47 protein-coding genes (1 of these 47 only partly in view) are annotated in these 57,213 nt (G+C 73.7%); 18 read left to right on the plus strand and 29 right to left on the minus strand.

Annotated features, from left to right (window positions below; translation table 11 throughout):
* The 14 genes from ACFY8W_RS36970 to ACFY8W_RS37035 form a co-directional block, all read right to left on the minus strand.
* A partial coding sequence (locus ACFY8W_RS36970) for an ATP-binding cassette domain-containing protein (RefSeq protein ID WP_391115393.1) occupies positions 1–453 on the minus strand: 453 nt, incomplete at its 3' end.
* 35 nt (positions 454–488) lie between these two features.
* The gene (locus ACFY8W_RS36975; RefSeq protein WP_391115396.1) at positions 489–1,598 is read right to left on the minus strand and encodes an aliphatic sulfonate ABC transporter substrate-binding protein; all 1,110 of its coding nucleotides are present in this window, start codon (positions 1,596–1,598) and stop codon (positions 489–491) included.
* Positions 1,599–1,795: 197 nt separating this feature from the next.
* Positions 1,796–3,148, minus strand: coding sequence for a GTP-binding protein (locus ACFY8W_RS36980; RefSeq protein WP_391115399.1), 1,353 nt, complete (start codon positions 3,146–3,148; stop codon positions 1,796–1,798).
* A 2-nt stretch (positions 3,149–3,150) separates the two neighbouring features.
* A complete protein-coding gene (gene cysD / locus ACFY8W_RS36985) occupies positions 3,151–4,086 on the minus strand; it encodes a sulfate adenylyltransferase subunit CysD (protein WP_391115402.1) in 936 nt (311 codons plus the stop codon).
* Positions 4,083–4,661 (minus strand): adenylyl-sulfate kinase, encoded by a 579-nt coding sequence (cysC, locus tag ACFY8W_RS36990; protein WP_391115405.1) that lies wholly within the window; start codon positions 4,659–4,661, stop codon positions 4,083–4,085. Before cysC ends, cysD begins: the two co-directional genes overlap by 4 nt.
* Positions 4,661–5,377, minus strand: a complete 717-nt coding sequence (locus ACFY8W_RS36995) for a phosphoadenylyl-sulfate reductase (RefSeq protein WP_391115408.1) — start codon at positions 5,375–5,377, stop codon at positions 4,661–4,663. The genes cysC and ACFY8W_RS36995 overlap by 1 nt, the downstream gene beginning before the upstream one ends.
* Complete coding sequence (locus ACFY8W_RS37000; protein ID WP_391115411.1) at positions 5,374–5,553, minus strand: hypothetical protein; 180 nt, start codon at positions 5,551–5,553, stop codon at positions 5,374–5,376. Before ACFY8W_RS37000 ends, ACFY8W_RS36995 begins: the two co-directional genes overlap by 4 nt.
* Positions 5,550–7,247, minus strand: coding sequence for a nitrite/sulfite reductase (locus ACFY8W_RS37005; protein ID WP_391115414.1), 1,698 nt, complete (start codon positions 7,245–7,247; stop codon positions 5,550–5,552). The genes ACFY8W_RS37000 and ACFY8W_RS37005 overlap by 4 nt, the downstream gene beginning before the upstream one ends.
* Before the next feature lie 126 nt (positions 7,248–7,373).
* Positions 7,374–7,457, minus strand: a complete 84-nt coding sequence (locus ACFY8W_RS37010; protein WP_351188065.1) for a putative leader peptide — start codon at positions 7,455–7,457, stop codon at positions 7,374–7,376.
* A 177-nt stretch (positions 7,458–7,634) separates the two neighbouring features.
* A complete protein-coding gene (locus tag ACFY8W_RS37015) occupies positions 7,635–8,207 on the minus strand; it encodes a GNAT family N-acetyltransferase (RefSeq protein WP_391115416.1) in 573 nt (190 codons plus the stop codon).
* Between the two features lie 218 nt (positions 8,208–8,425).
* Positions 8,426–9,448: a substrate-binding domain-containing protein gene (locus ACFY8W_RS37020; protein ID WP_391115418.1), complete on the minus strand. Its 1,023-nt coding sequence runs from the start codon at positions 9,446–9,448 to the stop codon at positions 8,426–8,428.
* Positions 9,449–9,495: 47 nt separating this feature from the next.
* Positions 9,496–10,299 (minus strand): ATP-binding cassette domain-containing protein, encoded by an 804-nt coding sequence (locus tag ACFY8W_RS37025; protein ID WP_391115421.1) that lies wholly within the window; start codon positions 10,297–10,299, stop codon positions 9,496–9,498.
* Positions 10,296–11,312 carry an ABC transporter permease gene (locus tag ACFY8W_RS37030; protein ID WP_391115424.1) on the minus strand — a complete coding sequence of 339 codons (1,017 nt, stop codon included), beginning with the start codon at positions 11,310–11,312 and terminating at the stop codon, positions 10,296–10,298. The genes ACFY8W_RS37025 and ACFY8W_RS37030 overlap by 4 nt, the downstream gene beginning before the upstream one ends.
* Positions 11,313–11,359: 47 nt before the next feature.
* The gene (locus tag ACFY8W_RS37035) at positions 11,360–12,367 is read right to left on the minus strand and encodes a substrate-binding domain-containing protein (RefSeq protein ID WP_391115427.1); all 1,008 of its coding nucleotides are present in this window, start codon (positions 12,365–12,367) and stop codon (positions 11,360–11,362) included.
* 138 nt (positions 12,368–12,505) lie between these two features.
* Here ACFY8W_RS37035 and ACFY8W_RS37040 point away from each other — a divergent pair, with 138 nt between their 5' ends.
* From ACFY8W_RS37040 to ACFY8W_RS37050, 3 genes are all read left to right on the plus strand, one after another.
* Positions 12,506–14,551, plus strand: coding sequence for a GH32 C-terminal domain-containing protein (locus ACFY8W_RS37040; protein WP_391115430.1), 2,046 nt, complete (start codon positions 12,506–12,508; stop codon positions 14,549–14,551).
* Positions 14,552–14,602: 51 nt separating this feature from the next.
* Entirely contained in the window at positions 14,603–15,571 is a 969-nt protein-coding gene (locus tag ACFY8W_RS37045; RefSeq protein WP_391115433.1) for a PfkB family carbohydrate kinase, read from the plus strand.
* A 75-nt stretch (positions 15,572–15,646) separates the two neighbouring features.
* The gene (locus tag ACFY8W_RS37050) at positions 15,647–16,690 is read left to right on the plus strand and encodes a hypothetical protein (RefSeq protein WP_391115436.1); all 1,044 of its coding nucleotides are present in this window, start codon (positions 15,647–15,649) and stop codon (positions 16,688–16,690) included.
* A 3-nt stretch (positions 16,691–16,693) separates the two neighbouring features.
* On the opposite strand, the gene ACFY8W_RS37055 is transcribed toward ACFY8W_RS37050, so the two are convergent.
* Both ACFY8W_RS37055 and ACFY8W_RS37060 read right to left on the minus strand, forming a co-directional pair.
* Positions 16,694–17,995, minus strand: coding sequence for a GAF domain-containing protein (locus ACFY8W_RS37055; RefSeq protein ID WP_391115439.1), 1,302 nt, complete (start codon positions 17,993–17,995; stop codon positions 16,694–16,696).
* 355 nt (positions 17,996–18,350) lie between these two features.
* Positions 18,351–20,003: an acyl-CoA dehydrogenase family protein gene (locus ACFY8W_RS37060; protein WP_391115442.1), complete on the minus strand. Its 1,653-nt coding sequence runs from the start codon at positions 20,001–20,003 to the stop codon at positions 18,351–18,353.
* A gap of 17 nt (positions 20,004–20,020) precedes the next feature.
* Between ACFY8W_RS37060 and ACFY8W_RS37065 the strand changes: the two genes are divergently transcribed.
* Positions 20,021–21,145: a YhjD/YihY/BrkB family envelope integrity protein gene (locus tag ACFY8W_RS37065; protein ID WP_391115445.1), complete on the plus strand. Its 1,125-nt coding sequence runs from the start codon at positions 20,021–20,023 to the stop codon at positions 21,143–21,145.
* A 27-nt stretch (positions 21,146–21,172) separates the two neighbouring features.
* Here ACFY8W_RS37065 and ACFY8W_RS37070 read toward each other — a convergent pair whose 3' ends face one another.
* Genes ACFY8W_RS37070 through ACFY8W_RS37090 form a run of 5 tightly spaced genes read right to left on the minus strand, consistent with a single transcriptional unit; the run spans position 21,173 to position 28,209 of the window.
* Complete coding sequence (locus tag ACFY8W_RS37070) at positions 21,173–24,817, minus strand: SAV_2336 N-terminal domain-related protein (protein ID WP_391115448.1); 3,645 nt, start codon at positions 24,815–24,817, stop codon at positions 21,173–21,175.
* Positions 24,807–25,868 carry an AAA family ATPase gene (locus ACFY8W_RS37075; RefSeq protein WP_391115451.1) on the minus strand — a complete coding sequence of 354 codons (1,062 nt, stop codon included), beginning with the start codon at positions 25,866–25,868 and terminating at the stop codon, positions 24,807–24,809. Before ACFY8W_RS37075 ends, ACFY8W_RS37070 begins: the two co-directional genes overlap by 11 nt.
* A 40-nt stretch (positions 25,869–25,908) precedes the next feature.
* Positions 25,909–26,034: a hypothetical protein gene (locus ACFY8W_RS37080; RefSeq protein WP_391115454.1), complete on the minus strand. Its 126-nt coding sequence runs from the start codon at positions 26,032–26,034 to the stop codon at positions 25,909–25,911.
* 12 nt (positions 26,035–26,046) lie between these two features.
* Complete coding sequence (locus ACFY8W_RS37085; protein ID WP_391115457.1) at positions 26,047–27,756, minus strand: trypsin-like peptidase domain-containing protein; 1,710 nt, start codon at positions 27,754–27,756, stop codon at positions 26,047–26,049.
* A gap of 45 nt (positions 27,757–27,801) precedes the next feature.
* Positions 27,802–28,209, minus strand: coding sequence for a CU044_2847 family protein (locus ACFY8W_RS37090; RefSeq protein WP_391115459.1), 408 nt, complete (start codon positions 28,207–28,209; stop codon positions 27,802–27,804).
* Between the two features lie 88 nt (positions 28,210–28,297).
* Here ACFY8W_RS37090 and ACFY8W_RS37095 point away from each other — a divergent pair, with 88 nt between their 5' ends.
* Positions 28,298–29,056, plus strand: a complete 759-nt coding sequence (locus tag ACFY8W_RS37095; protein WP_391115462.1) for a helix-turn-helix domain-containing protein — start codon at positions 28,298–28,300, stop codon at positions 29,054–29,056.
* Between the two features lie 117 nt (positions 29,057–29,173).
* On the opposite strand, the gene ACFY8W_RS37100 is transcribed toward ACFY8W_RS37095, so the two are convergent.
* Positions 29,174–29,656 carry a VOC family protein gene (locus tag ACFY8W_RS37100; protein WP_391115465.1) on the minus strand — a complete coding sequence of 161 codons (483 nt, stop codon included), beginning with the start codon at positions 29,654–29,656 and terminating at the stop codon, positions 29,174–29,176.
* Between the two features lie 154 nt (positions 29,657–29,810).
* Between ACFY8W_RS37100 and ACFY8W_RS37105 the strand changes: the two genes are divergently transcribed.
* The 3 genes from ACFY8W_RS37105 (at position 29,811) to ACFY8W_RS37115 (ending at position 33,486) form a co-directional block, all read left to right on the plus strand.
* On the plus strand, positions 29,811–30,635 hold the full coding sequence (locus ACFY8W_RS37105) for an SDR family NAD(P)-dependent oxidoreductase (RefSeq protein WP_391115468.1): 825 nt from the start codon (positions 29,811–29,813) through the stop codon (positions 30,633–30,635).
* 223 nt (positions 30,636–30,858) lie between these two features.
* Entirely contained in the window at positions 30,859–31,968 is a 1,110-nt protein-coding gene (rsgA, locus tag ACFY8W_RS37110; RefSeq protein WP_391115471.1) for a ribosome small subunit-dependent GTPase A, read from the plus strand.
* Between the two features lie 111 nt (positions 31,969–32,079).
* The gene (locus tag ACFY8W_RS37115) at positions 32,080–33,486 is read left to right on the plus strand and encodes an AlkA N-terminal domain-containing protein (RefSeq protein ID WP_391115474.1); all 1,407 of its coding nucleotides are present in this window, start codon (positions 32,080–32,082) and stop codon (positions 33,484–33,486) included.
* A gap of 818 nt (positions 33,487–34,304) precedes the next feature.
* Here the strand turns inward: ACFY8W_RS37115 and ACFY8W_RS37120 are convergent.
* The 3 genes from ACFY8W_RS37120 to ACFY8W_RS37130 all read right to left on the minus strand — a co-directional run bounded on the left by ACFY8W_RS37120 (position 34,305) and on the right by ACFY8W_RS37130 (position 36,386).
* Positions 34,305–34,787, minus strand: coding sequence for a DUF456 family protein (locus ACFY8W_RS37120; protein WP_391115477.1), 483 nt, complete (start codon positions 34,785–34,787; stop codon positions 34,305–34,307).
* A gap of 85 nt (positions 34,788–34,872) precedes the next feature.
* Positions 34,873–35,310 (minus strand): hypothetical protein, encoded by a 438-nt coding sequence (locus tag ACFY8W_RS37125; protein WP_391115479.1) that lies wholly within the window; start codon positions 35,308–35,310, stop codon positions 34,873–34,875.
* 92 nt (positions 35,311–35,402) lie between these two features.
* Positions 35,403–36,386, minus strand: a complete 984-nt coding sequence (locus ACFY8W_RS37130) for a helix-turn-helix domain-containing protein (protein WP_391115482.1) — start codon at positions 36,384–36,386, stop codon at positions 35,403–35,405.
* Positions 36,387–36,621: 235 nt separating this feature from the next.
* Between ACFY8W_RS37130 and ACFY8W_RS37135 the strand changes: the two genes are divergently transcribed.
* The 4 genes from ACFY8W_RS37135 to ACFY8W_RS37150 all read left to right on the plus strand — a co-directional run bounded on the left by ACFY8W_RS37135 (position 36,622) and on the right by ACFY8W_RS37150 (position 44,148).
* Positions 36,622–40,413, plus strand: a complete 3,792-nt coding sequence (locus tag ACFY8W_RS37135; RefSeq protein WP_391115485.1) for a S8 family serine peptidase — start codon at positions 36,622–36,624, stop codon at positions 40,411–40,413.
* A gap of 137 nt (positions 40,414–40,550) precedes the next feature.
* Positions 40,551–41,873, plus strand: a complete 1,323-nt coding sequence (locus ACFY8W_RS37140) for a protein phosphatase 2C domain-containing protein (RefSeq protein ID WP_391115488.1) — start codon at positions 40,551–40,553, stop codon at positions 41,871–41,873.
* A gap of 27 nt (positions 41,874–41,900) precedes the next feature.
* On the plus strand, positions 41,901–43,643 hold the full coding sequence (locus ACFY8W_RS37145; RefSeq protein WP_391115490.1) for a pyruvate dehydrogenase: 1,743 nt from the start codon (positions 41,901–41,903) through the stop codon (positions 43,641–43,643).
* Positions 43,644–43,743: 100 nt separating this feature from the next.
* On the plus strand, positions 43,744–44,148 hold the full coding sequence (locus tag ACFY8W_RS37150; RefSeq protein WP_391115493.1) for an ATP-binding protein: 405 nt from the start codon (positions 43,744–43,746) through the stop codon (positions 44,146–44,148).
* A 111-nt stretch (positions 44,149–44,259) separates the two neighbouring features.
* Here ACFY8W_RS37150 and ACFY8W_RS37155 read toward each other — a convergent pair whose 3' ends face one another.
* Together ACFY8W_RS37155 and ACFY8W_RS37160 are read right to left on the minus strand one after the other, a co-directional pair.
* Positions 44,260–45,336 (minus strand): DUF2637 domain-containing protein, encoded by a 1,077-nt coding sequence (locus tag ACFY8W_RS37155; protein WP_391115495.1) that lies wholly within the window; start codon positions 45,334–45,336, stop codon positions 44,260–44,262.
* Positions 45,337–45,542: 206 nt separating this feature from the next.
* Complete coding sequence (locus ACFY8W_RS37160; protein ID WP_391115498.1) at positions 45,543–46,400, minus strand: (2Fe-2S)-binding protein; 858 nt, start codon at positions 46,398–46,400, stop codon at positions 45,543–45,545.
* A 148-nt stretch (positions 46,401–46,548) separates the two neighbouring features.
* Between ACFY8W_RS37160 and ACFY8W_RS37165 the strand changes: the two genes are divergently transcribed.
* Together ACFY8W_RS37165 and ACFY8W_RS37170 are read left to right on the plus strand one after the other, a co-directional pair.
* Positions 46,549–47,337 (plus strand): FCD domain-containing protein, encoded by a 789-nt coding sequence (locus tag ACFY8W_RS37165; protein ID WP_391115500.1) that lies wholly within the window; start codon positions 46,549–46,551, stop codon positions 47,335–47,337.
* 62 nt (positions 47,338–47,399) lie between these two features.
* Entirely contained in the window at positions 47,400–48,923 is a 1,524-nt protein-coding gene (locus tag ACFY8W_RS37170) for a hypothetical protein (RefSeq protein ID WP_391115503.1), read from the plus strand.
* A 110-nt stretch (positions 48,924–49,033) separates the two neighbouring features.
* Here the strand turns inward: ACFY8W_RS37170 and ACFY8W_RS37175 are convergent, their stop codons facing one another.
* Positions 49,034–49,828 carry a hypothetical protein gene (locus ACFY8W_RS37175; RefSeq protein ID WP_391115505.1) on the minus strand — a complete coding sequence of 265 codons (795 nt, stop codon included), beginning with the start codon at positions 49,826–49,828 and terminating at the stop codon, positions 49,034–49,036.
* A gap of 185 nt (positions 49,829–50,013) precedes the next feature.
* Positions 50,014–51,708 carry a PucR family transcriptional regulator ligand-binding domain-containing protein gene (locus tag ACFY8W_RS37180; protein ID WP_391115508.1) on the minus strand — a complete coding sequence of 565 codons (1,695 nt, stop codon included), beginning with the start codon at positions 51,706–51,708 and terminating at the stop codon, positions 50,014–50,016.
* Between the two features lie 311 nt (positions 51,709–52,019).
* Between ACFY8W_RS37180 and ACFY8W_RS37185 the strand changes: the two genes are divergently transcribed.
* The 4 genes from ACFY8W_RS37185 to ACFY8W_RS37200 all read left to right on the plus strand — a co-directional run.
* Positions 52,020–52,913, plus strand: coding sequence for an FAD binding domain-containing protein (locus ACFY8W_RS37185; RefSeq protein ID WP_391115511.1), 894 nt, complete (start codon positions 52,020–52,022; stop codon positions 52,911–52,913).
* Between the two features lie 2 nt (positions 52,914–52,915).
* Positions 52,916–53,518, plus strand: coding sequence for a 2Fe-2S iron-sulfur cluster-binding protein (locus ACFY8W_RS37190; protein ID WP_391115513.1), 603 nt, complete (start codon positions 52,916–52,918; stop codon positions 53,516–53,518).
* A gap of 2 nt (positions 53,519–53,520) precedes the next feature.
* The gene (locus ACFY8W_RS37195; protein ID WP_391115516.1) at positions 53,521–55,920 is read left to right on the plus strand and encodes a molybdopterin cofactor-binding domain-containing protein; all 2,400 of its coding nucleotides are present in this window, start codon (positions 53,521–53,523) and stop codon (positions 55,918–55,920) included.
* A 254-nt stretch (positions 55,921–56,174) separates the two neighbouring features.
* Positions 56,175–57,213, plus strand: the 5' portion of a protein-coding gene (locus tag ACFY8W_RS37200; RefSeq protein ID WP_391115519.1) for a solute carrier family 23 protein. 428 nt of this gene lie beyond the right edge of the window; the window shows 1,039 of its 1,467 coding nt (coding positions 1–1,039); it begins with the start codon at positions 56,175–56,177; its stop codon lies beyond the right edge, outside the window.

Genomic DNA, 57,213 nt, shown 5'->3' on the forward strand with positions numbered 1-57,213 from the left:
CTGGCGCATGCCGCCGGACAGCTCGTGCACGCGCTTGCCGTACGAGCCGCCGAGCCTGACGAGTTCGAGCAGCCGCTCGGCCTCCGGGCGGCGCAGCGGCTTCGGCACTCCGCGCAGCTTCAGGGCCAGTTCGATGTTCTTGCCCGCGGTCAGCCACGGGAACAGCGCGTGTTCCTGGAACATCAGCGCCGGGCGGCCGCCCGGGGTGTCGATGGAGCCCGCGGTCGGCCGGTCGAGTCCGGCGACCAGGTTGAGCAGGGTGGACTTGCCGCAGCCCGAGGCTCCCAGGAGGGTGACGAACTCGCCGGGGGCGACGTCGAGCGAGATGTCGTCGAGGACGAGCTGTGCGCCGGCGGGACCGCCGAAGGACTTCGAGACGTGCTCGATGCGCGCGGCGTGACCCGTCGCGCGGACGCGGTCCTCGGCCTTGGCGAGCGTCGTGGTCGTGGCCATGGTCGTCACCTCCTGGGTAGCGCTTGCGGACTTGGTTACTTGACGCCGAGACCGGCGTCGGACGCCTCGGGCCTGCCTTCGGCCTTCAGGACCTTGTTCAGCGGCTTCAGCTCGTAGATGCCGACCAGGTCGGGCTCCTTGAGGAGGCCCGCCTTCACCGCGTGGTCCGCCTGCGCCTGGAGCGTCGCGGCCAGCGGGTCGTCGGTGAACCGGATCGACGGCCAGGCGCCGTCGATCACCTTGTCGCCCAGCGGCTTGCCGGTGAGCTCCTTCAGCTTGGCGTTGGCAGAGGCCTTCGCGCGGTCCGAGTTGGCGGTGATCCACGCGTTCGTCTTCACCGAGCCCCGCAGGACCGCCTCGACCACGTCGGGGTGCTCGGCGAGGAACTTCTGCGACACGATCACGTTGGTGATGACGAACTGCTTGCCCGGCCACAGGTCGGACTCGTCGAGGAGGACCTTCCCGCCCTGGCTGACCAGCTTCGACGCGGTCGGCTCCGGCACCCAGGCGCCGTCGATGGAACCCGACTTGTAGGCGTCCGGGGTGATCTTGTTGTCCGTGCGCAGCACCGAGACGTCGCCCTTGCCGGACTGCGAGTCGACCTTCCAGCCCTTCTCGGACACCCAGTTGAGGAAGGCCACGTCCTGGGTGTTGCCGAGCTGCGGGGTCGCGATCCGCTTGCCCTTGACGTCGTCCAGCGACTTGATCTTCTCCGGGTTGACCACCAGCTTCACGCCACCGGAGGCCGAACCGGCCACGATGCGCAGGTTGGTGCCCTTGGACTTGGTGTAGCCGTTGATGGCCGGCGAGGGGCCGATGAAGCCGATGTCGATCGAGCCGGCGTTCAGCGCCTCGATCTCGGAGGGGCCCGCGTTGAAGGTCGACACCTTCAGCTGGGTGCCGCCCAGCTCCTTCTGGAAGATGCCCTCCTGGTCGCCGACCAGGGCCGTCGCGTGCGTCAGGTTGGGGAAGTACCCGAGCCGTACGGAGTCCGCGGAGAGCTTCTCGCCCTCGGCGGCCACCTTCTTCTGGTCGTTCTTGGCCTGGGAACCGTAGCCGCAGGAGGCGAGCGCCCCGATCAGGAGGGGCAGAGCGGCTGCGGCGGCCAGGCCGCGGCGCAGGGTGGTACGGGTGGTGGCAGGCACGGGAGGTGTTCCCCTCGATTCGGCTTCAGCGAAGTCTGCGTTTATGTCGGTGTCGTACGGGGTGGAGCGCCGTCGCGCCGCGGCGGCGCACAGGGGTCAGCACGCACATCGCGCCACTCCTCCCCGGCCCGCACCGAGGGCGCCGGAGCCGACCCGGCCGCCCTCCTTGGCGAAGGTGGTGTAGAGGTCCCGGACCATCAGAAGTCCCACCCCTCCTCGTCCTCCGCCGCCGGCGCGGCCTTGGCGCCGGCGAAGGACTCGCCCGCCATGCCCGCGGCCAGGGTGGTGCCGTCGGCCGGGTCGATCAGCAGGAACGATCCGGTGCGGCGGGAGTCCGCGTACGTGTCGAGCGCGAGCGGCTCGGCGGTGCGGACCTTCACCAGGCCGATGTCGTTGGCGACGAGCTGCCCGGGGTTCGGGTGCTGGGAGAGGTCATCCAGGGTGAGCCGGGACGGGATCTCCTTCACGATCGCCTTGACCGTGCGGGTGGTGTGCTTGAGCAGCACCCGCTGGCCCACGGTCAGCGGCTGGTCCGCCACGTGGCAGACGGTGGCCTCGACGTCCTGGCTGGTGGCCGGGGCGTCGGCGACCGGGGCGAGCAGGTCGCCACGGGAGATGTCGATGTCGTCGGCGAGCCGGATGGTGACCGACTGCGGGGCCCAGGCGATGTCCACGGACTCGCCGAGCGCGTCGATCGCGCTGATCGTCGACGTCCTGCCGGAGGGCAGCACGGTGACCTGCTCGCCGACCCGGAACGCGCCGGCCGCGATCTGGCCCGCGTAACCCCGGTAGTCGGGGTGCTCGGCGGTCTGCGGACGGATCACGTACTGCACCGGGAAGCGCGCGTGGCAGGCCGTCAGGTCGTGGCTGACCGGGACGGTCTCCAGGTGCTCCAGGACCGTCGGGCCGCCGTACCAGTCCATGTTGGCGGACGGCTCCACGACGTTGTCGCCGGCGAGCGCGGAGATCGGGATCGCGGTGATCTCCGGGACGCCCAGCTCCGACGCGTACGTCGTGAACTCCGCGGCGATCGAGGCGAACACGGACTCCTGGTAGTCGACCAGGTCCATCTTGTTCACGGCGAGCACCACGTGGGGGACGCGCAGCAGGGCGGCGACGGCGGCGTGCCGGCGCGTCTGCTCGACGACGCCGTTGCGGGCGTCGACGAGGACCACGGCCAGCTCGGCCGTCGAGGCGCCGGTCACCATGTTGCGGGTGTACTGCACGTGCCCGGGCGTGTCGGCGAGGATGAAGCGGCGGCGCGGGGTCGCGAAGTAGCGGTACGCCACGTCGATGGTGATGCCCTGCTCGCGCTCGGCGCGCAGACCGTCCGTGAGCAGCGCCAGGTCCGGCGCCTCCTGGCCGCGCGAACGCGAGGCGTGCTCCACCGCCTCCAGCTGGTCGGCGAGGACCGACTTGGAGTCGTGCAGGAGCCGGCCCACCAGGGTCGACTTGCCGTCGTCGACGGAGCCGGCGGTGGCGAAGCGCAGCAGGGTGGTGGCCGCGAGCTCGGCGTGCCCGGAGGTGGGCTCTTCGGTGAACGTGCTCATGGTTAGAAGTACCCTTCGCGCTTGCGGTCTTCCATCGCGGCCTCGGACAGCTTGTCGTCCGCCCGGGTGGCGCCCCGCTCGGTGAGCCGGGACGCGGCGATCTCGTTGATCACGGCTTCCAGCGTGGTGGCGTCGGAGTCCACCGCACCGGTGCAGGACATGTCGCCGACGGTGCGGTAGCGGATCAGGCGCGTCTCGACGGTCTCGGTGTCCTTCGGGCCGCCCCAGTCGCCGGCGGTCAGCCACATGCCGTTGCGCTGGAACACGTCGCGCTCGTGCGCGAAGTAGATCTCCGGCAGCGCGATCTTCTCGCGCTGGATGTACTGCCAGACGTCCAGCTCGGTCCAGTTGGACAGCGGGAACACGCGGACGTGTTCGCCGGGGGCGTGCCGGCCGTTGTACAGCTGCCACAGCTCGGGCCGCTGGCGGCGCGGGTCCCACTGGGAGAACTCGTCGCGGAGGCTGAACACCCGCTCCTTGGCGCGGGCCTTCTCCTCGTCGCGGCGGCCGCCGCCGAAGACGGCGTCGAAGCGGTGCTGCTGGATCGCCTCGGTCAGCGGCACGGTCTGCAGCGGGTTGCGGGTGCCGTCCGGGCGCTCGCGCAGCTTCCCCGCGTCGATGTAGTCCTGCACGGAGGCGACGTGGAGCCGCAGCCCGTGCTCGGCGACCACGCGGTCGCGGTACTCGATGACCTCGGGGAAGTTGTGTCCCGTGTCGACGTGCAGCAGCGTGAACGGGACCGGCGCCGGGGCGAAGGCCTTCAGCGCCAGGTGCAGCATGACGATGGAGTCCTTGCCGCCGGAGAACAGGATCACCGGCCGCTCGAACTCGCCCGCCACCTCACGGAAGATGTGCACGGCCTCGGACTCCAGCGAGTCGAGGTGCGACAGCGCGAACGGGCTGTCGGTGGCGTCGTGGACGTGGGCAACGGTGGTCACAGCAGACCCCTCTCGGTGAGCAGCGCGTGCAGCTGCGCCGCGGACTCCTGCACGGTCTGGTTCTGGGACTCGATCCGCAGATCGGGCGTCTCGGGGGCCTCGTACGGGTCGTCGACCCCGGTCAGGCCGCTGATCTCGCCCGCCGCCTGCTTGGCGTACAGGCCCTTCACGTCGCGGACCGAGCACACCTCCACCGGAGTGGCCACGTGCACCTCGACGAAGGCGGTGCCCTCGGCCTGGTGGCGCTTGCGGACCGCCTCGCGGCTGTCGGCGTACGGGGCGATCACGGGGACCAGGACCTTCACGCCGTGCGAGGCGAGGAGCTCGGCGACGAAGCCGATCCGCTGCACGTTGGTGTGCCGGTCCTCACGGCTGAAGCCGAGGCCCGCCGAGAGGAACTCGCGGATCTCGTCGCCGTCGAGGATCTCGACGCGCTGACCTTCCTCGCGCAGCCGGCCGGCCAGCTCGTACGCGATGGTGGTCTTGCCGGCGCTCGGCAGGCCCGTGAGCCAGATGGTGGCACCGGTCACGTGGGTCTCCTGGGAGGTCTGGGAAGTCTGGGGGGTGGTCGTCATCAGCCGTGCAGCCCGCATTCGGTCTTGGCCCGGCCGGCCCAGCGGCCGGCCCGGGAGTCCTCGCCCTCGAGGACCCGGCGCGTGCAGGGAGCGCAGCCGACGGAGGTGTAGCCGTCCATGAGGAGCGGGTTGGTGAGGACGCCGTGCTCCAGGACGTACGCCTCGACGTCGTCCTGGGTCCAGCGGGCGATCGGGGAGACCTTCACCTTCTGCCGCTTCTCGTCCCAGCCGACGACCGGGGTGTTCGCCCGGGTCGGGGACTCGTCGCGGCGCAGGCCCGTGGCCCACGCGGCGTACCGGGTCAGGCCCTCCTCCAGCGGCTTGATCTTGCGCAGCGCGCAGCACAGGTCGGGGTCGCGGTCGTGCAGCTTCGGGCCGTACTCGGCGTCCTGCTCGGCCACGGTCTGCCGCGGGGTCAGGGTGATGACGTTGACGTCCATGACGGCGTCGACGGCGTCACGGGTGCCGATGGTCTCCTCGAAGTGGTAGCCGGTGTCGAGGAAGACGACGTCCACGCCGGGCATGGCGCGCGAGGCGAGGTGGGCGACGACCGCGTCCTCCATGGAGGAGGTGACGCAGAAGCGCTTGCCGAAGGTGTCGGCCGCCCACCGGAGGATCTCCAGGGCGGAGGCGTCCTCCAGCTCGCGGCCGGCCTGCTCGGCGAGTGCCTTCAGGTCGGCCGCGGTCGCGTCCGTCACGTCCTGCGTGATCGTCATATCTCTTCCCCTCCGCCGGAGTTGCTCGAAGTGCCCGGGGCCAGCAGCCCCAGGAACTTCAGCTGGAAGGCTCGGCTGCAGGCCCTGCATTCCCAGGCGCCGTGACCCTGCTCGCCGGGACGCAGGTCCTCGTCCCCGCAGTACGGGCAGTGGAACGGTGCCGCCCGCTCGCTCATGACAGGGCCTCTTCCGAGGCCCGGGCCGCCCAGGTGGCGAAGCGCTCGCCGTCCTCGCGCTCCGCCTGGAAGCGCTTGAGGACCCGCTCGACGTAGTCGGGCAGCTCGGCCGAGGTGACCTTCAGGCCGCGGACCTTGCGGCCGAAGCCGGCCTCCAGGCCGAGCGCGCCGCCCAGGTGCACCTGGTAGCCCTCGACGCGGTTGCCGTCGTCGTCCAGGACCAGCTGGCCCTTGAGGCCGATGTCCGCGACCTGGATGCGGGCGCAGGCGTTCGGGCAGCCGTTGATGTTGATGGTGATCGGCTCGTCGAACTCCGGGATGCGGCGCTCCAGTTCGTCGATCAGCGAGGCGCCGCGGGCCTTGGTCTCGACGATGGCCAGCTTGCAGAACTCGATGCCGGTGCAGGCCATCGTGCCGCGCCGGAACGGCGACGGGTCCACCCGCAGGTCGAGCGCCTCCAGGGCGGCGACCGCGGAGTCGACCTGGGCCTCCTCGACGTCGAGGAGGATCATCTTCTGGTCCGCGGTGGTCCGCAGCCGGCCGGAGCCGTGCTGCTCGGCCAGGTCGGCGATCTTGGTGAGGGTGGCGCCGTCGACCCGGCCCACGCGCGAGGCGAAGCCGATGTAGTAGCGGCCGTCCTGCTGCCGGTGCACGCCCATGTGGTCGCGCCAGCGGCCGGCCGGCTGCTCGGGGGCGGGGCCGTCGGTCAGCTTGCGCTTCAGGTACTCGTCCTCCAGGACCTGGCGGAACTTCTCCGCGCCCCAGTCGGCGACCAGGAACTTCAGGCGCGCGCGGTTGCGCAGCCGGCGGTAGCCGTAGTCGCGGAAGATCGAGATGACACCCTCGTAGACGTCCGGGACCTCGTCGAGCGAGACCCAGGTGCCGAGCCGGACGCCGAGCTTGGGGTTGGTGGACAGACCGCCGCCGACCCAGACGTCGAAGCCGGGACCGTGCTCCGGGTGGTTCACGCCGACGAAGGCGATGTCGTTGATCTCGTGCGCCACGTCGAGCAGCGGCGAGCCGGAGATCGCGGACTTGAACTTGCGGGGCAGGTTGGAGAAGTCCTTGTTGCCGACGATGCGGCGGTAGATCTCGTCGATGGCCGGGGTGCCGTCGATGATCTCGTCCTCGGCGATGCCGGCGACCGGCGAGCCGAGGATGACGCGCGGGGTGTCACCGCAGGCCTCGGTGGTCGACAGGCCGACCGCCTCCAGGCGGTTCCAGATCTCCGGGACGTCCTCGATGCGGATCCAGTGGTACTGGACGTTCTGCCGGTCGGTGATGTCGGCGGTGCCGCGCGCGAACTCCTCGGAGATCTCGCCGATCACCCGCAGCTGATCGGTGGTCAGCCGGCCGCCGTCGATGCGGACGCGCAGCATGAAGTACTCGGCGTCCAGCTCCTCCGGCTCCAGGACGCCGGTCTTGGTGCCGTCCAGGCCCTCGCGCCGCTGGGTGTAGAGGCCCCACCAGCGCATGCGTCCGCGCAGGTCGTTGGGGTCGATGGAGTCGAAGCCCCGCTTGGAGTAGATCGTCTCAATACGTGTCCGCACATTGAGACCGTCGTCATCCTTCTTGAACTGCTCATTGCCGTTCAGCGGGGTGAAGTGCCCCGCGGCCCACTGACCCTCGCCACGGTGGCGCCCGGTCTTGCGACGGGCGGCGGCGGGAGTGGGGTTTTCCGGGGTGGCGGCCATGGCGTTTTGTCCTTCGGGACTGCGAGAGGGCGGCTCTGACCTGCACACTCGCGCTCGGGTAGGAGGTGGCGCGACAGTGCGCAGCGTTCAGGACGTCAGGAGAGTGGTTCGGCGGTGCTGGTTTTCTCAGCGCGCCGAACAGATGGCGCTGGACATGCGGCCGAGGTCGACGTGCCGCCGACTCACCAAGGCAATTCCAGTTCCAGACATGACGGAAGCGTGTCACGGGACTTTGGACCCAGTCCAGCTTCGTCCAGGATGTGGACAACAGAGTCTCGCTCTGCGAGATGGTGTGGCGTGGGTCACGCGAAAGGGGCCCAGCTCAGGGCCCCTTCGGTGTGGAGGTGCGGGTCCCGCCTCCGTGCGGGATGTGCGGGACCGTGCGGCTCAGGCGTACGCGCCGGGCCACGGGCCCGGGTTGGCGGCCTCCTCGACCTGCTCCACCTTCGTGTCGAAGAGCCGGAAGCCGCGGCGCTCGTAGTTGGCCATCGCGTGCTCCCCGTCCAGCGAGCAGGTGTGCAGCCACACCCGCTTGGTCGGGACCCGGTCGGGCCAGCGCTCGGCCAGGTCCCAGGCGCGCTCCACCCCGTACGAGAGGAGGTGCCCGCCGATCCCGCGGCCCCGGAAGGCCGGGATCAGGCCGAAGTAGACGATCTCCACCACGCCGTCGTCCTGCGGGTCCAGCTCCACGTACCCGGCCGGCGTCCCCTTCTCGTACGCCACCCAGATCTCGGCGCCCGGCTTCTCCACGAGCTCCTGCCACTGCGCGTACGTGAGCGAGAGCCGGTCGTTCCAGGCGATGTCGCCGCCGACCGCGGTGTAGAGGAAGCGGCTGAACTCCGCCGAGGGCACCTCGGCCCGCACGATCCGCAGGTCCTCGCGGCCCTCGGGCGCGGGGACGGGACGCAGGTCGGACGGCGAGGTCTGTTCGAGGGACCAGGTGGTGAGAGTGATGCTCATGGGCTTATCGCATCATGCGGAGCCGCGGATTCCCACCGTGTTCGGTCCTGGCGGACAAGCTGTCCGCCATGCGGACAGCCCTGGACACAGCCCACCACCGCCCCCTCTCCGGACCCGGACCCCTCCCCGCCGTCGTCGGCCGCCGGCCGCTCGGGCCGACGGGCCCCGCCCGCCGTCGTCGGGCGAGGGTCCGCTCCGGGTGCCCTGGGGGCGGCTCGCTACCGTTTCGCCGGGCGCAGCTCGCCCGAGCCGCGCGGCACCAGGGTCACCGGGACCGTGCGCGTCACCGCGCGCGAGCGGTCGCCGTCGAGCCGGGCCAGCAGCTGCTCGGCCGCCGCCCGGCCCATCGCCGCCGGGTCCTGCGCCACGACCGTGAGGCCCGGCTCCAGGACGCCCGCCAGCGGGATGTCGTCGAAGCCGACCACGGCCACGTCCCGGCGCCCCGCCTCCGCGAGCGCCGGGACGACACCGAGCGTGGCGAAGTTGTTCGCCGCGAAGAACGCGGTCGGCGGATCGGCCAGGGCCAGGAGCCGCCCGACCGCCACCCCCGCCGCGTACGGATCGTGCGCCGTGACCACCAGCGCCGGATCCGGCGCGATGCCCGCCTCCTGCAGCGCCTTCTGGTAGCCGCGCTGCCGGATCTTGCGCGTGTACAGCTGGGCAGGCCGGTCCCCGATGAAGGCGATCCGGCGGTGGCCGTGGGCGACCAGGTGCGCCACCCCGGCCCGTGCCCCCTCCTCGTTGGCGCTGACCACCGCGTCGGCGGTCAGCCCCGAGCCCGGCCGGTCGAGGAAGACCAGCGGCAGCCCGCTCTCCCGTTCCCGGCGCAGGAAACGGTGATCGCTCCCGGCCGCCGGGACGACGAGCAGACCGCTGATCCGGCGGGCCAGGAAGGTGGTGATCAGGGCGTGCTCCGCCTCCTCCCGCTCGCCGGAGGAGCCCATGAGGAGCGTGAGCCCCCGGTCCCGTACGACCTGCTCGACCCCGCCGGCGACCGTGCCGAAGAAGGGGTTGCCCATGTCGGGCACCACCAGGCCGACCGTCGAGTCCCGCGCCCCGACCCGCATGTTGCGGGCCATGAGATTGGGCCGGAAGCCCAGCTCCTCGACGACCGCGAGCACCTTCTCGCGGGTCGCCGCGGAGACCGGTCCGTCCTCGTTGAGCACCCGGGACACGGTCTTCGGGGTCACACCGACCCGCTCCGCCACATCGGCGAGGGTCGGCCGCCGGGTGCCCGCCATTGATCACCGTTCCTGTCGTCGTGGGACCTGCCGCGCCACGACCGTACCTAAGCTTCCCCCTCCACCGTGAGCGCCCCGGTCATGATCGCCACGACCTCGGACATGGAATGGTCGGACGGCCGCAGCTGCGCCACCCGGCGGCCGAGCCGCTGCACGTGGATCCGGTCCGCGATCTCGAACACATGGGGCATGTTGTGGCTGATCAGCACCACCGGCAGGCCCCGGTCCCGGACCCGCCGGATCAGGTCGAGCACCTGGCCCGACTCCTTCACGCCCAGCGCGGCCGTCGGCTCGTCCATCACCACCACGTGCCGCGCCCACGCGACCGCCCGGGCCACCGCCACGCCCTGCCGCTGACCGCCGGAGAGCGTCTCCACGGCCTGGGTGTAGGAACGGAGCCCGATCTTCAGGTCGGCCATGTGCGCCGCCGACTCCTCGCGCATCCTCTTGTTGTCGAGCATCCGGAACACCGAGCCGAGCGGTCCGCGCCGGCGCACCTCGCGCCCGAGGAACATGTTGCTCGCGATGTCGAGGGAGGCGGCGACCGCCAGGTCCTGGTAGACGGTCTCGATGCCGTGGCGGCGCGCGTCGAGCGGGTCGCGGAAGCGGACCGGCTCCCCGTCGAGCTCGAGCGTGCCCTCGTCGGGCTGGAGGGCGCCGGTGAGCGCCTTGATCAGGCTGGACTTGCCGGCGCCGTTGTCGCCGATCACGGCGAGCACCTCGCCGGGCATGAGGTCGAAGTCCGCGCCGTCGAGCGCGGTGACCTGCCCGTACCGCTTGACGAGTCCGCGGGCCCGGAGGACGGGAGTCAGCGGCTGGGTGCTCGTCCCCGTGCTGGTCGACGTGCTCATCGGCGGGCCTTCCTGCGGGAGAACTGGTCGACGGCCACGGCGAGGATCACCAGGCCGCCGGTGATCAGGGTCTGGTAGATCGAGCCCACGCCCATGAGCTGGAGGCCGTTGCGGAACACGCCGACGATCAGCGCGCCGACGAGGGTGCCGAGGACCGCGCCGCGCCCGCCGAAGAGGCTGGTGCCGCCGAGGACCACGGCCGTGATGGCGTCCAGGTTGTCGGTCTGGCCGGCCTTGGGGTCGCCGACCCCGGTGCGGGAGATCAGGAGCAGCGCGGCGACGCCGTAGATCACCCCGGCGAGGGTGTAGACGCCGAGCAGCAGCCGGGTGGTGCGGATGCCGGTGAGCCGGGCGACCTCGGGGCTGTTGCCGAGCGCGTAGGTGTGGCGTCCCCAGGCCGTCTGGCCGAGGAAGTAGGCGAAGGCGAGGAAGAGGGCGATGGTGAGCACCGAGCCGTACGTGATGTCGGTGCGGCCCAGCGGGAAGGTCTCGCCGAGGGCGGTGAGCGCGCCGGGAAGCTCGGTGACGGTCTGCTCGTCGGAGTAGATGTGGGTGAGCGCGAAGGCGATGTTGAGCATGCCGAGCGTCACGATGAAGGGCGGCAGCTTGACCTGGGTGACCAGCGCGCCGTTCGCGAGGCCGAACAGGGCGCAGACGCCGATCCCGGCGACGACCGCGAGCAGCGGCGGCAGGGTCCCGTCGGCGGCGAGCTTCGCCATCACGATGGAGCCGAAGGCCATGACCGCGCCGCAGGACAGGTCGATGCCGGCGGTGAGGATGATCAGGGTCTGGCCCAGGGCGAGGGTGCCGACCACCATCACCTGCTGGACGACGAGGGAGAGGTTCCCGCCGGAGAGGAACTGGTCGCTCTGGAAGGAGAAGAACAGACACGCGGCGAGCAGGGCGACGAGCGGGCCCGCCGTGGGATGGGTGAGCAGCTGCCGGGCGCGCGGGCCGGTCGCGGCGGGCGGTGCGGGGGCCGCGCCGGCCGGGGCGGTGGTCGTGGTGGTCAAGGGTGCTCCTGGGGAGGAAGGGGCGGGTGGTTCGGTGAACGGGGCGGTCAGCCCCAGCAGTTGTCCAGGCCGTACTCGGTGTCCTTGGCCGCCACGCCCTTGGCCGGCGCGTCCGTGACGAGGGTGACCCCGGTGTCCACGTAGCCGGAGGCCTTGGTGCCGTTCTTGGCGTACGCGACCACGGCCTCGACGCCCTTGGCGGCCATGACCAGCGGGTACTGCTGCGAAGTGGCCGCGATCTTGCCGTCCTTGACGGCGTTGGTGCCGGTGCAGCCGCCGTCGACGGAGACGATCAGGACGTCCTTCTGGCGGCCCTTGGCCTTGAGGGCGCTGTAGGCGCCGAGGGCGGCGGGCTCGTTGATGGTGTAGACGACGTTGATGTCCGGGGCCTTCTGCAGGCAGTTCTCCATCGCCGTCTGACCCTTGGCCTGGTCGCCGCCGGTGTCCTGGGAGCAGACCAGGGCGGGGTCGTCCTTCGCGATGCCGAAGCCCTGGAGGAAGCCGTCGTGCCGCAGTTGTCCGACGGCGACGCCGGGGGCGAGGTCGAGGGTGGCGATCTTCGCCGGCTTCCCGGCCATCGCGGCCTTGGCGTACTCGCCGATCAGCACGCCGGCCTTGAGGTTGTCGGTGGCGAAGAGGGCGTCGGCGGCGTCCTGGGGGTCGGTGGGGGAGTCGAGGGCGATGACGAGGACGCCCTTCTTCCGGGCCTGCTGGATCGCGGGGACGATCGCCTTGGAGTCGTTGGGCGTGATCAGGATGCCCTTCACGCCGGCGGCCACCATGTTCTCGACGGCCGTGACCTGGCCCTCGTTGTCGCCGTCGAACTTGCCCGCGGCCGTGGACAGCTGGACGCCGGACTTCCTGGCGGCCTCCTCCGCGCCCTCCTTCATCTTCACGAAGAACGGGTTGGTGTCGGTCTTGGTGATCAGGCCGACCTTCACCGCCCCGCCGCTGCCGCCGGCGCCCTTGGCGCCCTCACCGCAGGCGGTGAGCAGCAACGAGGCGGAGGCGGTGGCGGCGACGAGTGACACGGTGGTGCGGAAGGTGCGCTTCATGGCACGGCTCCTCGGGGACGCAGGGGTGTCATCGTTGACTTATGTCAACGTTGACATCGACTGGCCAGGATGATGGACTCCGCGGCGAGCAACGTCAATGCCCCCTACTCGTTACGAGTTGGCAACGGAGGCTTCCGGATGAGCCGCTGGAAAGCACCGCACACCACCCTTCTCGCGGCGGCGCTCGTCGCCGCGAGCATCCCCCTCGCCACCCCTCTGACCAGCCACGCAGCCACCACGAAGACCCTGGCCGCAGGGCCCGTCAACCCCGGCTTCGAGACCGGGGACCTCACCGGCTGGACCGTCACCGAAGGCACCGCCTTCGGACCCGGCGCCGTCAGCACCGCCACCACCTACTGGGGCGGCCCCTTCCACCACCGGGGCGGCCACCACCTCTGGGGCCACGCCGCCGCGGGCGACGACGCCACCGGCACCCTGAAGTCCTCCACCTTCGCCGCCCCTTCGCACATCGGCTTCCTCGTCGCCGGCGGCTGGGACCCGCAGCGGCTGTACGTCGCCCTCGTCAGGGACGCCGACGGCGCCCGGCTGCTCAGCCAGACCGGCACCGACGACGAGGCCTACGTGCGCACCGTCTGGGACACCTCGCCCTGGCGCGGCCAGGCCGTCCACCTCGAGGTCGTCGACCGCAGGACCGGCGGCTGGGGCCACATCAACCTCGACGACGTACGCGTCGGCGCCGCCGCCGTACGCGACGACAACGGCCTCGCCTTCCGCACCCTCGGCCAGGCCAACCAGCCCACCGCGCGACGGGACTACGCCGCCGACCCGCTGCGGCCCCAGTACCACTACACGCCCTACCAGGGCTGGATCAACGACCCCAACGGGCTGATCCACTGGCGCGGCCGCCACCACCTGTTCAGCCAGCACTACCCCGACGCCCCCAAGTGGGGCCCCATGCACTGGGCGCACGCCGACGGCCCCGACGCCGTCCACTGGCGCGAACTCCCCGTCGCCCTCACCCCGGCGCCCCCGGCGAGCCCCACCGACAACAGCGGGATCTTCAGCGGCAGCGCCGTCGACGACGACGGCACCCTCACCGTCGCGTACACCCGGTTCACCGACACCGCCGCCCACCCCGGCGCCACCGCCGAGACCGTCGAGATCGCCACCAGCACCGACGGCGTCGCCTTCACCCCCGGCACCGAGGTCATCGCCCAGGCCCCGCCCGGCTCCTCCGCCGGATTCCGCGATCCGAAGCTCTTCCGCGACCCCGTCGACGGCCGCTGGAAGATGGCCGTCGGCTCCGGCGACGCCGGTCGCGGCAAGGTCCACCTCTACGCCTCCGACGACCTGCGCACCTGGACGTACAGCGGCGTCCTCACCGAGGGCGACGGCACCACCGGCACGATGTGGGAGTGCCCCGACCTGTTCCCGCTCGACGGCAAGTGGGTCCTGCTCTACTCCACCAACGAGGGCGGACAGTCGCTCCAGCGCTACGCCGTGGGCGCGTACGACGGCAGCCGCTTCACCGCCGAACGCCACGGCATCCTCGACGGCGGCGGTGACGTCTACGCCGCCCAGAGCTACGAGGACGACGCCGGGCGCCGGCTCATGACCGCCTGGATGAGCGACTGGAACGCCAAGGAGCCCACCCGGATCGGCGGCTGGGCCGGCGCCCAGGCCCTCCACAGGGAACTCTTCCTGACCGCCGACGGCCGGCTCGGCCAGCGGCCCGTCGCCGAGACCGACACCCTCGCCACCGGCACCCCGGTCACCGTGAACGGCAAGACCGTCCAGGGGACCTGGCGCATCGGCCGCGGCGACAGCGCCCGCCTCAGGACCATGGTCGACCTCGGCGCCACCACCGCCGACACCGTCACCCTCCGCCTCAAGGCCTCCGCCGCCGAGGCGACCGAACTGCGCTACGAGAAGTCCACCGGCACCCTCACCCTCGACACCACCCGCGCCGGCTACGGCACCCCCGCCACCTTCACCACCCACGCCGAGGCGGGCCCCGGCAACACCCTCGCCCTCGACATCCTCGTCGACCGCTCGTCCGTCGAGGTCTTCACCGGCGACGGCGCCGCCCTCACCGCCCGCGCCTACCCCCGCTACCAGGAGTCCGACGCCGTCGAGTTCACCGCGCCGACCGGCCGGATCCGGCTCGTCAGCGCCTCCCTCACCCCGCTCGGCTCCGCCGTCCTGCCCGACCGACCCCGGTAACCGGACCCGCTCCGTACGCACTCCTCCCGTCCGCACCGAAAGGCACCCCGCATGACCGCGACCCGCCGCCCCGTGGCCGTCCTCGGCGAATGCGTCGCCGACGCCTTCGTCGCGCCCCAAGCGACCGACGCCGCCGAGGGACCGGGCCTCCGGCTCGACGTCCTGCCGGGCGGCGGGCCCGCGAACACCGCCGTCGCGCTCGCCCGCCTCGGCACCCCCACCCACCTCGTCGCCCGCCTCTCCGGCGACGTCTTCGGCGGTCTCTTCCGCCGCCGCCTCGCCGAGTCCGGCGTCCGCACCGACCTGTGCCCCGACGCCACCGAACCCAGCACCCTCGCCGTCGCCGGCCTCGGGCCCGACGGCGCCGCCGAGTACTCCTTCCACGCCGAGAACACCGCCGACTGGCAGTGGACCCGCCCCGAACTCGCCCCCGTCGCCGCCGCCCGCCCGGCCGCCCTCCACACCGGCTCCCTCGCCCTCGTCCGCGACCCCGGCGCCGCGGCCGTCGACGAACTCCTCGCCGCACTCCGCCCCACCACCACCCTCTCCGTCGACCCCAACGTCCGCCCGCTGCTCGTCGCCCCCGCCGTCTACCGGGCCCGCCTCCCGCGCTGGTGCGCCCTCGCCGACCTGCTCCGGCTGAGCGAGGACGACCTCGCCCACCTCCACCCCGGCCTCGCCCCCGAGGCCGCCTGCGACGCCTGGCACCGCCTGGGCGTCCCGCTCGTGGTCGTCACCCTGGGCGGCGCCGGCGCGCTCGTCTCGTACGACGGGATCCGCGAGCGCGTCCCCGCCCCGCCCGTCCGGGTCGTCGACACCGTCGGCGCGGGCGACGCGTTCACGGCGGGCCTGCTGCACCGCCTCCACGAGGCCGACGCGCTCGGCGGACGCCTCGACGCCCTCAGCCCCGCGCTGCTGCGCGAGGCCGTCGCCTTCGGCACCACCGTGGCCGCCGCCACCTGCGCCGTCCGCGGCGCCAACCCGCCGTACGCACACGAGCTGACCAGCAGCATTACCTGACGGGTAATCGACCGCCGCACCGGCCGCCCGGCAAGGTGATCACACCTGAACGGCACACGACACAAGGGGTACGGCATGGGTACGGGTCGACGCGGACCGGTGGGCATCGCAGTGGCGGCGGCGGTCGTCGCGGGGGCGGCGGTCGCCGTCCCCACGGCGGGGGCGCAGCCCGGCGGCGTCGCGGCCGCCGGAACGGTGAACTGCCCGTCGGCGCGGGCGAAGGTCGAGCGGCTCGAAGGACGGATCAACCCCAACGCCTGCGCCTTCATGGAGCGGCAGATCGCCTTCGGCGAGATCCCCACCGGCACCCCGCCCGCCGTCGGCGACGTCACCCACCCCCGGGTCCAGGCCTACCTCGACATCTTCGACCCCGAGGCGAGCCTCTGGGAAGCCGGCGCCAAGGCGCAGCGCGGCCACACGGTCATCGGCACCTCCATCACCAACTCGCTGCGCCTCGCGCCCAGTCTCACCTACCGCGGCACCGACGTGGTCGCCGACGGCAGCACCGTGATGTTCGGCCAGTGGAACGAGGTCACCCTGCGCGGCCGCACCATCGGCTACCCGCAGATCGCCCGCAACGTGCTCGGCGACGAGGGCCGCACGATCCAGGCCCGCCGCTACTACGACCGGGCCGTCCTGTTCCAGGACACCCTGCCCGAGGACGCGCCCGCGCCGCTCTTCGCGGGCGTCGCCGACAGCGGCGAGGCCCACCCGGACCGGATCCCCGCCCGTTTCCGGGTCGGCGAGGTCGCGGCCCGCCTCGCCGCCTGGAACGGCGAGGACACCGAGGCGCTGCTCGCCCGGTCCGCCGGCGCCCGGCTCATGGGCCCCGGCCTGAGCGCCCCGCTCACGACCGACGCCGGCAGGCGCGCCTACCTGGAGCGCCTCTTCGGCTCGGGCACCCTCCGGCTCAAGGCAGGCCAGGTCGCCGTCGGCACGGCCACCACCTACGTGGAGTGGCACGGCACCGTCTCCAACGCCCACGGCACCGACGTCCCCTTCGGCATCGTGGAGCGCTTCGGCCCGGACGGCGAATGGGAGCTGTACTTCGACACCCTCCCGCTGGTCGCGAACCAGGACACGGTCCGCACCCTGTTCCAGAAGCTCGCGGCGTCCTGACCGTCAGGCGGTCATGCCGCTGCGCGCCGCCAGCACCGCCGGAGCGGTGGACTGCGGCAGCAGGTCCATCGGGTGGTCGGGGCGGACCAGCTCCACCTCGACCTCCTCGCTGAAGCGGTACGGGCGGTGCGCCAGGACACCGGCCAGGTTGCGCCGCACCCGCGACAGCTCGGCCCGTACCGTCACCGTCCTGGTCCGGTCGCCGAACACGTCCTGCGCCAGCTCCGCCGCCGTCCGTCCCTCCGGGTGCAGGGCGAGGAGGTACAGCAGTTCGGCGTGGCGCGGGCTCAGCTCCTGCGACCAGCTGCCGGCCGCGCCCGACACGGACACCGTCCAGCGGCGCGGCCGGCTCAGGTCGAGCACCACCCGGCTCGCCGCGCCCGAGCCGGCGTCCGCCGGCCGGCCGTCCTCCTGCACCCGCAGCAGCCAGCCGCCGGGCAGCGGCTCCACCGCGCACATGCCGAGCGACGGCAGCCACACCCGGCCCGCCCGGAAGGACTTGGGCAGCGGGAGCCGGTCCACCGGCGCCATCCCGGTCACCGCCGCCGTCCAGCCGTGGGTGTCCACCGCGACCGCCCGGCCGCCGACCCGGCACAGGATGGGCGCGGCCACCGAGCGGAGCCGCTCGATCGACCGCAGGTGGCGGTCACGCATCTCCGCCTCCGCGAGCTGCGCCACCGAGCCGACGAGCGCGAGCGTCGCCGGGTGGAAGCTGGACGCCGGCCCGCTCACGTCGACGATCCCCAGCAGCCGCTGGTCGCGGGGGTCGTGGACGGGCGCGGCGGCACAGGTCCAGTTGTGCAGGGTCTCCACGTAGTGCTCGGCCGAGTGCACCTGCACGGCCTTGCCCATGGCGAGCGCCGTACCGACCGCGTTGGTCCCGGTGGTCTGCTCGCTCCAGGCGGCGCCCTCCTCCAGACAGATCCCGTTGGCCTGGCGCATCACCGCGAGGTTGCCCTCGCGCCACAGCACCCGGCCCAGTTCGTCCGTCACCACCATGATCTGCATGGAGGCGTCGGCGATCCCGGCGAGTCCCGCGCTCAGCGTCCGCATGACCTCGCCGAGCACGGAGGACCGGCGCCGCTCCTCCAGTTCGTCGCGCCGCAGCAGCACGCTGCTCGTGCTCTGGTCCGGGTTGAGGCCCAGCCGGAACATCCGCTGCCAGGAGGCGTCGATCACCGGGCGCGGCGCCACCGGCGGTTTCCGGCCGGCCAGGGTCTCCTCGCGGACCTTGTGCAGCAGCCGGGTCGCCTTGGCGGCGTCCATCCCGGCCAGCCGGTTCAGGTCGACCTGTGCTCGGTTCATCGGTCCCTCCCAGCCACGCACGGTGCTGTATCAGTGCTGCATCGGAGCTGTATCGGTTCTGCACTGTGTGCGTCCCGGCGCCCATCGTGCCGTTCCACAGCGTCACGCGCGGGCTGCTTCCGGTAATCCTGCAACCTCTTGCAACTCTGGCAACCCCCGCCCCCTGGAGAGAGGGTGGGGTCGAAGCGGAGGGTGGTGCCGTGTCGGCGCAGCACCACCCTCGGCTTTTCCGCGCGTGCCGACCCCCCAGGTCCACCCCTGGCACGCGCGGCTCCATGCACCGCCGTCACTCCGGAGACGGTCCCTCCGTACGCACGTCCAGGCCGTACGAAGCTCCGGCCGTACGCACGGTCCGTCAGCTCGCGGACAGCGGCTCCGGCCGCGCCCGGTCCACCACCGCCGCCAGGCCGAGCGTGTGCGGCAGCGTCCCGAACGACGCGCCCCAGTCCCCGCCGAGCCGCGAGGCGCAGAACGCGTCGGCCACCTCCGGCGGCGCCCACCGCACGAGCAGCGCGCCCTGGAGCACCCGCGCCATCCGCTCGGCGAGCCGCCGGGCCCGCGCCTCGACGCCCTCCAGATCCGCCAGTTCGGTCAGCAGGTCCCGGATCGCCCGGTCGAGCCGGTGGTCCTCGCCGCGCGCCCGCCCCACCTCCATCAGGAAGGCGTTCAGCGCCGCCGGCTCCCGCTGCAGCGCCCGCAGCACGTCCAGCGCCTGCACGTTCCCCGCGCCCTCCCAGATCGAGTTCAGCGGCGACTCGCGCAGCAGCCGCGGCAACCCCGACTCCTCCACGTAGCCGTTCCCGCCCAGGCACTCCAGCGCCTCCGTCACCACCGGCGTGCACCGCTTCGTCACCCAGTACTTCGCCACCGGCACCGCGAGCCGCAGCAGCGCCCGCTCCTCGGCCGTGTCGGAGTCGTACGCCGCCGCGAGCCGCAGCCCGAGCACCGTCGCCGCCTCCGACTCGAGCGCCAGGTCGGCGAGCACGTTCCGCATCAGCGGCTTGTCGACGAGGAGACCGCCGAACGCGCGCCGGTACGAGGCGTGGTGCACGGCCTGCGCGACCGCCTGCCGCATCAGCGCGGCCGAGCCGAGCACACAGTCGAGCCGGGTCGCCGCCACCATCCCGATGATCGTGGACACCCCGCGCCCCTCCTCGCCGACCCGGCGCGCCCACGTCGACCCGTCGAACTCGACCTCCGCGGAGGCGTTCGACCGGTTGCCCAGCTTGTCCTTGAGCCGCTGGATCGCGAAGGCGTTGCGCGTCCCGTCCGGCAGCACCCGGGGCACGAGGAAGCAGGTCAGGCCCGCCGGAGCCTGCGCCAGCACCAGGAACCCGTCCGACATCGGCGCCGAACAGAACCACTTGTGCCCCGTCAGGACGTACTCGCCGTCGGCCGCCAGCGGCTCCGCCCGGGTCGTGTTCGCCCGCACGTCACTGCCGCCCTGCTTCTCCGTCATGCCCATCCCGAGCAGCACGCCCGCCTTCTCCAGCGGCGGCCGCAGGTCCTGCTCGTACACCCGCGAGGCGAGCAGCGGCTCCCACGCCGCCGCGAGCTCCGGCTCGGCCCGTAGCGCCGGCACCGCCGCGTGGGTCATCGACAGCGGACAGCCGTGCCCCGCCTCGACCTGCGAGGCCAGCAGGAACGCCGCGGCCCGCCGCACATGACCACCCGGACGGCCCCACGCCGAACCCGAGAGACCCGCCGCCACGCCGCGGCCGAGCAGCCGGTGCCACGCCGGATGGAACTCCACCTCGTCGACCCGGTTGCCGTACCGGTCGTGCGTGCGCAGCCGCGGCGGGAACCCGTTCGCGAGCCGCCCCCACTCCTGCGCCTGCGAAGATCCCGCCGAGATCCCGAGGGACGTCAGCTCCTGATGCGCGTCGTCGTACACCTCCGGCGGCAGATGCCGCTCCACGGCCTCCGCCAGGGCCAGGTCGGTCGCGAACATGTCGTATCCCACCAGGGGCGGAGCCTGGTTGGTCACGGTGTGGGTGCCGGCTTCCATGCCGATACGGTAAGGAGGTGCAGGCAGCAAACGAAACACCCGAACGGCGCGACCGGCGGCCCTGGAGCAGGCTCCACCGCGCTCGCGTCCTCTACCGCAACGTCTCCAAGCGGAAGATGGTCTGGCTGCTGCTGAAGGACACGGTCAACTCGTGCATCGAGTACCGCATCCTCGGCCTCGCCGCCGAGGCCGCCTTCTTCACCCTGCTGTCGCTGCCGCCGCTGCTGCTCGGCCTGATCGCCCTGCTCGGCTACGCCGACGAGTGGACCAACACCGACACCGTCGCCAGCATCGAGGAGAACATCCTCCACGCCGCCCGTACGGTCCTGTCCGACCGGGGCGTCAACGAGATCGCCCGTCCGCTCCTGGAGGACGTCACCCAGGGCAAGCGCCCCGAACTGATCTCCCTCGGCTTCGCCATCGCCCTCTGGTCCGGCTCACGGGCGGTCAACGTCTTCATCGACACGATCACGGTGATGTACGGCCTCGACGGCCACCGCGGCATCGTCAAGACCCGGCTGCTCGCCTTCCTGCTCTACCTCGTCGCCCTCGTCATCGGCGCCGTCGTCCTCCCGCTCGCCGTCGTCGGCCCCGACCGCATCGTGGAGCTCGTCCCCTGGGGCACGGAGGTCGTCTCGGTCCTGTACTGGCCGACGGTCATCCTCCTCACCATCGCCTTCCTGACGACCCTGTACCACGTCTCCGTCCCCGTGCGCTCCCCGTGGATCGAGGACATCCCGGGCGCGCTCGTCGCCCTCGCGATGTGGGTGCTCGGCAGCTTCCTGCTGCGCATCTATCTCACCAGCCAGGTCGAGGGCCCCACCATCTACGGCTCCCTGGCGGCCCCCATCGCCGTCCTCCTCTGGATCGGCATCTCCGCCTTCGCGGTCCTCGTCGGCGCCGCCGTCAACGCCGCCATCGACCGCGTCTGGCCCTCCGTCGCCACCGCCGCCGCCCGCGAGGCCAACGAACGCGCCCGCGCCGCGCAGGCCGCCGACCTGGTCGCCCGCCTGCGCGCGGAGGCCGAGGACGTGGACGAGGACGACCCGGACATGCCGTCGGAGTTCCCCGAACGCTGGTCGAGGTTCCTGCCGCCGGACGACGTGAAGTCGCGGCTGCACGCGGGGCGCGAGAAGGACTGACGGGCCCGGCCCGCGTGCCGGGCCGCCTCACGGCCCCCGGACCTGCCCGTCCGGCGTGGCGGACCCGGCCCTCCGGGGAGACGGGCCCGAGTCCGGCTCGGGCCCACGGGGCGACCGGCCGCCGCCCTCCGGCGGTGGCCACGGCACCACCACGGTGTGCGACCAGCCGCTCGCCGTCACCGTCATGCTGCCGAAGTCGCGGCGCCGGGCCTTCGACAGCCGTGACCGCAGTTCGTGCGAGACCAACACCGTGACCACCACGGCGGCATCGCTCCCCGCCGGGTCGTCGACGTCGGGGACCTGCGTCCCCACCAGGTTCCTCGCGGCGACCTCGGACCCCTCGTGAAGGGCCAGGCGCACCCGGACGGCCGGCCCCGCGTCCCGGTCCAGCCGCCGGGCGAGCTCGTACGGGAAGCTGGTCACCGCCCATTCCACGAGGTCCGGAACCTCACGGTGCGGCGGGACCGGCGCGGTCGGCGGCTCGTTGTACCTCGACGGGCGCAGCGTGTCGCCCACCGCGCTTCCGGCGAGCTCGAGGACGACCTCGTCCGTCCTGCTCCAGGGCCGCAGGGCCCGGACCGCCAGCCAGCCCGGCGGGGGAGCCTGCGGCCCGTCGAGCAGGGCCAGCTGCTCCTCCACGCTCGCGCGCAGCTCCACCAGCCGCCGCCGCTCGCCCGCCGCCCACGCGCCCGGGACGCCCTCCAGGGGCTCTCCGCGCCACAGGTCCAGTGCGTCCCGGAGCAGACCCCGCCCGGCGCTCCGGTCGCCCTGGGACAGGGCACCGTCCGCCGCCGCGATCCGCGACTCCGCCCGGGCCACGTCGAGCGCGGAGTCCGGCACGTCGAGCAGGTAGCCGCCGTCGAGCACCTGGACCTCGATGCCGAGGGCCCTCAGGTGCAGCACGTACTGCGCGGGCTTGAGCCGCGGACTGTCCCGCACCACCTCCGCCATCTCCTCGTGCGGCACCAGGCGTCGGCGCGCCGTCAGCAGCCGGGCCAGGAAGGCGTTGCGCTGGAAGGCGTCCTCGGAGACGTCCCGGCCGCGGACCCGGGCCCGCGGCGGGCCCAGCAGCCGGTAGTCCGGGGTCCGTCCCGGCCGCTCGCCCGGCAGATGGAGCCCCCTCAGCAGGGTCGCGCCGCGCTCGCGCTCCGGCCCCGAGCGGGAGAGCAGTCCGAGGAGCGCCCGCCTCAGCTGTTCCGGCAGCGCCGGGTCGAGGGCGGGCAGGTTCCGCGCCACGCCTTCCGCGTGGTGCCGGAGCACGGTCTCCCGGTCGTGCCCGCCGGCCGCCGGCTCGCCGGTCAGCATCTCGTAGAGGATGCAGCCGAGCGCGTAGAGATCGCCCTCCGGCGTGGGCCTCCCGCGCGTCCGCTCAGGGGCGAGATAGCGCACCGTGACGGGCCTGACGATGTCGTCGTAGCCCGGCGAGCGCGGCAACCGCGTCGTGCGGTCCGGGTCGTCGTGGAGCGGGGCGTAGGGCCAGCGCAGCCCGAAGTCGGAGAGCCGGGGCCTGTGGTCGACCCCGAGCACCTTCGACGGGGTCAGGTTGCCGTGCGCGAAGCCCCCGCTGCGGTGCAGCGCCTGCAGCCCCCAGAGAACGCTCTTGGCGATCCCGACGGCCTCCGACACGGGAAGCGGCCCGCCGGCCTCGTCCAGTCGCTGCCGCAGCGAACGCCCCCACACCAGCTCCGTGACGAGACAGCAGCCCTCGTCCAGGACCACCGCGTCGTACACCCTCAGCAGGTTCGGCGCGGTCACCCGGGCGACCTCGTACGTACGGGCCAGGAACTCCGTGCCCGCGGACCCCGTGTCGCGGCCGGTGCGGCCGGTGCGGCTCCGCTGTTCCGCCGTGGGGAAGGGGAAGTACGACAGCGCCACGTCGCGCTGCAGGTACTGGTCGTAGCCCCGCCACACCTGGGCGTCGGTGCCGCCGAGCCGCTCGCCGACCGTGTAGCGGTCCCCGCCGAGCCGTGGCGGCGGCACGTCGGAGGCACCGTCGGAAGCCGTCCGCTGCGCCGGCCGCGCGTACGTCCCGCCGCCCGTACGGCCGCCGGGCTGCGCGGCCGGCGCGAGCGGAGCCGCCCCGCCGAGCAGCCGCACGCTCTCCTCGCTCACCAGCGCGAACGGGCGGCCCGCCGCCCGCTCGCCGCGCTGGGCGGTCAGGGTCTCGGCCAGCGCGCGGAACTCGCCCGGCAACAGGCCCGCGCGGGCCTCGATCTCCGTGCTGACGCGGGCGAGCAGGCCCGCCGTGCGGACGAGGGAGGTGCGGGGGAGGGCGGCCAGGAGGACCCTGCGGACGCCGGGGCGGAAGTCGTACGCGCCGGGTGCCGCGTCCGGCTCCGCGCGGAGCATGCCGCTCAGCACCACCTCCGCGAGGTGCCGCGGCTCGGGGCGCTCCTCGACGGCCGCCTGCACCAGGCGCATCACCGGCAGGTGGGCCGAGCCGACCGCCAGGTGCGCGGCCAGCCGGAACGCCTGCGGGGAGGCGAGCGCGCGGAAGCGCAGGACCAGGTCCTCCGGATCCGCCTCCTCGGGGACGAGCCCCTCGTCGTCGGGGCCCGCGGTCAGGGCGTCCGGACGCACGAAGGCCGCCGCGCCCGGTACCTCCGCACCGGACGGGGAGGCCACCAGGGCCGCCCAGTTGCCCAGCCAGACGTCGGACGGTTCGAGGACGGGCAGCGGCACCGCGCCCGGGGCCCCGGCCGGTGCGTCGTACGGGGTGAAGTCGAGCGCCGCGTTCGGCACGCCGGCGGCCGGGGACACGAACAGGCCCGGCACCGCCGGCGCCGCCGTGTGCCGCCACATCCGCTCCGGCAGCGGCTGGAGCAGGGCCACCGGGCCCTCCCGGGCCAGCGCCGCGAGCACCGCGCGCCAGCGCAGCCCGGCCGGGCCGTCCCGCCACTGCGGCCCCATCGCGTCGCTGAGCACCAGCACCGCCGTACGGCCCCGCTCGCGATGCCGCCGCGGCAGCAGACCGTCCTCGCCCAGCCGCAGCACGTCCAGCGTGCGGAAGGCGCCGGTCTGCGCGAACGCGGTGTGCAGCTCACGCGCCAGCGGTCGCCACATCGTCATCGTCGGACCGGAGTCGACCACGATCCGCAGGTGCAGCCAGCGCTCCTGGCGAGGGCGGAGCACCGGGAACCACAGCCGCGGGCCCGAGCCGGGCGCGGCGAGCGAGGCGATCCGGTCCGCGGTCGCCGCCTCGTCCAGTTCCCGCTCGGCGCCGCTCGGCACCGTGCGCCGCAGCGGCCGCAGCGAACGCTGCAGGGCCAGCGGCCGGGCCAGCATCGGCGGCGCGGGCGCCAGCAACGGCGTGTACCCGGCCGTCCCCTCGGCTACGGCACGGGGCGCGGACGGCGCCGGGGTGCGCAACGGTACCCGGGGAGCGGGCCCGGGCGGCGGCAGCAGGGGCCGCGCCGGCTCGGGCGGCGGCTCGGCCGGCGGTGCGACCAGGCGGCGTGAGGTGCGGACGCTGTGCGGGCCGGCCGGGCCCTCGTCCGTCACCACCGCGGGCCGCGGCTCCGGATCCGCCGGCGCCCCCGCCCGTCCTTCGCCCCCCATCTGCCGGGCCAACCACAGCAGTTCCGCCAGCTCGCGCCCCGTCGGCGGCTCCTCACCGGCCCGCCCCAGGACGCCCGCCAGCGCGGCGAGCCGGCCCGCCGCCTCAGACGTCATCGACGTCCCAGGATTCCGCCACCCGGCCCAGGTACGGCATCAGCGACTCCGCCAGACTCTCCCGCGACGGCGCCTCCAGGCCCGAAGTCCGGGTCAGGTAGATCGCGTTGAGCAACTGGTCGGTGGCCAGTTCGCCCGCGCTGCCCCGGCGCAGGAAGGCGTCCACGAGGGCGTGGTCCCGCTCGTCGAGCTCCCCGAGGTGCGCCCGCACGATCTCCTCCAGCTGGTCGCGCAGCGGGCGCCGCAGTTCGAGGCGCACGCAGCGGCGCAGGAACGCGGGCGGGAACTCGCGCTCGCCGTTGCTGGTCAGGACCACGAAAGGAAAGGCACGGCAGCGCACTTCGCCGTGACGCACCGGCACCCGGTCCTCCGAGTCCGCCACCATCACCTCGGCCACCGGGTGGGACCGCGCGGCCCGCACCAGTTCCGGGATCTCGTACTGCCCCTCCTCCAGGACGTGCAGCAGATCGTTGGGCAGGTCGAGGTCGGACTTGTCGATCTCGTCGATCAGCAGGACGCGCGGCCGCTCGTACGGCAGGAGCGCCGTGCCCAGCGGACCGAGCCGCAGATGGTCCTCGATCGCGGCCTCGGCCGCCGCCTCCGCCGACCGCTCCCCGTCGCCCGGACCGTTCCCGGCGGCCGAGCCATCCCCGGCCCGGCCCGCCGCGTACAGCCGCGACAGCGGGTCGTAGCGGTAGAGACCGTCGGTCAGCGCGGTGCGGCTCGTGACGTTCCAGCGCAGCACCCGGCCGAGCCCCAGCTCACGGGCCACCGCGTACGGCAGGCTCGACTTGCCGCTGCCCGGCGGGCCGGTGACCAGCAGCGGCCGCCGCAGGTACAGCGCCGCGTTGACCAGCTGCACCGTCTCCGGCGTCGGCTGGTAGGTGCGCGCCCGGTGCACCCGGCCCGGCGCCCCGCCGTCGGCGTCCTCGTCCCGGGCCGGCGGCAGCGCCGGGCCGCCGTCGAACGTCCGCCACGGCGGCGGCGCCGGCAGCGCGTCGATGCCGTCGTGCGGCTCGCTCGATCCGGTGTAGACCGGCCAGAGGGACATATGCGCTTCTCCAATAAGGGTGTTCAGCCGATGAGGGCGTTCAGCCGACGGGCGAGTGGCGCAGCGGCCGGACGTCGGGGAAGCGGCGCGGGTCCTCCCACACCAGGGACACGTCGGCCGCCCAGTGCGGCTCCGGTCCTTCGTGCAGAAAGGCCTCCTTGCGCAACTCGAAGACCAGCTACGGGAGTTCCGCGGGCGGCAGCAGGGAGATCCGCTGCGCGATCCGGTCCAGGAATCCGCTGCCCGCGCAGTTCCCGGTGCACGGCCCGCCCGGCGGGCAGCCCGTGCGCGGCCACAGCACTATCGGCGCCGGCGCGTCCAGCGCCGCCCCGTGCAGCTCGCGTTCCCGCGCGCCCGTCGGCGGCCTGGCGAAGCCGACCGCGCCGCGCACGTCCTGGAGGAGCACGGACAGCCGGGCCGCCTGGTGCGGACTGGCACAGGCCACCCGGTGCAGCGTCGAACCGCCCTGCCGGTCCAGCTCGTCCCACACGCGCCGCAGCTCGAACTGGTGCCTGCCCTTGGTGCGCCGGTCGTGGTCGAGCACCACGACCGGCGAACGGCAGCCGAGCGGCGGCTCCTTGCCCCGCTTGCGGGTCCACTGGTCGACGTCCTTGTTGAGCCAGCCCCGCGGCAGGGCGAAGGCCACCAGCGGCCGGCCGTCGACGATGTCCTCGTACGCCTCGTCGATGCGGTCGACCACCCAGCCGCGCAACTGGGCCGCGGTCAAACGCCGTTCACTCACCAGGATCCGGTCGCCGCTGCGGTACACGGACACCTCGGCGATCACCGTCCCGCTGTCCGCACCGCTGCGCCGCACCTCGACCAGGATCGGCGCCCAGGGCAGCGGTGCGCCCGGCGCCGGGCGGCCGTACCGGGGCCGTACGGTGTCCGCCACGGCGCCGTGCCGCGGCTCGTCGTCGCAGCCGGCCACCGTCGCGGCGGTCGCGCCCGCCACGTCCACGGGCCCGGCACCCGGCACCACCATCGGCTCCGGGGCACCGAACCGCGCGCGGTGCTCACGCGCCCAGGCACGGAAGGCGCGCCGCAGCTCCTCGTCCGCCACCTGGTCGGCGATGCGCACCGCGAGCTCGGCGAGCGGCACACGGCCGCGGGCCGGCGGGCTCTCGGTCAGCAGGTGCCACACGCCCTGCCAGAGACCGGCCGGCCGGGTCACCGGAGGGACGAGGCCAGGCCGGCCCGCCGCCGCGAGCAGCAGCGGCTCCACCGGCACCGGCAGCGGCCCGGTCCGCTCGGCCAGGTCCACGAGCTCCCGCAGCCGGCGCTTCTCGCCGGCCGAACAGCCCGGCGTCGGCACCAGGTCGGCGAGGGCCGGCACGTGCCGGGCGAGCACCCGGGCGGGAATGATCCGCGCGTTGCGCACCGCCGGGTCGTACGAGGCGACCATGCCGACGACCGTCCCGTCGGCCGCCCGCATCGCGGCGGAACCGCTGAAGCCGTACGAGGGCTCCTGGCCGTGCCCCGACCAGTACTCGGCCTGGTTCCACTCGTCGTGGATCAGCTGACCGGCCGCCGTCACCCGCAGCTCGGTCTGGGCACCCTCCCACCCGTATCCGTCCGGGAAGCCGTACGCCACGAGCCGCGGCGGCTCGTGCACCTCCCGCACGCCGTCGGGCTCGGCGAACGCGGCCGGCGTCACGGCCACCGGCCGGTCGAGCGCCAGCACCGCGACATCGCCGGTGTCGGCCGGCCGGCCGCCCCACGGACCGCGCACCGCGACCCGGGCCGCGAGCTCGCCGAGGCCCTGCGCGCCGGGGAAGCGAAGAACGACGTGCTCGACGTCCTGGACCACGTGCGCGCAGGTCAGAACGGTCTCGGCGGAGACCAGGAAGCCGGCGCCCAGCACCACGCCCGCGTGCTCGACGCGCACGTGCCAGGACGGCGAGGGCGTCATCGCGCGCCGGCCGGCGCGCCGTCACCCGCCCCGGCGGGCCTGCTCCTGCCCGGCGGCCGGCCCGGCCACCGCGGCGGACCGATCCTGGGCCGGGACCGTGGCCCGGGTGCCCTGGCCGTCCGGGGACCAGGACAGCCGTACCACCAGATGGCCTTCGACCGCCGTCTTGGCGATCACGGCGCCGGCCTCGGCCGACAGCTTCACCCCGAACTCCAGCTCCACGCCGTCCGGCCGCAGCGCGCCGTCGCGGAACACCGCGAGCGCCGACTCGGCCGCCGTGCGGATTCCGGCGAGCGCCTCGTCCAGCGTCTGCCCGGCCCGGACCAGGGAGTTGCCGACCCGGGCCACCGGCCGGGCGCCCGGCTGGGGGCCGTCCGCCTCCACCAGCACCGCGCCGCTCCCCGTGCCGAACTCCATCAGTGTGTTCACAACGACCCCCGTGGCCCGAACAGTTGGCTGGGGCACCATTCTGTCCGACCGTCCGGCCGGTGTCAGCGGATCGGCCTACCCTGGCGGTGTGTACGAGGAACGCCCCGCCCGGCTCGCCGGAGCGGTCGTCTGGACCCGCGCCACCGGCGCGGCGGACCCGGGCAGCCGCCCGGTCCTGCCCGACGGCTGCATGGACCTGATCTGGGCGGACGGCCGGCTGCTCGTCGCGGGCCCCGACACCAGGGCGTACGTCCCCGGCAGCCCCGCCGCGCACTACGCGGGCGTGCGCTTCGCGCCGGGCCAGGCGCCCGCCGTGCTGGGCGCCGACGCGAGCGCGCTGCGCGACGAGCGCGTCGACCTCGCCGAGATGTGGGGCGCCCGCACGGCCCGCCGGCTCGCCGACCGGGTCAGCGGCGCGGCCGACCGCGCCGCCGCCCTGGAGGCCCTGGTGCTGCGCCGCGCCGCCGACGCCCCCGCGCCCGATCCGCTGCTGCGGACCGTGGTGGCCCGGCTGCGGGCGGGCGTGCCCGTCGGCACGGCGGCGGACGAGGTGGGTCTCGGGGTCCGGCAGCTGCACCGGCGCTCCCTCGCGGCCTTCGGCTACGGGCCGAAGACCCTGGCCCGCATCCTGCGACTGCAGCGGGCCCTCGCCCTGGTGGCCGCGGGCGCGCCGTACGCGGAGGCGGCGTACGGCGCGGGCTGCGTCGACCAGGCCCATCTGGCCCGCGAGATGCGCTCCCTGACCGGGATGACGCTGACGGACCACGCGGGTTCGACGGCCTCCACGGGCTGCACGGGCTGCACGGCCTCCACTGGCTCCACGGGCTGCTCGGGCTGCACGGGCTGACCGGGGTGCACTGGGTGCACGGGGTCCACGGGCTCCACGGGCTGTACGGGCTGTACGGCCTCCACGGGCTGCACGGGCTGTACGGGCTCCACGGGCTGGCTGACCGGGCCACAGGGGCTACGGCTCCTCCCGGTCCGCCGGATCCGTCGCTCCCTTCGGGTCCGCCGCGTCCGCGTAGAGCGAGACACCCGTCCCGTCCGGGTCGAGCACGACCGCGTACCGCTGGCCCCACACGGCGTCCCAGGGCTTGAGGTGACCGCGGTACCCGGCCGCCGTCAGCGTCTCGTAGACCGCGTCGACCCGGCCCGGGTCCGCGCAGCGGAAGGCGAGCGCGACGCGGTCGCCGCCGGTCGCCGGGCGGGTCCACGCGGGGTCGAAGGACCTGACGACGTCCTCGGTGTCCCACAGCACCCGCAGGCCGCCGGGCAGGGTGACCTCCACGTGCGGGGCGGTCTCGGCGCCGGGCGGGACGGCCAGGCCGAGCAGCCGGTAGAAGGCGAGGGAGGCGGCCATGTCGGCGGTGACGAGACCGATGACGTCCAGCCGGGGCGCGGGGGAGGGAGCGGGAACAGGGGAGGGCGTGGAGTGGTTCGTGTCCATGCCCGCACGCTAGGAGTCCCGGCTCCGGCCGGTCTTGTACGGATCGGACACGCACGGTCCGGACGACCTGCCCCCGGGGCCCGAGCCTGGTGGTGCGAACACCAGGTGCGGCACGCCCTCCCTTCCCCGGACCGGCGCTGCCAGGGTGACCGGCATGGAACAGCACGAGCACCACACCACCCTGATCACCGGCGCCACCTCCGGCATGGGCCACGCCCTCGCCCTCGACCTCGCCGCACGCGGCGGCACCCTCCTGCTGCACGGCCGCGACGCCGGCCGCCTCGACGCCGTGGCCGCCGAGGCCCGGGCCGCCCACCCCGGCACCACCGTCCGCACGTACCTCGCCGACCTGTCCGACCTCGACCAGGTGCACTCGCTCGCGGACCGGATCCGCGCGGCCGAACCGCACCTCGACGGCCTGGTCAACAACGCGGTGGCGGGCGGCGGTTCACGTCCGCTGGTCCGCGAACTGACCCCGCAGGGCCACGAACTACGCTTCTCCGTCAACCACTTGGCGCCCTACGCGCTCACCCGCGGCCTGCTCCCGCTGCTCGCCGCCTCGGCCCCCGCCCGCGTCGTCAACGTGGCCTCGATCGGGCAGGAGACCATCGACTTCGACGACGTCATGCTGGAGCGGGACTACGAGGGACTGCGCGCCTACTGCCGCAGCAAACTGGCCCTGATCATGGCCACCTTCGAGCTCGCCGCCGAACTGGACGGCACCGGAGTGACCGTCAACACCCTGCACCCGGCCCATCTGATGGACACCCCCGCCGTGCGCGCGTACGGCCTGACCCCCGAGGTGACCACCGAGGAAGGCGTCCGGCCGACGGTACGCCTGCTCCTCGACCCCGGACTCGCCGGCACCACCGGCCGCTACTTCGACCGGTTCACCGACAGCCGCGCCCACGAGCAGGCGTACGACACCGAGGCCCGTGCCCGCCTGATGGAGCTGACGGAGCGCCTGGTCCGGAAATAAATGCGTGGCGCCGGTGGCAGGGCCCCGCTACGGTGGGGCGCATCGCGAAGATCGCGGTGTCGAAGACCGCTGTGACCAGGAGGTGTGACCGATGGCTGTCGTCACGAAGGGCCGTGCCCGCAACCAGATGATCGTCCACTCCACCTCCGTGGCCACCGGCTGACGTCTTCCACCAGCAGCTGCGACGCGCAGCGCGCCGGGGCCACCCTGTGAAGGGTTCCCCTTGTCTTCCTCTCTTTCCGCTTCCCTCTCCACCTCCTCCCTCCGTGCGTACGGCTGGGACGACGCCTGGGCGGCCGAGTTCGCCCCGTACGCCGCGCAGGGTCTGCTGCCCGGCCGGGTCGTCCGGGTCGACCGCGGGCAGTGCGACCTCGTCACGCCCGAGGGGGTCGTGCGCGCCGACACGGCGTTCGTCACCCCGCACGACCCGCTGCGGGTGATCTGCACCGGCGACTGGGCGGCCGTCGACCCCGAGGGCGTCGGCGATCCGCGCTACGTCCGTGCGTACCTGCCGCGCCGCACCACCTTCGCGCGCTCCACCTCGTCCAAGCGGTCCGAGGGCCAGGTCCTCGCGACCAACGTGGACCACGCGATCATCACCGTCTCGCTCGCCGTCGAGCTCGACCTCGGGCGCATCGAGCGCTTCCTCGCACTGGCCTGGGAGTCCGGCGCGCAGCCGCTCGTCGTGCTCAGCAAGGCCGACCTCGTGCCCGATCCGGTCGGTCTCTCGTACCTGGTCGAGGACGTCGAGACGGTCGCTCCCGGCGTCCAGGTGCTGCCCGTCAGCTCGCTCACCGGGGAGGGGCTCGACGTGCTCCGCGCGGTCGCCGCGAGCGGGACCAGCGTCCTGCTCGGCGTCTCCGGCGCCGGCAAGTCGACCCTCGCGAACACCCTGCTCGGCGAGGACGTCATGGACGTCCGGGCGGCGCGTGACGTGGACGGCAAGGGCCGGCACACCACGACCACCCGCAACCTGCTCGTCCTTCCCGGCGGTGGCGTGCTCATCGACACGCCCGGCCTGCGGGGCGTCGGACTGTGGGACGCCGAGGCCGGCGTCGGCCAGGTCTTCGCCGAGATCGAGGACCTCGCGGGCGACTGCCGCTTCCACGACTGCGCCCACGAGTCGGAGCCCGGCTGCGCCGTCACCGCCGCCATCGCCGACGGCACGCTGCCCGAGCGCCGCCTCGACAGCTACCGCAAGCTGCTGCGCGAGAACCAGCGCCTGGTGGCCAAGACCGACGCCCGGGTCCGCGCCGAGATCCTCAAGGACTGGAAGCGCAAGGGCGCGGCGGGCCGCGCGGCGTTGGAGGCCAAGCGGGGCCGGGCCCGGTAGCGGACCCCGTGGCGGGTCCGCCCCGCGCGGCCCGTCCCGCCGGTCCCGCCCGCTCAAGGCCGTGTCCGAAAACCGCCAGCCAGGGGCCTCGTGCTCGCGCACACTGGAGGAATGACGGACACGGTGGGCACGGACACAGGCGGGGCCACGGACGTGGTGGCGGGTGCTCTCCTCGACGAGGACACCCGCTACCAGGCGGTCAGCAGCCGGGACGCCCGCTTCGACGGCGTGTTCTTCTTCGGGGTCTCCACCACGGGGATCTACTGCCGGCCGAGCTGCCCGGCCGTCACGCCCAAGCGGCACAACGTGAGCTTCTACCCGACCGCCGCGGCTGCCCAGGGCCACGGCTTCCGGGCCTGCCGGCGCTGCCGGCCGGACGCCGTACCCGGCTCGGCCGAGTGGAACGTCCGGGCGGACGTGGTCGGCCGCGCCATGCGCATGATCGGCGACGGCGTCGTGGACCGCGAGGGCGTGCCCGGACTCGCCGGGCGCCTCGGGTACAGCGCCCGCCAGGTGCAGCGACAGCTCACCGCCGAACTCGGCGCCGGGCCCGTCGCGCTCGCCCGCGCCCAGCGGGCGCACACCGCGCGACTGCTGCTGCAGACCACCGGGCTGCCGGTCACCGAGATCGCGTTCGCGGCGGGGTTCGCCAGCGTGCGCCAGTTCAACGACACCATCCGCGCCGTCTACGCCCGCACGCCCACCGAACTGCGCGCCGAGTCCGGCACCGGTGCGGGCCCCCGCACGGCACTCGCCGCCGGAGTGCCGCTGCGGCTCGCGCACCGGGGGCCGTACGCGGCGGGCGAGGTGTTCGACCTGCTCGCCGCGGAGGCCCTGCCGGGCGTCGAGGAGGTCGCCGGCGCGCCCGGCGCCCGCACCTACCGGCGTACCCTCCGCCTGCCCTACGGCACCGGCATCGTCTCCGTCGACGAGCGCGCGCCCCGCGGGGGCGGCTGGCTGGAGGCCCGGATCCACCTCACCGAGCTGCGCGACCTCACCACCGCCGTGCAGCGGCTGCGCCGCCTGTTCGACCTCGACGCCGACCCGCACGCCGTCGCCGAACGCCTCGGCGCGGACCCCGAGCTGGCGGCCGAGGTCGCGGCCCGGCCGGGCGTACGGTCACCGGGCGCGGCCGACCCGGAGGAGTTCGCGGTACGGACGGTCGTCGGTCCCGACGAGGCCGCACGGCTCGTCGAGCGTCACGGCACGCCGCTGGAGACGCCCTGCGGCAGCCTCACCCACGTCTTCCCGGCGCCCGCCGCGCTGACCGGCCACCCGCTGGCGGGCCCGCTCGCCACGGCCCTCGCCGAGGGCACCGTCCGTCTCGACCCCGGCGCCGACCGTGAGGCGTCGTCGGCGGCGCTGACCGCTGTCCCCGGCGTGAGCCCGCAGGCCCGCGCCGCCATCCGCATGCGCGCCCTCGGCGACCCGGACGTGGCCCCGGAAGGCCTCCCGGACCGCGCGGAATGGCGCCCCTGGCGCTCGTACGCGGCCCACTACCTGCGCCGCGTGCTCTGACCCGCGGGGTTCGGGGCGGGTGGTGCGGTGCCCCTGGGTGGGGCTCTCACCCGGTGGGGGCCGGGCCGGTGGTGCGGTGCCCCGTGGTGGGGCTCTCACCCCGTGGGGGCCGACGGCGGTCGGGCCCCCTCCGGGGTGACTCCTCGGGCGTGGCGGCCGCTGGTCCTGCCCACGGAACCGTCCCACAGCCGCCACGCCCTGCGGGGACACCCCTGCACGGCCCCTCCGGCACCTGACCGCCGTCCGTGGCAGAGCACCCGCCGCCGCGCACAGGGTGGCTGCGCCGGTGCACCGTCCACCGGTGGAGAGGCGACGGAGGGGCCGTGCAGGGTCGTCCCCGCAGGCGGTGGCGGCTTCGGCGCGGTTCGGTGGGCGGGGCCCAAGGCCGCCGCCGCCGAGGAGTCGACCCGGAGGGGCCCCGACCGCGGTCGGCCCCCACGGGTTTCGGATGCCGCGCGGTCATCATCCTCGCCGTCCGTGGCAGAGCACCCGCCGCCGCGCACAGGGTGCTCCGCCGATGCACCGTCCACCGGTGGAGAGGCGACGGAGGGGCCGTGCAGGGTCGTCCCCGCAGGGGGTGGCGGCTTCGGCGCGGTTCGGTGGACGGGGTCCAAGGCCGCCGCCGAGGAGTCGACCCGGAGGGGCCCCGACCGTCGTCGGCCCCCACGGGGTTCCGGACCCCGTGGGGGGCCACCCTGTCGGCCTCAGCCCCCACGGGTTTCGGGCCCGCCCCGCACCGCCGGGCAGCACCCGTCACCGCCCCGCTCCCGCCCCGCACCGCCGGGCAGCACCCGCTCCCGCCCGGCCCCGCCCCCGGTTCAGCCCCAGATCACCGCCCCCGCCCACGCCCCCACGATCAGCAGGCACGCGAACAGTTCCACCAGCACGCTCGTCCCCGCCGCCCGCATCACCGTGCGAGTGGCGGCCCTGGCCTGGCCGTGGCCGCCGAGGCGGAGCCGTTCCGAGAGGTAGATCCCGCCCACGAAGCCGGGGATCGCGCCGAGCACCGGGACCAGGAAGAAGCCCAGGAACGCGCCCACGCCCGCGTACGCCACCATCCGGCGGGTGATGCCGACGCCCCGGAAGCGCCGGGGCGGCAGCTGCCACACGACCACCTGGGTGAGCAGCAGAAGCCCGGTGGAGGAGACGAGGAGGATCCAGGCGAGGGCGGTCTGCTCGTGCAGCGACCACCACAGCATCGCCGCCCACACCAGCCACGTCCCCGGCACGCCGGGCGTCAGGACCCCGAACAGGCCGAGCAGCATCACCATCGCGATCAGCAGGAGCTGCCACACACCCATCTGCCAAGGGTGCAGGACCGCCGGTGTTCTCGCAGGTCAAGGCCGACGGGGGAGGGACGCGGGGCGGGGCCGTCCGGGGAGGGCGTCAGCCCGCGGCGAGCGGCAGCGCGGCGGCGACCTGGTTGCGCGCCTTGCGGTCGACCAGCGGAAAAATGATCTTCAAGGAGGTCTCGCTGTACGGCGAGGAGAGCACGAAGGAGGAGTTGAGGATCCGCTCCTTGATCTCCGAGCGGAACAGTCCCTCCCGCCGGATGGTCATGGTGTGCTCGACCGGCTTCGCGAACACCGGGTCCGCCCGGAAGACGAAGAGCCGGCGGTCGGTCATCGCCAGGTACATCGGCGTCGGCGCGGGGATCACCGACATCGAGCCGCCGCTGGCGATCGCCGAGGCGATGCCGAACGCGGCGGTGCGGCGCACCGAGACCGAGCTGAGGTTGACGAGCGAGGTGACCTCCACCCGCTCCCCGGGCTCCAGCATCGGGGTGACGGTGGCCAGCAGGGCGCGACGGCGCCTTCCGTTCATGGGTGGTGCTCCAGAAGGGTGAGGTCCGGAGGGCGGGGGTCCGGAAGTGAGGGAAAACCGGGCGCTCACCCTGCCATACGGGCGGCGCCGCCTCAGCGGCGGGCCACCCATCCGCGCTCGTAGGCGTGCCAGCCCAGCTGCAGCCGGGTCGTCACGCCGGTCAGCTCCATCAGGCCCTTGACCCGTCGCTGCACCGTCCGCAGGCCCAGGTCCAGCTGCTTGGCGACGCTCGCGTCCGTCATGCCGGCGAGCAGCAGGCTGAGGATCTCCAGGTCGGTCGGGTCCGGGCCCTGGACCTCGTCCTCCGTCACCTGCGCGCCCGCGCCGAGCCGCAGCGGCAGGGCGTCCCGCCAGACGGACTCGAACAGCCCCATCAGCGACTCCAGGAGCCCGCTCGCGTGCACGACGAGGGCGGCCGGCTCGGCGCCGCGCCCGGTGAGCGGGACCATGGCGAGCGTGCGGTCCGCCACGACCAGCTTGGTCGGCACCCGGTCCACCACGCGGATCTGCTCGTGCCGGCCGAGCGCCGCGGAGAGTTCGCCGAGGCCCGTCGGCAGGGCGAGCACCTCCCGTTCGATCACCACGCGGTAGCGCACGCCCCGCTCGGCGGCCAGCGCCTCGGCGTCGTTCTCCACGCCGCTCACGGCGATCGGCTTGCCCGTCACCAGCGCGCAGACCTCGTCGGTCGCGCCGAGCTGCAGCTGGAGGAAGCGGTGGGTGACGGCGCTCGCGCCCGTCACCACCTCGACCAGGTCGTGCACGGCCGGCTCGGTGGCCTCCGCCCGGTACTCCTGGGCGAGCAGCGCCGCCGCCAGCTCCGCCTGGTCCAGCTCGTGCCGCTGCTGGGTGAGCAGCGCGCCGAGTGCGACCCCGGGCGGTGCCGCGACCCAGCGGCCGGTACGCGCCGAGGACTGGGCCGCCAGGCCCTGCGACTCCAGCCGGCGCAGCGCCCGCTCGGTGTCGCCCTCCGGCAGGGCGAGCCGATGGGCCAGATCGGAGACCTCGGCCGCGCCCATGGCGACCAGTGCGCGGTAGGCGGATTCCTGCCGTTCGTCGAGACCTATCGCTGCCAGCATCGCTGTCCCACCCCTCGCGCGGACGTCCCCGGACGACCCGGGACATTTCCCGGACGGCCGGCGGACGTGTTCGTTCCGTTGGTGCCCTGGCGGGAATCGGCCACGGCGCATTCCCGCCTTTGCCCATCCTGCCTGCACCACCCTCACCTCTGCCAATGTGGCGCCACCGCAGCACCAACAGCCTCCGGACATGGGCGTCTTGTGTCGTCATGCCCGGATTCAGATGGGGAGAGCGATGCGCCCGATTTCGCGTACGGCCCTGGGAGCGGCGACCGCCGCCGTCCTGGCCGTCACCGCGGTCACGGCGTCCGCGGCAGCAGCGCCGCAGGACACCCCGGCGACCGGCAAGCGACCACTGGTCGGCAGCGAGGCCGCCGACCGTGCCGGGCAGCGGCCCGCCGCCGTCACCCTGGTGACCGGCGACCGCGTCCTGGTGACCCGCGACGCCGCGGGCAACCCGGCCGCGGCGGCGCTGCCCCGCGAGGACGGCACGGTGCCCTTCGTGCAAACCCGGCGCTCCGGCCAGGACCTCTACGTGTACCCCGAGGGCGCCACCGCCGCGCTGGCCGCCGGACGGGTCGACGACGAGCTCTTCAACGTCACCGGTCTGATCCGCCAGGGCTACGACGACGCCCGCTCCGCGACCCTGCCGCTCATCGCCGTCTACGGCGCCGACCTGGCCACGGCCCGCACCGTGCCGCCCGCCCCGCGCGGCGCGACCCGCGGCCCGGTCCTGAGGACCGTCGACGCGGTCGCCCTGAAGGCCGACAAGGAGCAGGCCGCCGGTTTCTGGGCCGACGTGACCGGCCCGGCCGCCCGCACGACGGCGGCCGGCGGCGGCCTGAAGAAGCTGTGGCTCGACCGCAAGGTCCAGGCCACCCTGGAGCGCTCCACCGCCCAGGTCCACGCGCCCGAGGCCTGGGCCGCCGGCTACGACGGCACCGGCACCAAGGTCGCCGTCCTCGACACCGGCGCCGACGCCGAGCACCCCGACCTCAAGGGCCGGATCGTCGCCCAGCAGAACTTCACCGACTCCGACACCGCCGACGACCGCCAGGGCCACGGCACCCACACCATCTCCACCGTCGGCGGCTCCGGCGCCGCGAGCGGCGGCAAGAAGAAGGGCGTCGCGCCGGGCGCCGCCCTCCTCAACGGAAAGGTCCTCAACGACTCCGGCTCCGGCGCCACTTCGTGGATCATCGCCGGCATGGAGTGGGCCGTCGCCCAGGGCGCCGACGTCGTCTCCATGAGCCTCGGCAACCCCTCCGAGACGGACTGCACCGACCCGATGGGCGTCGCGGCCGAGCGACTCGCCCGGAACGAGGGCACGCTGTTCGTCATCGCCGCCGGCAACTCGGGCCCCGGCAACAACACCGTCTCCTCGCCCGGCTGCGCGCCGGGCGTCCTCACCGTCGGCGCCACCGACCGCGACGACTCCACCGCGTACTTCTCCAGCCGGGGACCCGCGGCCGACGCCGCGCACACCCTCAAGCCCGAGATCGCCGCGCCCGGCGTCGGCATCTCGGCCGCCGCGGCCGGCGGCCGGGGCGTCTACGCCTACCAGTCGATGTCCGGCACCTCCATGGCCACCCCGCACGTCGCGGGCGCCGCAGCCATCGTGAAGCAGCGCCACCCCGACTGGACCGCCCAGCGGATCAAGGCGGCGCTCGTCGCCTCCGCCGACAGCGGCGTCCCCGGCGACGCCCGCGAGGTCGGCGCCGGCCGGCTCGACGTCAAGGCCGCGACCGACCAGACCGTCCTGGGCGCCGCGGCGGTCCGGGGCGGCACCTTCGACTGGCCGCAGGACCGGACCGACCGCACGACCGTCGCCGTCCCCTACACCAACACCGGCGACGAGCCGGCCACCCTCTCCCTCGCCGTGGACAGGGTCACCGGCAACGACGGCTCCGCCGTCCGCTCCACCGTGGCCAGGCTCGGCAAGCGCACCGTGACCGTCCCGGCCGGCGCCACCGTCGAGGTCCCGCTCGACGTCGACCCGACCGTTCGGCTCGAGCGCGCCCAGTACGGCGACGTCACCGGCCGGATCGTCGCCACCGGCACCGCCGGCGGCGGCGCGGTGCACGTGTCCACCCCGTTCTCCCTCTACGTCGAACCCGAAACAGTCACCCTGCGCGTCAAGTTGATCGACCGTCAGGGACGGCCCGCAGCCGGCGCCTCCTCCCTCGACGTCATCGGCACCGACGACGCCACCGGCGAGCGCCGCTTCAACGAGGGCTCCGCCGATCAGGTCTACCGGCTGCGCGCCGGCAGCTACTTCCTCTCCTCCTTCGTCACCACGCCGGACGCGGGGGAGGGTGCCACGCTGAACGACTCCGTCAGCTACCTGGCGCGCCCGCAGCTGGAGTTGAGGAAGGACACCACCGTCGTCCTCGACGCCCGCCGGGCCCACAAGCTGTCGGTCCGGACCGACAAGGCCTCCGAACTGCGGGGCGCGACACTCGCGTTCTCCCGTTCCTGGGACGACACCTGGCTGCACGCGGGCACCGCTTCCGGCCCGCGCAGCATCCGCGGCTACTACGCCTCCGTCGAAGGCCGCGCCGACGACGGCGACTTCGAGTTCGGCAGCTACTGGCGCGCCGCCGCCCCGCAGATCGGCGAACTGAAGACCGGTGACGGTCTCGTCCTGCACCCGCTCACCGCCTCCACCGGATCCGACAACCTCGACGGCACCGGCTCCGCCCGGCTCGTCGACGCGGGCACCGGCACCCCGCAGGAGCTCGAGGCCGCGGGCGTCAAGGGCCGGATCGCCCTGGTCCGCCTGCCCGACACCAGCACCGGCGTCTCCACCGTCGCCCGCAACGCCAAGGCCGCCGGTGCCGTCGCCGTCGTCACGTACCACCAGGCCGCCGGCCGCTGGTACCCGAGCGGCGGCTTCACCGGCCCCGGCCTGCCGGTGCTCGCCGTGCCCGCCGCCGAGGCCGTACAGCTCCTCGACCGGCTCGCGAGCGGCGAGGTCACCCTCGCCTGGCGCGCCACCGCCAAGAGCCCCTACCTCTACAACCTCGCCTTCCCCGAGTCCCGCCCCGTCGTCGACGACAAGAACTACCGGGTCCGCGACGGGCAGTTGGGCCGCACGGAGTCGACCTACCGCGCCATGGGCGTCACCGCCGACTTCATCGACAACCCCGCCGCCTACCGCCCCGACGGCACCGGAGTCTTCTTCGGCTCCCTCGAGACCGTCCCCGCGCCCGGCACCCGCACCGAGTACTACACGCCCGGCGACACCGCCTGGGAGCAGGTCCTCTCCTCCGGCTTCCCGTTCGGCGAGTTCATGGTCGGCACCCGCCACGCGTACGGCCCCGGCGAGCGCCGCACCGAGAACTGGTACGACGGCGTCGTCGCCCCCACTGCCCCCCGCGACGCCACTGGCAAGCCGGTCCTGGTCGCCGAGCGCCAGGGCAATCTCCTAGGCTTCGCCGATGCCATGTGGGGCGACAACACCCACTACGCCGAGCCCGGTTCCTTCGGGGACATCGGCAACCTGCGCCTCAGCAAGGACGGCGAGCCGCTCGGCGGCACCAGCTGGCCGTTCGGGGTGTTCGAAGTGCCGGCCGAATCCGGCACGTACACCCTCGAGCAGAACACCATGAAGATCGGCAGTAAAGTGTGGGCCCGCTCCACATCCGTCAACTCGGTATGGAAATTCGCCTCTCAGCTGGATGAGAGCGTCTATTCTCAGGGCATCCCGATTCTCTTCCCCCGGTACGACCTTCCGGAGGACGGACTCAAGACCCTCGCGGCGACCGACGGCCAGCAGATCGGCCTCGGCGTGACGGGGCACGCGGGCTACACGCCCGCCGCGCTCACCTCGGCCCGCCTGTCCTACTCCTACGACGGCGGCACGACCTGGACCGAAGCACAGGTCTCCCACCAGGGCGACGCCTGGACCGCGACCGTGAACCACGCGGGCGCCACCGGCGAGCAGGTCACCCTGAAGACCGAACTGACGGACGCCAACGGCAACTCCGTCACCCAGACCGTGGTCCGCGCTTACGACGTGCGCTGATCACGCCGGTCCGCCGGGCGTCCTTCCCGTGGGGGGTGGGGCCGCCCGGCGGACCACTTGTCCACGACCACCCTTTTGTCGTAACGCTTTTCCTGATGTCCCGTTTTCTGGTGCCCTGTGCGGTGGACAATAAGGGCATGACTCAGCAGGGGGACACCAACTGGTGGGACAAGCTGTACGACGAGACGGCGCAGGACACCGCGCCCGCGCCGACGTCGGACAGCCTCGACGAGCGCTACGACTCCGCCGCGGCGACCACGACCGCGCTTCCGGCCCCGCTGCCCGGGGCCCCTGCCCCGCCCCCGGAAGCCGACGAGGGTCCGGACCCGACCTCCGGCCCCGCGACGGTACTGGACGCCGCGCCGGCCCCGCCCGCCGCCGTGACGCCGCCGGCCGCACCCGCCGGGACGCCCTTCGTGCAGGTGCCCTCGCCCCGGCCCCGTACCGGGCACGTCGGGACCCGGCCGCCCACCTACGAGGCCGAGCCCACCGCCCTGCCCGCCGCCCGTCCCGGCGAGCTCGACGCGCTCGTCGCCGACACCGTCCTCGACGGCGCCCGCTACGGCGCCTACACCCTGCGCGCCGTCTCCGTCCGCGGCGACTCCGCCCGCTACCGCGGCGAACCCCGCCGCGACGCCCTGCTCACCGCCCGCTTCGGGCAGGACGAGGCCGCCCTCGTGCTCGTCGCCGTCGCCGCCGGCCGGCGCGGCTCCGAGCACACCCACCTCGCCGCCGCCGACGCCTGCCGCTGGATCGCCGAGTCCGTCGGCCGCAGTCACGCCCGGCTCTCCGAGGACATCCGGGCCGGCCGCCGCGGCGACCTCAAGTCCGGGCTCCACCGGCTCACCGACCGCACCTACGGCAAGCTGCGCGCCCGCGCCGCCGAACGCGGCCTCGACCACGAGGAGTACACGGCAGGCCTGCGCTGCTTGTTGCTCACCGCCGACCCCGACTGCCGCACCCGGGTGTTCTTCGGCGTCGGCACCGGCGGCCTGTTCCGGCTCCGCGACGGCGCCTGGCAGGACATCGAACCGCTCCTGCCCGACCCCGCGACCACCGTCGGCGGGCCCGTGGTCGGCTTCGGTTCACCGCCCCGCCCGCGGCCCGCGACGGCACCGGACCCGGCCGAGGTGCCCGAAGCCGGCGAGGAAGGCGACCGGCTCACCATGCGGCTCGGCGTCGCCGACCCGCCCGGCCGGCCCTTCGTGGAGGACCCCCTGCCCCCGCCCGCCGAGCCCTTCCGCTTCCGCGCCTCCGTCGCCCGTCCCGGCGACACCCTGCTGCTCGCCTCGCACGGCCTCGCCGAGCCCATGCGCGGCGAACCGTCCCTCGCCCGCGAGCTCGCCGCCCGCTGGGCCGGCGCGGAACCGCCGGGCCTCGCGGCCTTCCTCGCCGACACCCAGCTGCGGGTCACCGGTTACGCCGACGACCGTACGGGGGTGGCGGTCTGGGAGGCGTAACCCCGCCGCTCATGTGTTGATGGACCCATGGCCAAGCAGAACGTCGCAGAACAGTTCGTCGACATCCTCGTCCGCGCGGGCGTCCAGCGCCTCTACGGAGTGGTCGGCGACAGCCTGAACCCCGTCGTCGACGCCATCCGGCGCAACTCCGCCATCGACTGGGTCCAGGTGCGGCACGAGGAGGTCGCGGCCTTCGCCGCCGGTGCCGAGGCCCAGCTCACCGGCCGGCTCGCCGCCTGCGCGGGTTCCTGCGGCCCGGGCAACCTCCACCTGATCAACGGCCTGTACGACGCCCACCGCTCCATGGCCCCGGTCCTGGCCCTCGCCTCCCAGATCCCCTCCAGCGAGATCGGCCTCGGCTACTTCCAGGAGACCCACCCCGACCAGCTGTTCCGTGAGTGCAGCCACTACAGCGAGCTGATCTCCAACCCGCGGCAGATGCCCCGGCTGCTGCAGACCGCGATCCAGCACGCCGTCGGCCAGGGCGGAGTCAGCGTCGTCTCGCTGCCCGGCGACATCGCCGACCGGCCCGCGCCCGACAAGCCGGTCGAGACCGCGCTCGTCACCTCCCGGCCCACCGTCCGGCCGGGCGACGCGGAGATCGACGCACTCGTGCGGATGATCGACTCCGCCGAACGGGTGACGCTGTTCTGCGGCAGCGGCACCGCGGGCGCGCATGCCGAGGTCATGCAGTTCGCCGAACGGGTGAAGTCGCCCGTCGGGCACGCGCTGCGCGGCAAGGAGTGGATCCAGTACGACAACCCGTTCGACGTCGGCATGAGCGGACTCCTCGGCTACGGCGCCGCCTACGAGGCCACCCACGAGTGCGAGCTGCTCATCCTGCTCGGCACCGACTTCCCGTACAACGCCTTCCTGCCCGACGACGTGAAGATCGTGCAGGTCGACGTGCGGCCCGAGCGGCTCGGCCGGCGTTCCAAGCTCGACCTGGCCGTCTGGGGCGACGTCCGCGAGACGCTGCGCTGCGTCATCCCGCGGGTCCGGGCCAAGACCGACCGGCGCTTCCTCGACAAGATGCTGAAGAAGCACGCCGACGCCCTGGAGGGCGTGGTCAAGGCGTACACCCGCAAGGTCGAGAAGCACACGCCGATCCATCCCGAGTACGTGGCGTCCGTGCTCGACGAACTCGCGGACGACGACGCGGTCTTCACCGTCGACACCGGCATGTGCAACGTCTGGGCCGCCCGCTACCTCACGCCCAACGGGCGCCGCCGGATCATCGGCTCCTTCAGTCACGGCTCCATGGCGAACGCCCTGCCCCAGGCCATCGGCGCGCAGTTCACCGACCGCGGCCGCCAGGTCGTGTCGATGTCCGGGGACGGCGGATTCAGCATGCTCATGGGCGACTTCCTCACCCTCGTCCAGTACGACCTGCCGGTGAAGGTGATCGTCTTCGACAACTCCTCGCTCGGCATGGTCGAGCTGGAGATGCTGGTCGCCGGGCTCCCCTCGTACGGAACCGCCAACAAGAACCCCGACTTCGCCGCCATCGCACGCGCCGCCGGGGCCTACGGCGTCCGCGTGGAGAAGCCCAAGCACCTCGCCGGCGCCCTCAAGGACGCCTTCAGGCACAAGGGTCCGGCGCTCGTGGACGTCGTCACCGACCCCAACGCGCTGTCCATCCCGCCGAAGATCAGCGCCGAGATGGTCACCGGCTTCGCCCTCTCCGCCAGCAAGATCGTCCTGGACGGCGGCGTCGGCCGGATGCTCCAGATGGCCCGCTCCAACCTGCGCAACGTGCCCCGTCCCTGACGGTCCGTGACACGGGCCGGGGTCGTGCTCATGAATGCGGGCCGGGCCCCTGGGCATGCATCCCCGTGAGCCTGTTCGATCCGACGACGGGGTGGGGGTTATGGCCGGGGAGGCGAAGCAGCGGACTCGACTGCTCAGAAGGGTGGGGAGCGCGGATCTCACCGCGGTGCCCGAGGTACGACATGCGTTACGCGAGATGCTGGGGACGTGGGGCGGGCCGGGCGCCTCCGACGTCGCCGAACTCCTCACCAGCGAGCTGGTGACCAACGCGCTGGTCCACACCGGCCGGGGAGCGGTCGTCACCGCCACCGTCGTCCCGGAGCACCTGCGGGTCGAGGTCAGGGACTTCGTCTCCGAGATGATCCGGCCGTGCGTACCGATCGCCGACGACGGTACGCACGGCCGGGGACTCGTCCTCGTCCAGACCCTCGCCGACTCGTGGGGAGTGGAGGACCGCGGCGTGGGCAAGGTCGTCTGGTTCGAACTGGCCGGCGGGGCGGCCTAGGGGTGTCCGCGAGGTCCCGCCTGCCCTGCGGGCAGACGGCGCTACGTTCCGGACACCCCCTGGGAGCGTGGCTCCCGGGGGGTGTCCCGCCGGACCGTGAGGGCGTGGGGCTCAGCCGAACTGCTGCTCCAGGTCCGCGAGTTTGCGCTCCAGGGAGTCCAGGCGCGGCAGCGTCTGGGTGTCGTCCTCGGCGGTCAGGTCGACCGTCCGGGACTCACCGCCACGCGGCTCAGCGCCCCTGACGGCCTGCAGGGAGGGCCGGTGTCGAAGCGGCAGCTGTCCGGGGTCCGCTATGGCGGGCTCCGCGACGGCGGCCTGCACCGTGCCCGTCGCGGAGCCCGCACCGGTGCCGGCGCTCAGCGCCGCCACGTCGACCTGCCGCCCGCCGCTCCGCCCGAACGCGCGGTGCTGGCGGTTTATCGCCTTGAGGCGTGCCCGGTCCAGCTTGGCCTGCTCGCGCCGGCGGATCCGGTTCTGCTCCTTCTCCCGCCGGTCCTCGCGCACCTCGTCGACCGCCTCGTCCAGGGTCCGTACTCCCTCCAGGAGCATCAGCGACCAGGCGCCGAAGGTCTCCCGGGGCGCCCGCAGCCAGCGGACCATACGGATCTGCGGAAGCGGCCGCGGGATCAGGCCCTGCTCGCGCAGCGCGGCCCGCCTGGTCTGCTTCAGCGCCCGGTCGAACAGGACCGCCGCCGACAGGGACATGCCCGCGAAGAACTGCGGGGCGCCCGCGTGGCCCATGCCCCGGGGCGCGTGCACCCAGTTGAACCAGGCGGCCGCACCCGCGAACGTCCAGACCAGGAGGCGCGAGCCGAGGGCCGCGTCGCCGTGGCTCGCCTCGCGGACGGCCAGCACCGAGCAGAACATCGCGGCGCCGTCGAGGCCGAACGGGACCAGGTACTCCCAGCCTCCGGTGAGGTTGAGGTTCTGCCGGCCGAAGCCGACGAGCCCGTGGAAGGAGAGCGCCGCCGCGACCGCGGCGCAGCAGAAGAGCAGGACGTAGGAGGCGGTGCCGTAGACGGCCTCCTTGCGTCTGCGGCGTTCCTCGCTGCGCTCCCAGGAGTCCTCGGCCGCGGCCTGGTCACCGGCGCGCTTCCCGCGCGCGAGCACCGCCACCGCCGTCAGGACCCCCGCCACCATCACGCCGCCCGGAAGCAGCCAGTCCAGCGATATGTCGGTCAGTCTCATGCGGTGTCCCTTTGCCTCGCAGTAGGGCGATTCGGCCGCCCATACTGGCCGACCCGGCGGGGCGGGTACGGGGTTTCGGAACAAGAGCACGCCATCGGGGCCGTACGGCATACGAATAGGTGCGATTGGGTCGAACTGTCGTGCGGGCAGGCCGGGTTGCGTTCGATTCGCATCACCCGTGCGGGTGGCGTAACGGCGGAAGGGTGTCAGGCGGTGGCCGTGAGGCGGCGGACCCGCTCCGGGTCGGCGGTGCGCGGACAGGTCAGGCACGTGTCCTCGGGGCGCAGCGTGTAGAAGAAGCAGCACGAGGCCCGGTCGCGGGTGACGCGGGCCGTTCCGCACGCCTCCGCCGAGCCGGGGAGCTCCCGGAAGCCCGCGGCGCCCGCGTACGGCTTGGTCGTCCCCGGCATCAGCCGCTCCAGCTCCGCGAGCGCCCGGCCCTCCTCGCCGAGCAGCTCGGCGATGTACCAGAGCCCCTCGACGATCTCGTCCGTCACCATGCCCCACAGGGCCCGCCGGCCGCGCCGCATCCGGGGCCCGAAGCCGGCCAGGACCTGCTCGAAGTGCTCGGCGAGGGCGTCCCGCACCTCGGCCCGCAGCGCTTCCTCGTCCGCCACCACCCGGGCGCCGGGCAGCGTCGCCGCCGGGTCCCCGGGCAGGCACGCGAACTCCCCGATCCGCACCGCGACCCGGCCGAGGGCCCGCTGGAAGGCCACGTCGTGCGCCGGCAGCCGGGGCACCCGGCGGTGCAGGAACCAGGGCAGCGTCACCAGCAGGCAGGTCGGCCAGGCGTACCGGTGCAGCGCGAAGCTCGCCACCACGTCGGGGCGGGCCGCCCGCCCGTAGTCGCGCCGCACCTGTGCGTCGTCCCAGGCGAGAAAGGCGTCCAGGCCGTCCCCGCCGGCGCCCAGCTCGTCCGACGCCACCCAGCCGGTCCCGCGCGGCAGCCGCTCGTCCCCGGCCAGCTCGTCGACGCGCAGTCCGGGGAACACCTCGGCGAGCCGGGCGTAGGCGGCCGCGACGGGCGAGGCGGGAGGCGACGGCAGCAGAGCGGGCAGGGCCATGCGGGACCACCGAATCACGATCGTTAGCAGGTTAGCCTTACCTTACCCGATCGTTGCGGTGTTTGAACTGCGACGCCGTCCGCCTATCGTGCACGGGGGACCCCGGCGCCGCGAGCCGGGCCCGGCACGAAGGCGCAGGAGGACCCGGGTGGAGCAGGGCAGCACGCGCGGGCGGACGACCGACCGGTCCGCCGCGGCGGCGTACGGCGAGACGGCGGCCGACACCCGGGACCGGACCGTGCGGGTCCCCGAGCAGGCGCGCGGCGAACACACCCACGGCGAACTCCCGGGCGCGGACCTCGCCGAGCCCCGCACCGTCCGCCGCCACTCCGTCCGCGGCCAGATCCTCCAGGCCCTGCGCACCGCCCTGGTCAGCGGCGAGCTCGCCCCCGGCGAGGTCTACTCCGCCCCCGCCCTCGGCGAACGCTTCGGCGTCTCCGCCACCCCGGTCCGCGAGGCCATGCAGCAGCTCGCCACCGAAGGCGCCGTCGAGGTCGTGCCCAACCGTGGCTTCCGCGTCACCGAACGCACGCCCCGCGAACTCGCCGAACTCGCCGAGGTCCGCGCCCTCATCGAGGTCCCCGTCATGCTGCGCCTCGCCCGCACCGTCCCCGCCGAGACCTGGGCCGGACTCCGGCCGCTGGCCGAGGCCACCTCCACCGCCGCCGCCCGCGGCGACCGCGCCCACTACGCCGAGGCCGACCGGGCCTTCCACCGCGCGGTCCTCGCCCTCGCCGGCAACGAACAGCTCCTCCTCGTCGCCGACGACCTGCACCGGCGCTCCCAGTGGCCCCTCGTCAGCGCCCCCGCCACCCGCCACGGCGAACTCGTCGCCGACGCCGCCGAACACACCGCCCTGCTCGACGCGCTGATCGCCCAGGATCTCCCCGTCGTTTCCTCACTCGTACGGGAGCACTTCACCGGGGCGCAGGACTGACGACTAAGGTCGACAGCGTCAGCCCGTACTCCGTCCCGAACCGCGCCGACCGAGAGGTGCCCATGCCGTCCGTCCGCGCGGAGCGCCCCGGGGCCGCGGCCCTGCTCGGCTGGCTCACCGACCCCGAAGCCCCCCGCCTCTGCCTCGTCACCGGCGCCCCCGGGCTGCTCGACTGGCTCGCCGCCCACGGGCCCCGCGCCGCCGGGCGCCGCCGCACCGCCCGCGCGCTCGTCCCTCTGACCGGGCGCACCGCCCTCGGCACCGCGTGGGCCGTCGCCGACCACCTCGGCGTCGTCGCCGGCTCGGCGGGCGACCTCGTCCGGGCCCTGGCCACCAGCGAGACCGGCCGCGCCGCCCGAACCGTGCTGCTCCTCCCGGACCTGCACGCCGCCGCCGAGCCCGAGGCCGTCGCCGCGCTGGTCGCCGACCTGGCCCGGCTCGGCCGGGTCCGGCTCGTGGTCGAGGCGAGCCCGGGAACACCGGGGTACGACCTCCTCGCCGAGGGGCGCGCCACGGTCGTGGACGGTGACCAGCCCGCCTCCGCAGGACCGCCCGCCCCGTCCGGCACCCCCGACCTCTCCGACCCCGCCGCCGTCTGCGCCGCCGATCCCGTCGCCGTCACCACCGGCTACGTCGGCGACCCCGTCGACGACCACGGCGGGCTGCGCACCGCCTGGCTGCGCGCCGGGCAGGCCCTGTGCGCGGCCCGCGGCCCCGCCGACCGCGCCCTCGGGCTGCTCGCCGTCCTCGGCGACGGCGCCGATCCCCGGCTGCGGCCCGCGCTCCGGGACCTCGCCGCGTCCGCGCCGTGGCGGGTGCGGTGGACCCGGGTCGCCGGGGACGTCGCCCCGCCCTGGCCCGGGCCGGTCACCGCGCTCGCCGCCCAGGGCGGGACGCTGCTCGCCGCGGACCTCGGAGGCACCGTACGGCTGCTCGCGGCGGTCGACGCCCGGCCGCTCGGGCAGCTGGACCACCCGGTCACCGGGCGGGTCAGGGCCCTGGCGCCCGCGCCCGACGGGACCGTGCTGCTCCTCGACGAGCGGGGCCGGCTGCACACCGTACGGGGCAGGCAGCCCCGGCCGCCCTACCTCCAGCGCCTCACCGAAGCGGTCTCCACCACCCTCACCCGGCATCCCGGCACCGCGCTCGCCGCCATCGGGGGCTCGGTCGTGGTCGGCGACCGGCTGGGCTCCGTCCACGCCTTCGGTCTCACCGGCCTGCACCAGGCGGCCCTGCACAGCGGCCGGGTCACGGCGGTGGCCGCGGTCGAGTCGGCGACGCCGTTCGTGTGCAGCGGCGGCACCGACGGAGCCGTACGCCGGTGGACGCCCGGCAAGGACCCCGACCCCGAGCCCCTGACGGAACGCCGCTCGCCGGTGGTCTCCCTGGCCGCCACCGAGACCCCGCACGGGCCGGTCCTGGCCGCGGCCTGGGCCGACGGGACGGTCGAACTGCACCGGATCGAACAGCATGCCCGGCTGACCTTCCGCCCGGGACCGCCGGTCCGCGCGGTGGCGGTCACCGAGGACGGTGCGCTCGTCGTCGGTGGGGACGAGGCGGTGCTCCGGCTGGAGCGCGCGGGTTAGGCCGTCTCTTCCGGATCTTGGCCGGGTCCACGGCGTCCGGCACGGCGCCTCGCCGCGTTGCCGAAGCGACGACGCGGCGGACGCGCGCACCGGCCGCCGCCCTGCCGCCCTCAGATCGCCGGACGCGGCGTCAACTGCGCCGCCAGCCAGGTCGGTACGCCGCCCAGCAGGCGGAAGAGCCGGCCCGCCTCGGCGCGGAGCCGGCCCGCCTCCGGTTCCGTCTCGGCCTCGGCGAGCGAGGCGAGCGCGGGCACGGTGCCCACCAGGTAGCCCAACTCCTCGCGGATCCGCAGCGATTCGGCGAAGCCGTGCCTGGCCTCCGCCAACTCGCCCTCGCGCAGGGCGAGTCCGGCGAGGTGGCGCCACGTGGAGGAGAGCAGTAGCGCGTCGTCGTGGGCGGTCGCCCCGGCGTGCGCGCGGCGGTAGGCGGCGCGGGCGGCCTGCGGGGAGTCGCCGAGGTTCTGTGCGAGCAGCCCGCGGCGGTAGTCGAGGAGCGGGCGGCCCGGCGTCTCGGGCCCGATCAGCGCGGCCGCCCGGCCGAGTGCCGCGCGGGCCTCGTCGGCGCGGTCGCGGACGCCCAAGAGGGTGGAGGCGTAGGCGAGATGACCGCGCTCGCAGGCGGCGGCCCCGCGTTCCTCGTCGGTCTGGGCGACCGCCTCGGCCGCGCGCAGCGCCTCCTCGGCCTCGGCCCAGCCCTGTTCGGTGTACAGGCAGCGCTCGATCAGCAGGGCCGCCCGTTCCAGGGCCGCGGCCGGTTCGGCCGCGCGGGGTGCGAGGAGTTCGGCGGCATCCGTCCAGCAGCCGCGGGAGCGGAGCCTCCAGATCGCGGTCTCCAGTGGGGTGCCCCGGCCGTACGCCACATCGCCCTCCCCGAGCGCGCCATCGAGCTGTGAGTAGGACGGCATCTCAGCACGAAGTCCGGCGACCGGCCAAGGGGTCGGGTGAAAGTTTTCACAAAGCGGGAAGGGCCGGAAACGCGGGGGAGCCGCCGGGGAGTACGGCAAAGGGGCGGCAGTCGCCTGCCGCCCCGTCAGTCCGCTTGATCACCCGATGAGATGAATCCGGTCAGCGGACGATCGTCTTCACCCGTTCAGCTCATCCGGAGCGCCAGGAAGAAGTCCAGCTTGTCCTCCAGGCGGGACAGGTCCCGGCCGGTGAGCTGTTCGATCCGGCCCACCCGGTAGCGCAGCGTGTTCACGTGCAGGTGGAGGCGGGTCGCGCAGCGGGTCCAGGAGCCGTCGCAGTCGAGGAAGGCCTCCAGGGTCGGGATCAGCTCCGCGCGGTGCCGGCGGTCGTAGTCCCGCAGCGGGTCCAGCAGGCGGGCCGTGAAGGCGCGCCGCACGTCGTCCGGGACGAAGGGCAGCAGCAGGACGTGCGAGGCGAGCTCGTGGTGGCCGGCGGCGCAGACGCGGCCGGGGCGGGCGGCGGCGACCCGGCGGGCGTGCCGGGCCTCCTCCAGGGCGCCGCGCAGGCCCTCGGCCGAGTGCACGGCGGCGCTGACGCCGAGGGTGAGCCGGCCGTCGTCGGCGAGCCCTGCGGAGAGCGGGGTGCGGACGGCGGAGAGCAGGGCGTCCGCGTGCAGCCCGAGCGCCACGGGCGGCATGTCGTCCTCGCTGTCGGGCAGCGGGCTGGCGGCGAGCGGGACGAGCGCGATGGCCTCGTCGCCGCTGTGGGCGACGGCGATCCGGTCGGCGGATTCGGCGCCGGAGGCGGTCGGGTCGACCAGGATCTCCTCCAGGAGGGCCTGGGCGACGGGCCCGCTGTCGACGGCGTTCTGCCCCGGCTCCTGCTCCCACTCGACGCGGGCGACCACGACCTGCCAGTGCGGGGCGGTGCCGAGGCCGGGCAGCAGCACGGGGGCGGCGACCCGGAGGCGGGCGGCGATCTCGGCGGGCGCGGCACCCGTCTGGACCAGCTCCAGGACCTCCTGGGCGAGCCTGCGGCGCACGGTCCTCGCGGCGTCGCGGCGGTCCCGCTCGACGGCGATCAGCTGGGTGACGCCCTGGAGCAGGTCGAGCCGGGCGGCCGGCCAGTCGCCCGCGTCGGCCTCGACGGCGAGCAGCCAGTCGGACAGCACGGTCTCGCGCACGTCGCGGGAGGGCGGCGGCGTGCCGCGGCCGGTGTTGCGGATCGGGAACAGCGAGTACGTGGTGCCGGCGACGCCGATCCGGTGCGGGCCGCGCCGTCCGGTGCGGGTCGCGGCCAGGTGCTCGCCGGCGAGGGAGGCGGCGAGACCGGGCTCCAGGGGCTCTCCGGCGCCGGCGATCTGGCGGCCGGTGGGGGAGAGCACCCAGGCCCGGAGGTCCAGGTCGGAGCCGAGGAGGTCGAGGACGACCTCGGGCCCGCCGCCGGCCGGTCCCGAGGTCATCAGGCGCCTGTGGCGGTCGACGACGGCGGCGAGGTCGCCGGCCCGCTCACCGGAGACCTGTCGAACGACATGCTCGGTGATCGTCGCGAACGCAACGGATTCGTTCACTGCGAACAGGGGCAGCCGGTGGCGAGAACACGCCTGTACGAGGTCGTCCGGGATGTCGCCGAGCTCGGCCTCGCCGACGGCCAGGGCGGCCACCCCGGTGCTCGCGAGGATCCGGACGAAGGGCTCCGCGTCGCCCGGCTCGTGCAGCCAGGCGAGACCGGTGAGGACCAGCTCCCCGCCGGACAGGTAGCGGCTGGGGTCCTTGAGGTCCGTCGTCATCACGCCGCGGACGGTGCGGTCCAGCTCGTCCTCGCCGCCGAGCAGGCGCAGCCCGAGCGCGTCGTTCTCCAGCAGTGCGCGCAGCCGCATGATGTCGCCGCCGTTCCTTCTTGGGGGTGGAGGGGGTGTCTCGTTGTGGTCGGTGGCGTGGTGCCACCGTTTCCGGGGGGAAACGGAGAGGTTGCCGTTCTCCGCCTTTCGTTCGAATCTACAAGACGACCATGGCAGCCAGCCAACTCCTTCATGGTTTCGGTGGCTGCACAGCGGCGGACGGGGCTTGTGTACTAGGCCACACACACCGCGTTAACAGCACATGAAGAGATCGTCCGTCGAGGGCCGGCCGTCCCCCATGGCCCGTACGAACGACCCCCGATCACCCGAAGCACAAGAAGAGAGCCACCATGGACTTCCTTCGCCCCGCCAGCTGGGAGGAGGCGCTCGCCGCCAAGGCCGAGCACCCCACGGCCGTGCCCATCGCAGGCGGTACCGACATCATGGTCGAGATCAACTTCGACCACCGGCGTCCCGAGTACCTCCTGGACCTCAACCGTATCGAGCTGCTGCGCGAGTGGGAGGTCGGCGAGGAGAGCGTCCGGCTCGGCGCCTCGGTCCCGTACACCCAGATCATGGAGAACCTCCGCGAGGAGCTCCCCGGTCTGGCGCTCGCCTCGCACACGGTCGCCTCCCCGCAGATCCGTAACCGCGGCGGCGTCGGCGGCAACCTGGGCACCGCCTCCCCGGCCGGTGACGCCCACCCCGCGCTGCTCGCGGCGGGCGCCGAGGTCGAGGTCGAGTCGGTGCGCGGCACCCGGCTCATTCCGATCGACGAGTTCTACAAGGGCGTCAAGCGCAACGCGCTCGAGCCCGACGAGCTCATCAAGACCGTCCACGTGAAGAAAGCGGACGGCCCCCAGCAGTACTCCAAGGTCGGCACCCGCAACGCGATGGTCATCGCCGTCTGCGCCTTCGGGCTGGCCCTCCACCCGGAGACCCGGACCGTACGGACCGGCATCGGCTCCGCCGCCCCCACGCCCGTGCGGGCCACGGCGGCCGAGGAGTTCCTGAACGCGGCGCTCGAAGAGGGCGGCTTCTGGGACAGCGGCAAGATCATCACTCCCTCGGTCGCCAAGCAGTTCGCGGACCTCGCGTCCGGCGCCTGCAACCCGATCGACGACGTACGAGGCACCGCCAAGTACCGCCGGCACGCCGTGGGCATCATGGCCCGCCGCACCCTCGGCTGGACCTGGGAGCAGTACCGCGCCGGCAACGGGCGCACCCTTGAAGGAGCTGCATAACCATGCGCGTGAATTTCACGGTCAACGGTCGTCCGCAGGAAGCCGACGACGTCTGGGAGGGCGAGTCCCTCCTCTACGTCCTGCGTGAGCGCCTGGGCCTGCCCGGCTCCAAGAACGCCTGCGAGCAGGGCGAGTGCGGCTCCTGCACGGTCCGCCTCGACGGCGTGCCGGTGTGTTCGTGCCTGGTCGCGGCCGGCCAGGTCGAGGGTCGCGAGGTCGTCACCGTCGAGGGCCTGGCCGAGTACGCCAAGGAGCGCGAGACGCACGGTCACGGCGGCGGTTGCGCCTCCGGCGCCTGCGGCACCTCGCTCGACGAGGCCAAGCGCTGGGAGGCGAAGCCGCAGGACTCGCAGACCGGCGAGGGCGTCGAACTGAGCCCGATCCAGCAGGCGTTCATCGACGCCGGCGCCGTGCAGTGCGGCTTCTGCACCCCCGGTCTGCTGGTCGCGGCCGACGAGATGCTGGAGCGCAACCCGTCCCCGACGGACGCGGACATCCGCGAGGCGCTCTCCGGCAACCTCTGCCGCTGCACCGGTTACGAGAAGATCCTCGACGCGGTCCGCCTCGCGGCCGCTCGCCAGGAGCGCCAGGGAGAGGCGGTCTGACGATGGCTCAGAACACACGTACCGTACCGGCGGGCACGCCCACCGACGTCACCCAGAAGCACAACCAGGGCGGCGTCGGCGAGTCCACCCTCCGCCCGGACGGCACCCTCAAGGTCACCGGCGAGTTCGCCTACTCCTCGGACATGTGGCACGAGGAGATGCTGTGGGGCCAGACCCTGCGGTCCACCGTCGCGCACGCCGAGATCGTGTCCATCGACACCTCCGAGGCGCTGGCCATGTCGGGCGTCTACGCCGTCCTGACGGCGGACGACCTGCCGGCCGCGAAGAACTACGGCCTGGAGTTCCGGGACACCCCGGTGCTCGCCTACGGCAAGGTCCGCCACCACGGCGAGCCGGTCGCCCTCGTGGCCGCCGACCACCCGGAGACGGCCCGCCGCGCCGCCGCGAAGATCAAGGTCGAGTACCGGGAGCTGCCCCTCATCACCGACGAGGCCTCGGCGACCGCTCCCGACGCCGTGCTCGTCCACGAGAACCGCGACGACCGCCACGCCAAGCACGTCCCGCACCCGAACATCGTGCACCGCCAGCCGATCATCCGCGGCAACGCCGACGAGGCCGCCAAGCGGGCCGACGTCATCGTCAGGGGCGAGTACACCTTCGGCATGCAGGACCAGGCCTTCCTCGGCCCGGAGTCCGGTCTCGCGGTGCCCGCCGAGGACGGCGGCATCGACCTCTACGTGGCCACCCAGTGGCTGCACGCGGACCGCGAGCAGATCGCGCCCTGCCTCGGCCTGCCCGAGGACAAGGTCCGCATGACCATGGCCGGCGTCGGCGGCGCCTTCGGCGGCCGCGAGGACATCTCGATGCAGATCCTCGCCTCCGTGCTCGCGCTGCGCACCGGCAAGCCGGTCAAGATGGTCTACAACCGCTACGAGTCCTTCTTCGGGCACGTCCACCGGCACCCGGCGAAGCTCTACTACGAGCACGGCGCCACCAAGGACGGCAAGCTCACGCACATGAAGTGCAAGATCGTCCTGGACGGGGGCGCCTACGCCTCGTCCACGGTCTCGGTCGTCGGCAACGCCTCCTCCCTCTCGGTCGGCCCGTACGTCATCGACGACGTCGAGATCGAGGCGATCGGCCTCTTCACCAACAACCCGCCCTGCGGCGCCATGCGCGGCTTCGGCGCGGTCCAGGCCTGCTTCGCCTACGAGGCCCAGATGGACAAGCTGGCGGCCAAGCTGGGCATGGACCCGGTCGAGTTCCGCCAGATCAACGCCATGGAGCAGGGCACGCTCATGCCGACCGGCCAGGTCGTGGACTCGCCGGCCCCGGTCGCCGAGCTGCTGCGCCGGGTCAAGGCCCGCCCCATGCCGCCGGAGCGCCAGTGGGAGACCGCCGGCGAGGGCGCGGACGTCCGCGCGCTGCCGGGCGGCCTGTCCAACACCACGCACGGCGAGGGCGTGGTGCGGGGCGTCGGCTACGCGGTCGGCATCAAGAACGTCGGCTTCTCCGAGGGCTTCGACGACTACTCGACCGCCCGGATCCGCATGGAGGTCATCAACGGCGAGGCCGTCGCCACGGTGCACACCGCCGCGGCGGAGGTCGGCCAGGGCGGTGTCACCATCCACGCCCAGATCGCCCGCACGGAACTGGGCGTCACCCAGGTGACCATCCATCCGGCCGACACCCAGGTCGGCTCGGCCGGTTCGACGTCCGCGGGCCGCCAGACGTACATGACCGGCGGCGCCATCAAGAACTCCTGCGAGCTCGTCCGCGAGAAGGTCCTGGAGATCGGCCGGCGCAAGTTCGGCTCCTACCACCCGGCGTGGGCCACGGCCGAACTGCTCCTGCAGGACGGCAAGGTCGTCACCGACGGCGGCGAGGTCCTCGCGAGCATCGCCGACGTCCTCGAGGACGAGGCCGTGGAGATCGAGGAGCAGTGGCGGCACCGCCCCACGGAGGCCTTCGACCTCGTCACCGGCCAGGGCAACGGCCACGTCCAGTACGCCTTCGCCGCGCACCGCGCGGTGGTGGAGGTCGACACCGAGCTCGGCCTGGTCAAGGTCATCGAACTGGCCTGTGCCCAGGACGTCGGCAAGGCGGTCAACCCGCTCTCCGTCATCGGCCAGATCCAGGGTGGCACCACCCAGGGCCTGGGCGTGGCGGTGATGGAGGAGATCATCGTCGACCCGAAGACCGCGAAGGTGCGCAACCCCTCCTTCACGGACTACCTGATCCCGACCATCCTCGACACGCCGACCATCCCGGTCGACTACCTCGAGCTGGCCGACCCCAACGCGCCGTACGGCGTGCGGGGCATCGGTGAGGCCCCGACCCTGTCGTCGACCCCGGCCGTCCTCGCGGCGATCCGGAACGCGACGGGCCTGGAGCTCACCAAGACGCCGGTCCGCCCCGAGCACCTGACCGGCACCCTGTAGGACCTCTCCGGACGGTGCGTGCCTCCCAGGAACGTCACACTTCCCTCCCGCCCGCACCGTCCGGGGAAACCCCCACCGCAGTACGGCAGTACCGCAGTGAACAGCAGTACCGCAGTGAACAGCAGTAGCCGCAGTACCGATTCACCCGTTCGTCTCGGGCCGTCCCCCGGGTCGTGCAGCCAACTTGATATCCCAAATCCCGCAATCCCCAACGCTTTCTGCGGGTGCCCCTTTGAACCTTGGGAGTAGGCCCCATGACCCAGTCGTCAGTGGAGCCCAAGACCACGGCCGAGGACGCGGGCAACGGCTCGCGCAACCCCGCCGGCAGGTCTTGGCTCGACCGGTACTTTCACATCTCGGAGAGAGGATCCACCGTCGCGACGGAGATCCGCGGCGGCGTCACCACCTTCATGGCGATGGCGTACATTCTCCTGCTCAACCCCCTGATCCTCTCCGGCAAGGATGTCGACGGCAACGTCCTCAGCCAGCCCGCGCTGATCACCGCCACGGCACTCGCCGCGGCGGCCACGACCCTTCTCATGGGTTTCTGGGGCAAGGTCCCTCTGGCCCTCGCCGCGGGACTCAGCGTCTCCGGCGTGATGGCCTCGCAGGTCGTCCCCGTCATGACCTGGCCGCAGGCCATGGGCATGTCGATCGCGTACGGAGCCGTGATCTGTCTCCTGGTGGTCACCGGCCTCCGCGAGATGATCATGAACTCGATACCGCTCGCGCTCAAGCACGCGATCACCATCGGCATCGGCCTCTTCATCGCCATCATCGGCTTCGTGAAGGCCGGCTTCGTCCACGAGAACCCCGCGCCCGGCGGCGGCCCCGTCTCGCTCGGCCCGGCCGGTGAGCTCATGGGCTGGCCCGTCCTGATCTTCGCGGTCACCCTGCTGCTGATCTTCGCGCTCCAGGCCCGCAACGTGCCCGGCGCCATCCTCATCGGCATCGTCGTCGGCACGGTCGTCGCGGTCGTCCTCAACGCGATCGCCGACATCCCGGGCAAGGCCTGGTTCTCCGGTCCGCCGGAGCTCGACGGCAGCGCGGTGTCCACGCCGGACTTCTCGCTCATCGGGCAGGTGTCCTTCAGCGGCTGGGGCGACGTCGGCTACCTCACGATCACCATGATCGTGTTCACCCTCGTGCTCGCCGGCTTCTTCGACGCCATGGCGACCATCCTGGGCGTCGGCACCGAGGCCAAGCTCGCCGACGACAAGGGCCGCATGCCCGGCCTGTCCAAGGCCCTGTTCATCGACGGCGCCGGCGGCGTCCTCGGCGGTGCGGGCGGTG

Source organism: Streptomyces sp. NPDC012637 (assembly GCF_042954805.1).
Classification (GTDB): domain Bacteria; phylum Actinomycetota; class Actinomycetes; order Streptomycetales; family Streptomycetaceae; genus Streptomyces.

Bases quoted from the DNA above. Each gene is read 5' to 3' on its own strand.
- ACFY8W_RS36980 (WP_391115399.1), bottom strand. From the start codon at position 3,148: ATGAGCACGTTCACCGAAGAGCCCACCTCCGGGCACGCCGAGCTCGCG.
- cysC (WP_391115405.1), bottom strand. From the start codon at position 4,661: ATGACGACCACCCCCCAGACTTCCCAGACCTCCCAGGAGACCCACGTG.
- ACFY8W_RS36995 (WP_391115408.1), bottom strand. From the start codon at position 5,377: ATGACGATCACGCAGGACGTGACGGACGCGACCGCGGCCGACCTGAAG.
- ACFY8W_RS37000 (WP_391115411.1), bottom strand. From the start codon at position 5,553: ATGAGCGAGCGGGCGGCACCGTTCCACTGCCCGTACTGCGGGGACGAG.
- ACFY8W_RS37005 (WP_391115414.1), bottom strand. From the start codon at position 7,247: ATGGCCGCCACCCCGGAAAACCCCACTCCCGCCGCCGCCCGTCGCAAG.
- ACFY8W_RS37010 (WP_351188065.1), bottom strand. From the start codon at position 7,457: ATGTCTGGAACTGGAATTGCCTTGGTGAGTCGGCGGCACGTCGACCTC.
- ACFY8W_RS37015 (WP_391115416.1), bottom strand. From the start codon at position 8,207: ATGAGCATCACTCTCACCACCTGGTCCCTCGAACAGACCTCGCCGTCC.
- ACFY8W_RS37020 (WP_391115418.1), bottom strand. From the start codon at position 9,448: ATGGCGGGCACCCGGCGGCCGACCCTCGCCGATGTGGCGGAGCGGGTC.
- ACFY8W_RS37025 (WP_391115421.1), bottom strand. From the start codon at position 10,299: ATGAGCACGTCGACCAGCACGGGGACGAGCACCCAGCCGCTGACTCCC.
- ACFY8W_RS37035 (WP_391115427.1), bottom strand. From the start codon at position 12,367: ATGAAGCGCACCTTCCGCACCACCGTGTCACTCGTCGCCGCCACCGCC.
- ACFY8W_RS37040 (WP_391115430.1), top strand. From the start codon at position 12,506: ATGAGCCGCTGGAAAGCACCGCACACCACCCTTCTCGCGGCGGCGCTC.
- ACFY8W_RS37045 (WP_391115433.1), top strand. From the start codon at position 14,603: ATGACCGCGACCCGCCGCCCCGTGGCCGTCCTCGGCGAATGCGTCGCC.
- ACFY8W_RS37050 (WP_391115436.1), top strand. From the start codon at position 15,647: ATGGGTACGGGTCGACGCGGACCGGTGGGCATCGCAGTGGCGGCGGCG.
- ACFY8W_RS37055 (WP_391115439.1), bottom strand. From the start codon at position 17,995: ATGAACCGAGCACAGGTCGACCTGAACCGGCTGGCCGGGATGGACGCC.
- ACFY8W_RS37060 (WP_391115442.1), bottom strand. From the start codon at position 20,003: ATGGAAGCCGGCACCCACACCGTGACCAACCAGGCTCCGCCCCTGGTG.
- ACFY8W_RS37070 (WP_391115448.1), bottom strand. From the start codon at position 24,817: ATGACGTCTGAGGCGGCGGGCCGGCTCGCCGCGCTGGCGGGCGTCCTG.
- ACFY8W_RS37075 (WP_391115451.1), bottom strand. From the start codon at position 25,868: ATGTCCCTCTGGCCGGTCTACACCGGATCGAGCGAGCCGCACGACGGC.
- ACFY8W_RS37100 (WP_391115465.1), bottom strand. From the start codon at position 29,656: ATGGACACGAACCACTCCACGCCCTCCCCTGTTCCCGCTCCCTCCCCC.
- ACFY8W_RS37105 (WP_391115468.1), top strand. From the start codon at position 29,811: ATGGAACAGCACGAGCACCACACCACCCTGATCACCGGCGCCACCTCC.
- ACFY8W_RS37115 (WP_391115474.1), top strand. From the start codon at position 32,080: ATGACGGACACGGTGGGCACGGACACAGGCGGGGCCACGGACGTGGTG.
- ACFY8W_RS37120 (WP_391115477.1), bottom strand. From the start codon at position 34,787: ATGGGTGTGTGGCAGCTCCTGCTGATCGCGATGGTGATGCTGCTCGGC.
- ACFY8W_RS37125 (WP_391115479.1), bottom strand. From the start codon at position 35,310: ATGAACGGAAGGCGCCGTCGCGCCCTGCTGGCCACCGTCACCCCGATG.
- ACFY8W_RS37130 (WP_391115482.1), bottom strand. From the start codon at position 36,386: ATGCTGGCAGCGATAGGTCTCGACGAACGGCAGGAATCCGCCTACCGC.
- ACFY8W_RS37135 (WP_391115485.1), top strand. From the start codon at position 36,622: ATGCGCCCGATTTCGCGTACGGCCCTGGGAGCGGCGACCGCCGCCGTC.
- ACFY8W_RS37140 (WP_391115488.1), top strand. From the start codon at position 40,551: ATGACTCAGCAGGGGGACACCAACTGGTGGGACAAGCTGTACGACGAG.
- ACFY8W_RS37145 (WP_391115490.1), top strand. From the start codon at position 41,901: ATGGCCAAGCAGAACGTCGCAGAACAGTTCGTCGACATCCTCGTCCGC.
- ACFY8W_RS37150 (WP_391115493.1), top strand. From the start codon at position 43,744: ATGGCCGGGGAGGCGAAGCAGCGGACTCGACTGCTCAGAAGGGTGGGG.
- ACFY8W_RS37155 (WP_391115495.1), bottom strand. From the start codon at position 45,336: ATGAGACTGACCGACATATCGCTGGACTGGCTGCTTCCGGGCGGCGTG.
- ACFY8W_RS37160 (WP_391115498.1), bottom strand. From the start codon at position 46,400: ATGGCCCTGCCCGCTCTGCTGCCGTCGCCTCCCGCCTCGCCCGTCGCG.
- ACFY8W_RS37170 (WP_391115503.1), top strand. From the start codon at position 47,400: ATGCCGTCCGTCCGCGCGGAGCGCCCCGGGGCCGCGGCCCTGCTCGGC.
- ACFY8W_RS37175 (WP_391115505.1), bottom strand. From the start codon at position 49,828: ATGCCGTCCTACTCACAGCTCGATGGCGCGCTCGGGGAGGGCGATGTG.
- ACFY8W_RS37180 (WP_391115508.1), bottom strand. From the start codon at position 51,708: ATGCGGCTGCGCGCACTGCTGGAGAACGACGCGCTCGGGCTGCGCCTG.
- ACFY8W_RS37185 (WP_391115511.1), top strand. From the start codon at position 52,020: ATGGACTTCCTTCGCCCCGCCAGCTGGGAGGAGGCGCTCGCCGCCAAG.
- ACFY8W_RS37190 (WP_391115513.1), top strand. From the start codon at position 52,916: ATGCGCGTGAATTTCACGGTCAACGGTCGTCCGCAGGAAGCCGACGAC.
- ACFY8W_RS37195 (WP_391115516.1), top strand. From the start codon at position 53,521: ATGGCTCAGAACACACGTACCGTACCGGCGGGCACGCCCACCGACGTC.